This is a genomic window from Micromonospora sp. 067-2, from assembly GCF_046549295.1.
Lineage (GTDB): Bacteria > Actinomycetota > Actinomycetes > Mycobacteriales > Micromonosporaceae > Micromonospora.
Genome location: NZ_JAJPWB010000002.1, coordinates 169,208 through 226,878, shown reverse-complemented (window position 1 = coordinate 226,878; position 57,671 = coordinate 169,208). Strand labels below are relative to the sequence as shown.

Annotated in this window: 48 protein-coding genes (2 of these 48 running past the window's edge); 29 read left to right on the top strand and 19 right to left on the bottom strand. The window is 70.9% G+C overall.

Going from position 1 to position 57,671, the window contains the following annotated elements; all coding sequences use genetic code 11:
* Window positions 1-792, top strand: partial view of a threonine ammonia-lyase gene (gene ilvA / locus ACLJN9_RS04595; RefSeq protein WP_410809754.1) — the 3' portion only. It extends 429 nt beyond the left edge of the window; 792 of the gene's 1,221 nt are visible here — the last part of the coding sequence; the start codon falls outside the window, past its left edge; the stop codon is at window positions 790-792.
* A gap of 61 nt (window positions 793-853) precedes the next feature.
* Here ilvA and greA read toward each other — a convergent pair whose 3' ends face one another.
* Together greA and ACLJN9_RS04585 are read right to left on the bottom strand one after the other, a co-directional pair.
* A complete protein-coding gene (gene greA, locus ACLJN9_RS04590) occupies window positions 854-1,351 on the bottom strand; it encodes a transcription elongation factor GreA (protein ID WP_410809753.1) in 498 nt (165 codons plus the stop codon).
* A gap of 167 nt (window positions 1,352-1,518) precedes the next feature.
* Window positions 1,519-1,959, bottom strand: coding sequence for a DUF4307 domain-containing protein (locus ACLJN9_RS04585; protein ID WP_410810192.1), 441 nt, complete (start codon window positions 1,957-1,959; stop codon window positions 1,519-1,521).
* 198 nt (window positions 1,960-2,157) lie between these two features.
* Between ACLJN9_RS04585 and mca the strand changes: the two genes are divergently transcribed.
* The 3 genes from mca (at window position 2,158) to ACLJN9_RS04570 (ending at window position 6,095) form a co-directional block, all read left to right on the top strand.
* Complete coding sequence (mca, locus tag ACLJN9_RS04580) at window positions 2,158-3,039, top strand: mycothiol conjugate amidase Mca (protein WP_410809752.1); 882 nt, start codon at window positions 2,158-2,160, stop codon at window positions 3,037-3,039.
* A 48-nt stretch (window positions 3,040-3,087) separates the two neighbouring features.
* The gene (locus tag ACLJN9_RS04575) at window positions 3,088-3,381 is read left to right on the top strand and encodes a hypothetical protein (protein ID WP_410809751.1); all 294 of its coding nucleotides are present in this window, start codon (window positions 3,088-3,090) and stop codon (window positions 3,379-3,381) included.
* Window positions 3,382-3,560: 179 nt separating this feature from the next.
* Complete coding sequence (locus tag ACLJN9_RS04570) at window positions 3,561-6,095, top strand: putative bifunctional diguanylate cyclase/phosphodiesterase (RefSeq protein WP_410809750.1); 2,535 nt, start codon at window positions 3,561-3,563, stop codon at window positions 6,093-6,095.
* A 437-nt stretch (window positions 6,096-6,532) separates the two neighbouring features.
* Here the strand turns inward: ACLJN9_RS04570 and ACLJN9_RS04565 are convergent, their stop codons facing one another.
* Entirely contained in the window at window positions 6,533-7,564 is a 1,032-nt protein-coding gene (locus ACLJN9_RS04565; RefSeq protein ID WP_410809749.1) for a phosphatidylinositol-specific phospholipase C domain-containing protein, read from the bottom strand.
* Window positions 7,565-7,721: 157 nt separating this feature from the next.
* Here ACLJN9_RS04565 and ACLJN9_RS04560 point away from each other — a divergent pair, with 157 nt between their 5' ends.
* The 3 genes from ACLJN9_RS04560 to purE all read left to right on the top strand — a co-directional run bounded on the left by ACLJN9_RS04560 (window position 7,722) and on the right by purE (window position 11,543).
* The gene (locus ACLJN9_RS04560; protein WP_410809748.1) at window positions 7,722-9,758 is read left to right on the top strand and encodes a thioredoxin domain-containing protein; all 2,037 of its coding nucleotides are present in this window, start codon (window positions 7,722-7,724) and stop codon (window positions 9,756-9,758) included.
* A gap of 85 nt (window positions 9,759-9,843) precedes the next feature.
* Window positions 9,844-11,019: a 5-(carboxyamino)imidazole ribonucleotide synthase gene (locus ACLJN9_RS04555; protein WP_410809747.1), complete on the top strand. Its 1,176-nt coding sequence runs from the start codon at window positions 9,844-9,846 to the stop codon at window positions 11,017-11,019.
* Window positions 11,020-11,051: 32 nt separating this feature from the next.
* Window positions 11,052-11,543: a 5-(carboxyamino)imidazole ribonucleotide mutase gene (gene purE / locus ACLJN9_RS04550; protein WP_410809746.1), complete on the top strand. Its 492-nt coding sequence runs from the start codon at window positions 11,052-11,054 to the stop codon at window positions 11,541-11,543.
* A gap of 101 nt (window positions 11,544-11,644) precedes the next feature.
* Here purE and ACLJN9_RS04545 read toward each other — a convergent pair whose 3' ends face one another.
* Together ACLJN9_RS04545 and ACLJN9_RS04540 are read right to left on the bottom strand one after the other, a co-directional pair.
* Window positions 11,645-16,534 carry an SCO7613 C-terminal domain-containing membrane protein gene (locus tag ACLJN9_RS04545; protein ID WP_410809744.1) on the bottom strand — a complete coding sequence of 1,630 codons (4,890 nt, stop codon included), beginning with the start codon at window positions 16,532-16,534 and terminating at the stop codon, window positions 11,645-11,647.
* 150 nt (window positions 16,535-16,684) lie between these two features.
* Window positions 16,685-18,112 carry a UDP-glucose dehydrogenase family protein gene (locus ACLJN9_RS04540; protein ID WP_410809743.1) on the bottom strand — a complete coding sequence of 476 codons (1,428 nt, stop codon included), beginning with the start codon at window positions 18,110-18,112 and terminating at the stop codon, window positions 16,685-16,687.
* Window positions 18,113-18,362: 250 nt separating this feature from the next.
* Here ACLJN9_RS04540 and ACLJN9_RS04535 point away from each other — a divergent pair, with 250 nt between their 5' ends.
* Window positions 18,363-19,526, top strand: coding sequence for an acyl-CoA dehydrogenase family protein (locus ACLJN9_RS04535; protein WP_410809742.1), 1,164 nt, complete (start codon window positions 18,363-18,365; stop codon window positions 19,524-19,526).
* 366 nt (window positions 19,527-19,892) lie between these two features.
* Here the strand turns inward: ACLJN9_RS04535 and ACLJN9_RS04530 are convergent, their stop codons facing one another.
* The gene (locus ACLJN9_RS04530; protein ID WP_410809741.1) at window positions 19,893-20,168 is read right to left on the bottom strand and encodes a hypothetical protein; all 276 of its coding nucleotides are present in this window, start codon (window positions 20,166-20,168) and stop codon (window positions 19,893-19,895) included.
* 564 nt (window positions 20,169-20,732) lie between these two features.
* Here ACLJN9_RS04530 and ACLJN9_RS04525 point away from each other — a divergent pair.
* Window positions 20,733-21,161: a hypothetical protein gene (locus ACLJN9_RS04525; protein WP_410809740.1), complete on the top strand. Its 429-nt coding sequence runs from the start codon at window positions 20,733-20,735 to the stop codon at window positions 21,159-21,161.
* Here the strand turns inward: ACLJN9_RS04525 and ACLJN9_RS04520 are convergent.
* The 3 genes from ACLJN9_RS04520 to ACLJN9_RS04510 form a co-directional block, all read right to left on the bottom strand.
* Entirely contained in the window at window positions 21,158-21,334 is a 177-nt protein-coding gene (locus ACLJN9_RS04520) for a hypothetical protein (protein ID WP_410809739.1), read from the bottom strand. The genes ACLJN9_RS04525 and ACLJN9_RS04520 overlap by 4 nt on opposite strands.
* 351 nt (window positions 21,335-21,685) lie before the next feature.
* Window positions 21,686-22,201, bottom strand: coding sequence for a cupin domain-containing protein (locus tag ACLJN9_RS04515; RefSeq protein ID WP_410809738.1), 516 nt, complete (start codon window positions 22,199-22,201; stop codon window positions 21,686-21,688).
* Window positions 22,198-23,145, bottom strand: a complete 948-nt coding sequence (locus ACLJN9_RS04510; protein ID WP_410809737.1) for an alpha/beta fold hydrolase — start codon at window positions 23,143-23,145, stop codon at window positions 22,198-22,200. The genes ACLJN9_RS04515 and ACLJN9_RS04510 overlap by 4 nt, the downstream gene beginning before the upstream one ends.
* A gap of 526 nt (window positions 23,146-23,671) precedes the next feature.
* On the opposite strand from ACLJN9_RS04510, the gene ACLJN9_RS04505 reads away from it, so the two are divergent.
* Both ACLJN9_RS04505 and ACLJN9_RS04500 read left to right on the top strand, forming a co-directional pair.
* The gene (locus ACLJN9_RS04505; RefSeq protein ID WP_410809736.1) at window positions 23,672-24,550 is read left to right on the top strand and encodes an NmrA family NAD(P)-binding protein; all 879 of its coding nucleotides are present in this window, start codon (window positions 23,672-23,674) and stop codon (window positions 24,548-24,550) included.
* Window positions 24,547-25,407, top strand: coding sequence for an NmrA/HSCARG family protein (locus ACLJN9_RS04500; RefSeq protein WP_410809735.1), 861 nt, complete (start codon window positions 24,547-24,549; stop codon window positions 25,405-25,407). The genes ACLJN9_RS04505 and ACLJN9_RS04500 overlap by 4 nt, the downstream gene beginning before the upstream one ends.
* Window positions 25,408-25,427: 20 nt before the next feature.
* Here ACLJN9_RS04500 and ACLJN9_RS04495 read toward each other — a convergent pair whose 3' ends face one another.
* From ACLJN9_RS04495 to ACLJN9_RS04470, 6 genes are all read right to left on the bottom strand, one after another.
* Entirely contained in the window at window positions 25,428-26,066 is a 639-nt protein-coding gene (locus tag ACLJN9_RS04495) for a TetR/AcrR family transcriptional regulator (protein WP_410809734.1), read from the bottom strand.
* A 236-nt stretch (window positions 26,067-26,302) separates the two neighbouring features.
* A complete protein-coding gene (locus ACLJN9_RS04490) occupies window positions 26,303-26,611 on the bottom strand; it encodes a DUF3349 domain-containing protein (RefSeq protein ID WP_410810191.1) in 309 nt (102 codons plus the stop codon).
* 37 nt (window positions 26,612-26,648) lie between these two features.
* Window positions 26,649-26,963, bottom strand: a complete 315-nt coding sequence (locus ACLJN9_RS04485; protein ID WP_410809732.1) for a hypothetical protein — start codon at window positions 26,961-26,963, stop codon at window positions 26,649-26,651.
* Between the two features lie 13 nt (window positions 26,964-26,976).
* Window positions 26,977-28,197: an anion permease gene (locus tag ACLJN9_RS04480; protein ID WP_410809731.1), complete on the bottom strand. Its 1,221-nt coding sequence runs from the start codon at window positions 28,195-28,197 to the stop codon at window positions 26,977-26,979.
* Window positions 28,198-28,493: 296 nt separating this feature from the next.
* Window positions 28,494-30,296, bottom strand: a complete 1,803-nt coding sequence (locus ACLJN9_RS04475; protein WP_410809730.1) for an NAD-binding protein — start codon at window positions 30,294-30,296, stop codon at window positions 28,494-28,496.
* 211 nt (window positions 30,297-30,507) lie between these two features.
* Entirely contained in the window at window positions 30,508-31,758 is a 1,251-nt protein-coding gene (locus ACLJN9_RS04470; protein WP_410809729.1) for a phosphodiester glycosidase family protein, read from the bottom strand.
* Window positions 31,759-32,241: 483 nt separating this feature from the next.
* Here ACLJN9_RS04470 and ACLJN9_RS04465 point away from each other — a divergent pair, with 483 nt between their 5' ends.
* From ACLJN9_RS04465 to ACLJN9_RS04435, 7 genes are all read left to right on the top strand, one after another.
* Window positions 32,242-39,543: an amino acid adenylation domain-containing protein gene (locus ACLJN9_RS04465; RefSeq protein ID WP_410809727.1), complete on the top strand. Its 7,302-nt coding sequence runs from the start codon at window positions 32,242-32,244 to the stop codon at window positions 39,541-39,543.
* A 31-nt stretch (window positions 39,544-39,574) separates the two neighbouring features.
* Window positions 39,575-40,495, top strand: coding sequence for a pyridoxal-phosphate dependent enzyme (locus ACLJN9_RS04460; RefSeq protein WP_410809726.1), 921 nt, complete (start codon window positions 39,575-39,577; stop codon window positions 40,493-40,495).
* A 39-nt stretch (window positions 40,496-40,534) separates the two neighbouring features.
* On the top strand, window positions 40,535-41,530 hold the full coding sequence (locus ACLJN9_RS04455; protein WP_410809725.1) for a fatty acid desaturase family protein: 996 nt from the start codon (window positions 40,535-40,537) through the stop codon (window positions 41,528-41,530).
* A gap of 404 nt (window positions 41,531-41,934) precedes the next feature.
* Window positions 41,935-43,071, top strand: a complete 1,137-nt coding sequence (locus ACLJN9_RS04450; protein ID WP_410809724.1) for a glycoside hydrolase family 19 protein — start codon at window positions 41,935-41,937, stop codon at window positions 43,069-43,071.
* Between the two features lie 275 nt (window positions 43,072-43,346).
* Window positions 43,347-43,526: a 50S ribosomal protein L32 gene (rpmF, locus tag ACLJN9_RS04445; RefSeq protein WP_410809723.1), complete on the top strand. Its 180-nt coding sequence runs from the start codon at window positions 43,347-43,349 to the stop codon at window positions 43,524-43,526.
* Window positions 43,523-44,755: a GTP-binding protein gene (locus ACLJN9_RS04440; protein WP_410809722.1), complete on the top strand. Its 1,233-nt coding sequence runs from the start codon at window positions 43,523-43,525 to the stop codon at window positions 44,753-44,755. Before rpmF ends, ACLJN9_RS04440 begins: the two co-directional genes overlap by 4 nt.
* 271 nt (window positions 44,756-45,026) lie before the next feature.
* Window positions 45,027-45,449, top strand: coding sequence for a Fur family transcriptional regulator (locus ACLJN9_RS04435; protein WP_410809721.1), 423 nt, complete (start codon window positions 45,027-45,029; stop codon window positions 45,447-45,449).
* Window positions 45,450-45,513: 64 nt separating this feature from the next.
* Here the strand turns inward: ACLJN9_RS04435 and ACLJN9_RS04430 are convergent, their stop codons facing one another.
* Together ACLJN9_RS04430 and ACLJN9_RS04425 are read right to left on the bottom strand one after the other, a co-directional pair.
* Window positions 45,514-45,774: a type B 50S ribosomal protein L31 gene (locus ACLJN9_RS04430; protein WP_410809720.1), complete on the bottom strand. Its 261-nt coding sequence runs from the start codon at window positions 45,772-45,774 to the stop codon at window positions 45,514-45,516.
* Window positions 45,771-47,060, bottom strand: coding sequence for a CobW family GTP-binding protein (locus tag ACLJN9_RS04425; protein ID WP_410809719.1), 1,290 nt, complete (start codon window positions 47,058-47,060; stop codon window positions 45,771-45,773). The genes ACLJN9_RS04430 and ACLJN9_RS04425 overlap by 4 nt, the downstream gene beginning before the upstream one ends.
* A gap of 176 nt (window positions 47,061-47,236) precedes the next feature.
* On the opposite strand from ACLJN9_RS04425, the gene rpmB reads away from it, so the two are divergent.
* The 3 genes from rpmB (at window position 47,237) to ACLJN9_RS04410 (ending at window position 48,246) form a co-directional block, all read left to right on the top strand.
* The gene (gene rpmB / locus ACLJN9_RS04420; RefSeq protein WP_410809718.1) at window positions 47,237-47,473 is read left to right on the top strand and encodes a 50S ribosomal protein L28; all 237 of its coding nucleotides are present in this window, start codon (window positions 47,237-47,239) and stop codon (window positions 47,471-47,473) included.
* On the top strand, window positions 47,473-47,640 hold the full coding sequence (gene rpmG / locus ACLJN9_RS04415; RefSeq protein ID WP_410809717.1) for a 50S ribosomal protein L33: 168 nt from the start codon (window positions 47,473-47,475) through the stop codon (window positions 47,638-47,640). Before rpmB ends, rpmG begins: the two co-directional genes overlap by 1 nt.
* A 195-nt stretch (window positions 47,641-47,835) precedes the next feature.
* Entirely contained in the window at window positions 47,836-48,246 is a 411-nt protein-coding gene (locus ACLJN9_RS04410; protein ID WP_410809716.1) for a Fur family transcriptional regulator, read from the top strand.
* Between the two features lie 59 nt (window positions 48,247-48,305).
* On the opposite strand, the gene ACLJN9_RS04405 is transcribed toward ACLJN9_RS04410, so the two are convergent.
* Window positions 48,306-48,965, bottom strand: a complete 660-nt coding sequence (locus ACLJN9_RS04405) for an alpha/beta hydrolase (protein ID WP_410809715.1) — start codon at window positions 48,963-48,965, stop codon at window positions 48,306-48,308.
* 39 nt (window positions 48,966-49,004) lie between these two features.
* Here ACLJN9_RS04405 and ACLJN9_RS04400 point away from each other — a divergent pair, with 39 nt between their 5' ends.
* From ACLJN9_RS04400 to ACLJN9_RS04375, 6 genes are all read left to right on the top strand, one after another.
* Window positions 49,005-50,243, top strand: coding sequence for an NAD(P)/FAD-dependent oxidoreductase (locus tag ACLJN9_RS04400; RefSeq protein WP_410809714.1), 1,239 nt, complete (start codon window positions 49,005-49,007; stop codon window positions 50,241-50,243).
* A 32-nt stretch (window positions 50,244-50,275) separates the two neighbouring features.
* Window positions 50,276-50,998, top strand: a complete 723-nt coding sequence (locus ACLJN9_RS04395; RefSeq protein ID WP_410809713.1) for a DUF1365 domain-containing protein — start codon at window positions 50,276-50,278, stop codon at window positions 50,996-50,998.
* Window positions 50,995-52,266 carry a class I SAM-dependent methyltransferase gene (locus ACLJN9_RS04390; protein ID WP_410809712.1) on the top strand — a complete coding sequence of 424 codons (1,272 nt, stop codon included), beginning with the start codon at window positions 50,995-50,997 and terminating at the stop codon, window positions 52,264-52,266. The genes ACLJN9_RS04395 and ACLJN9_RS04390 overlap by 4 nt, the downstream gene beginning before the upstream one ends.
* Window positions 52,263-53,561, top strand: a complete 1,299-nt coding sequence (locus ACLJN9_RS04385; RefSeq protein WP_410809711.1) for a class I SAM-dependent methyltransferase — start codon at window positions 52,263-52,265, stop codon at window positions 53,559-53,561. Before ACLJN9_RS04390 ends, ACLJN9_RS04385 begins: the two co-directional genes overlap by 4 nt.
* On the top strand, window positions 53,558-54,361 hold the full coding sequence (locus ACLJN9_RS04380; protein ID WP_410809710.1) for a DUF1295 domain-containing protein: 804 nt from the start codon (window positions 53,558-53,560) through the stop codon (window positions 54,359-54,361). Before ACLJN9_RS04385 ends, ACLJN9_RS04380 begins: the two co-directional genes overlap by 4 nt.
* 200 nt (window positions 54,362-54,561) lie before the next feature.
* Window positions 54,562-55,782 (top strand): multidrug effflux MFS transporter, encoded by a 1,221-nt coding sequence (locus ACLJN9_RS04375; RefSeq protein WP_410810190.1) that lies wholly within the window; start codon window positions 54,562-54,564, stop codon window positions 55,780-55,782.
* Between the two features lie 36 nt (window positions 55,783-55,818).
* On the opposite strand, the gene ACLJN9_RS04370 is transcribed toward ACLJN9_RS04375, so the two are convergent.
* Complete coding sequence (locus ACLJN9_RS04370) at window positions 55,819-56,478, bottom strand: hypothetical protein (protein ID WP_410809708.1); 660 nt, start codon at window positions 56,476-56,478, stop codon at window positions 55,819-55,821.
* 23 nt (window positions 56,479-56,501) lie between these two features.
* Between ACLJN9_RS04370 and ACLJN9_RS04365 the strand changes: the two genes are divergently transcribed.
* Window positions 56,502-57,020 (top strand): acyl-CoA thioesterase, encoded by a 519-nt coding sequence (locus ACLJN9_RS04365; protein WP_410809706.1) that lies wholly within the window; start codon window positions 56,502-56,504, stop codon window positions 57,018-57,020.
* Window positions 57,021-57,186: 166 nt separating this feature from the next.
* A protein-coding gene (locus ACLJN9_RS04360) for an acetoacetate--CoA ligase (protein ID WP_410809705.1) crosses the window boundary here: on the top strand, window positions 57,187-57,671 show its 5' end (the start). It continues 1,513 nt past the right edge of the window; only the first 485 of its 1,998 coding nucleotides appear in the window; it begins with the start codon at window positions 57,187-57,189; its stop codon lies beyond the right edge, outside the window.

Genomic DNA, 57,671 nt, shown 5'->3' with positions numbered 1-57,671 from the left:
GTGCTGATCCACCCGTTCGACCACCCGGACGTGATCGCCGGCCAGGGCACCGTCGCGCTGGAGATCCTCGAACAGTGCCCGGACGTGCGGACCATCATCACCGGGGTGGGCGGCGGCGGTCTGATCTCGGGCATGGCGGTGGCAGCAAAGGCACTGCGACCGGACATCCGCATCATCGGTGTGCAGGCGGCCGGCGCGGCGGCCTTCCCGCCCTCACTCGTGGCCGGGGAGCCGGTCCGGCTGCCCTTCTTCTCCACCATCGCGGACGGCATCGCGGTGGGCCGGCCGGGGGAGATCACCTTCAACCACGTCCGCAAGCTGGTCGACGAGATCGTCACGGTCTCCGAGGAGGACATCTCGCGGGCTCTGCTGATGCTGCTGGAGCGGGGCAAACAGGTGGTCGAGCCGGCCGGGGCGGTCGGCGTGGCCGCGCTGCTGGCCGGCGTGGTGGAGGTGGAGACCCCGGTGGTCGCGGTGCTGTCCGGCGGGAACATCGACCCGCTGCTCCTGCTGCGGGTGATCGAGCACGGCCTGGCAGCCGCAGGTCGTTACCTGCGGGTGACGGTGCGCTGCTCGGACCGGCCCGGTCAGCTCGCCTCGCTGCTCAGCCAGATCGCCGAACACCGGGCCAACGTGGTGGACGTGGAGCACCAGCGGGCCAACCCGCACCTGAGCCTCGGCGAGGTGGAGGTCGGGCTGTCGGTGGAGACCCGGGGGGTGGAGCACTCCGACACGCTGATCAGCGCACTACGGGCCAGCGGTTACCAGGTGGTCTTCGCCGCCGAGGCGTGACACTGCTGAGTGCCACACCCCGGCGGCGGTACGCCACGCGGGTCGTCAGGCCGGCGGAAGGTCAGCCGGCGAACGGCTCGAAGCTGACCACGGTCACCTTGATGTCGGCACCGCTGGGCGCCGTGTAGGTGCAGGTCTGCCCGGGTCGGCCGCCCAGGATCGCCTTTCCGAGCGCTGACTCGGGGCTGTAGACGGTCAGGTCGGTCGTGGCGGCGATCTCTCGGGAGCCGAGCAGGAAGGTCTCGGTGTCCTCGGTGTCGTCGTCGAAGTAGATCGTCACCACCATGCCGGGTGCCACCGCGTCCGTTGTCGGCGCCTCGCCGACCTTGGCCGTGCGCAGCAGCTCCTGCAGGTAGCGGATGCGTCCCTCGGCCTTGCCCTGCTCCTCACGGGCGGCGTGGTAGCCGCCGTTCTCCCGCAGGTCGCCCTCCTCGCGTCGCGCGTTGATCTCCGCAGCGATCGCGGTGCGGTTGCCGATGTGCTCGTCAAGCTCGGCCTGGAGGCGGTCGTACGCGTCCTGGGACAGCCAGGTGGCGGGCGCCTTTTCGCCAGTGGACACAGGCGGTCTCCTCAGTTGTGCGTGGCTGGCTGACAGGTGAACTACCAAGTTACCAGTGCGGTACGACACAGCGTGTCGGCGATCACCGCCGGTGTCCGTGTTCGACACCTGCGGTAGGCGTTCGTCGGAGTGCCGCAAGCGGCCTGCCGAAACCGTGTTTCAGCAGGTCAGGCTGATGGCTGGCAGCGCAGCACCTCACCGATGAACGGCCGCGCGGTGGTGGTCAGGCGGTGCCGGGTGGTGACGTGCCGGTCGCCGGGACCGGCGGTCACCGTGACCTGCTCGCGGGCGACCTCGGCGCCAGCGCGGTCCCGGGCGCGCAGCACGCAGACCGCCGACCCTCCCGGTGGGAGGGTCACCCGGAAGTCGACAAGCACCTGGTTGTCCGTGATGTCGGTGTAGGTGATCACCTGGGCGTCGTACGCCGGGTCGCCGTACTGGTGGTAGAGCCGGACCGAGATCGCGGTCAGCGCTGCCACCAGCACCAGCAGCGCGAGCGCGGCCATCAGGATATGGCGACGGCGGTTTCCGCCCGCGCGGCGGCGACCGTAGCGGCCGGGCGGGAAAACCGGCGCGCCCGGTGAAATTGTGGCGTGCGTCTCGGTCACCGGCGGGTATCTCCTGGCGTTGTTGTCGGCGGCATCGGCAAGAATGACAGAGTCCATCCTCCCAGCCCGGTTCACCCGCGGAAATGGCAGGTCGATCCCCACGGTGCCGACCGGCGACGGGTGGGGGGAGGATCCCGGCAGGTCAGCCGGTCGAGCCCGGTCGGGTCCACCGTCCGGCACAGACGAGGAGTGCCGAAGTTGGCAGAGCAACTGCGTCTCATGGCCGTGCACGCGCACCCGGACGACGAGTCGAGCAAGGGCGCGGCGACCACGGCGAAATACGTCGCCCAGGGGGTGGACGTCCTGGTCGTCACGTGCACCGGCGGGGAGCGCGGCAGTGTGCTCAACCCCAAGCTCGACCGGCCGGACGTGTGGGCCAACATCGCCGAGATCCGGCGCGCCGAGATGGACGCCGCGCGGGCGATCCTCGGCGTCGAGCAGGCCTGGCTCGGTTTCGTCGACTCGGGCCTGCCCGAGGGTGACCCACTGCCGCCGCTGCCCGAGGGCTGTTTCGCCCTCCAGGACGTCGAGGTGGCGGCCGGCCCGCTGGTGCGGCTGATGCGGGAGTTCCGCCCGCACGTGGTGACCACGTACGACGAGGAGGGCGGCTACCCGCACCCCGATCACATCATGTGTCACAAGGTGAGCGTGGCCGCCTTCGAGGCCGCCGGCGACCCGGAGCGCTACCCGGAACTGGGCGCCCCGTGGCAGCCGTTGAAGCTCTACTACGACATCGGCTTCTCCAAGGCCAAGATCATGGCCCTGCACGAGGGCATGATCGCCGCCGGCCTCACGTCGCCCTACGAGGAGTGGCTCGAGCGCTGGGAGGACCGGCCGGACAAGGGCCCCCGGGTCACCACCCGGGTGGAGTGCGCCGACTACTTCCCGGTCCGGGACGACGCGCTGCGCGCCCACGCCACGCAGGTCGATCCGGACGGTTTCTGGTTCCATGTTCCGATGGAGCTCCAGCGGGGCGCCTGGCCGACCGAGGACTACCAGCTCGCCCGCTCGGTGGTGGACAGCCCGTTGCCCGAGTCCGATCTCTTCGCGGGCGTACGGGAGACGGCGCACGCGCGCTGATTCTGCGCGGCGCTACGCTGGTAACCAACCGCACATCGGAGGGACACCATGCTGACCGCTGTCGAGGTGCTCGCGGAGAACAACTTCGGGGACACCCGCTCGGGTGGCCTGGCCGGGCCGATGGGCCTGTTCCTCATCCTGCTGCTGGCCACCGCGACCATCCTGCTGATCCGCAACATGAACGCCCGACTGCGCCGACTGCCCGACCGGTTTCCGCAGCCGGCATCCTCGACCGAACCGACCAGGGTCGATGCCGCAGTCGCTGATCCGACAGACGGGACCGCGGCGGGCGATTCATCCACGCCCGCGCCCAACGGGCACCAGCAGCACCTGAACGGGTAGTCGGGGCGTGATTCACGCCGAACCGGGTGGTCGACCCCTGTTGCGACCACCCGGTTTGGCTTAGCCTTCCGCCGGGGGGACCAAAAGTCCCCGAGCCGTGCGCGGAAGGGGGCGCCGATGATCTGCACAGCACCGGCCGCCCGCCGTACCGTCGGTCGGTCAGCTGGCGGAGGCGGTCGATGACCTCCGGCCCGGCCGGCGACTCGTTCGACCGGCTCGGGGTGCGCGGCACGCCGGTTCGGCTGCTCGTGCTCACCGCCGCCGTGACACTGACCGCCGTGATCGCCGCGGTGGTCGGGTTGACCCTGCCCGACGGGCTGCCCGCCGACGATCCGCTCGGTGGCCCGGCGCGCTTCGGCATCGCCGTCGCCGTCCTGGCCACAGCCCAGTTCGCCCGGCTGCGGTTCCGCTCGGCCGCCGGCATGGTCAGCATCACCTGGGGCGAGGCGGCGCTGATCGTCTGCCTCTATCTGACGCCCGCCGGCTGGCTGCCGTCGGCGACACTGCTCGGCGCCGGTCTTGCCTGGACGGTGCTCTCCCTGCACCCCGACCGCCGCCCGATACTGGAGATCGTCCGGATCGCCGCGTCGCTGGCCTCCGCGTCGGCACTGGCCGTGTCCGTGACCGCCGCGTTGGGGCAGCCACTGCTCGCCCCGCCCACCCCGACGTTGGCGTTGGCCGTCATCGCCGGTTCGGTGACCTACCTTCTGGTGACCGCCTGGCTCGGCGGGGTGACGCTGGGCCTGCGACACGGGTTGCCGATCGGTCCACCGCTGCTCGCCGCCCTGCGCGGCAAGCTGCTGATGTTCGTCGGCAACCTGGCGGTCGGCCTGGTGGTGGTCGCGCTGCTGGAGCTCGACCCGAGGTGGCTGCTGCTGCTCCCGCCGCTGCTGTGGCTGCTCCAGCAGACCTACCGTTACCGGTTGCGAGCCGACCAGGAACGCCGGACGTGGCGAGCGTTCGCCGAGGCCACCGCGGCCCTCAACCAGCTCGACGAGAAGGGCGTGGCCAGCGCCGCGGTGATCGGCGCGCTCACGCTGTTCAACGCCGAGCTGGTGGACGTCGACGTGGCTCGGGCCGACGGCCACTGGCACCGCTACCGAGGTGATGCCGGCGGCCAGCTCGTCGACCGGGAGGTCGACGCGCCGCGCCCGTCGGAGTCGTCCGACGAGCACGATCTGATCCGTCCACTGTCGGTGGGCACCGTACCGGTCGGTCGGCTGCGGGTCCGGTTTCCCCGTTCCGCCCCACCGGCCACAAGGGAACGCGACGCGGTGGCGGCGTTCGGTGACGCGCTCGCTGCCGCGCTGCACGACGCCGCGACGCACCACGAGTTGCGGTTGGTCACCGCCCGATCGTCGTACGACGCGGTGCACGACCCGCTCACCGGGCTGGCCAACCGGGCCGCCATGCTCGGTAAGGGCGACCAGTCGCTGCGGCAGCTCCCGCACGATCACCCGGTGGCACTGCTGCTGCTGGACATCAACCAGTTCAAGGAAGTCAACGACACCCTCGGGCACGCAGCCGGCGACCAGCTGCTGCGGTTGACGGCGAACCGGCTCAGCGCGTTGTCCCGCCCGGGCGACCTGCTCGGCCGGCTCGGTGGTGACGAGTTCGCGCTGCTGCTCACCTCGGTGCCGGTGCTCGGTGACCGGGCCGCCCCGATGGCGCACGCGCTGCGGCAGGCCCGCGAGATCGCCGAACGGCTCGCCGCGCCGACCGAGGTCGCCGGCGTGCGCATGTCGATCGAGGTCTCCGTCGGGGTGGTCGTGGCCGACGCCGGCACCGCCGACCTGACCGAGCTGCTGCGCCGGGCCGACATCGCGATGTACCAGGCCAAGGAGGGCGGCGGGAGCGTCGCCGCGTACGACGGCGCCCGGGACGCGGCCAACACCGACCAGCTTGCCCTGCTGGCCGAGCTGCGTGAGGCTCTGGAGGTCGACGACCAACTGGTACTGGCGTTGCAGCCGGCGGTCGACCTGGCCACCGGCGCGCCCACCGGGGTGGAGGCGCTGATCCGCTGGCAGCACCCCCGGCGGGGCTGGCTGAACCCGGCCGACTTCATCCGCCCGGTGGAGAACAGCGAGCAGCTCGGCACGTTCACCCGGTACGTGCTGGACAAGGCGCTCGGCGTTGCCGCCGGCTGGGCCCGGGAGGGGCTGGACGTCCCGATCTCGGTCAACCTGTCGGCGCGCAGCCTGCTCGACCCCCGGCTGCCGGCGGAGATCGCCGACGCGCTGCGCCGGCACCAGGTTCCGCCGCGCCGGCTGGTTCTGGAGATCACCGAGACGGTGGTGATGAGCGAGCTGGAGGTCATCGACGAGGTGCTGGCCACACTCCGGTCGATGGGTGTGCAGCTCGCCGTGGACGACTTCGGCACCGGCTTCTCGTCGCTGACGTTCCTCACCCGGATCGCGGTGGACGAACTGAAGGTGGACCGCTCGTTCGTCATCCGGATGGCCGATTCGCCGGAGGCGGCGGCGATCGTACGGACCACCGTGGGCCTCGCCCACGAGCTGGGGCTGCGCGTGGTGGCCGAGGGGGTGGAGACCGCCGAGCAGCGGATCGCCCTGGCCGAGCTGGGCTGCACCTCGGCGCAGGGCTACCACTTCTTCAAACCGATGCCGGCCGACAAGATCGGCGCGGTGCTCGGATCGCTGCGTGACTCGGCGGAGTCGAACGTCTTCCGGCTCCGCGCCGACGGTGCCTCCTGACCGTCCGCTGAGCCGCGCGCCGGTCGGTCAGCCGCTGACCGTTGGCACCTACACCGGCGCGACCGGGCACACCTACGAGAGCCCGCTGCCCGGCACGGTGACCTGCACCGCGCCGGCCACCGTCTACGTCGAGGGCCGGATCACCCAGGCGTGGCACGGGCGGCTCGCCGAGCGACTCGTCCGGGCCGAGGTCGCGTGCGAGGCCGGTGAACCGATCGCCTGGACGTCGAGTTCGCCCTCAGTTCAGTTCCACCCCGTTCCGGCGAGGCGACGTGCTGGTGTCCGCCAACGCCGGCTCCCACGACACGACGTACGACGCCTCGGTCAGGTACGCCGACTCCGCGGAAGTCCGGCTGAAGAAGGGCTGAGCCGACATCCGGCCCGGGCCTCGTGGCCCGGGCCGGATGCTCCGTCGGGACCGGCCGGAGTGGTATTCCTCAGCCGCGCGGGAGGACGGTGGAGACGACCGCCGGCAGGGTCGCCCAGTCGGCGGAGGCGATGGTGGCGTGGTGGGCGGCCAGGTCGGCGACGCGGGCGGATGCCGCGTCCGGGTCGCTGGACGGCACCGCGGGCGGCACGTTCTGCGCGTCGGTCATCACGAGCAGGTAGTGGTTCGTGGCGTACCAGGCGGTGTCGATGCCTCCCGTCACGTAGGCGGTGGCATCGCCGTCGAAGAGCACGAACCACGGCCGCAGCGCGGGGTCGGCATAGCGCGAGCGCGGGTCGCCGGCCTGCGCCCGGTGCACGGCGGGGAACGCCCGTGCCTGATCCAGGGTGCCGGCCGTCGTCAGCCCAGCGAGGTGGCGGGCGTACTCCACGTCGGTCCAGAGCACGTCGGTCGGGTTGCCCTCCTCCACCGTGCCGGGGATCAGCTCGACGATCACCTTGCCGGCGAGTTGCGCCCGGCTCGGCCACGCGTCGGCGCGGGCGGCCGCGTCCAGGCTGGCGTGGCTGCCACGCAGTTGGGCCGGCCTGAACACACGATCACCGAGTCGGGCGGCGAGCAGGGCGTCCAGCTCCACCGGCCCCTGGCCGGTACGACCGCTGAACCCGGTCTTCAGTTCCAGCTTCAGGATCAGCGGGCCGGCGTCGGGGTGCGCCGCCGACCAGAGCCGGATGTCGTCCAGGCAGTGCTCCAGATTTCTGTTGCGCGTACCGGTGTAGAGCTGGGCGGCGCTGGTGGCGGCCACGCAGTTGTTGTCGTTGCCCACCGGGTTGCTGTGGCTCACCCGCCACTGCCGGGTGAACACGTCCGGCCAGACGTCCAACTCGATCAGCCCGGGCCGGGCGTCCAGGGCCTGTGCCAGGTAGGTGTAGGTGCCCCTCTCGTACGCGTTGTGTGTGCCGACGCCGGTGCTCGCGGAGATCTTCAGACCCGGGTCCACGGCCGCCTCGGCCGTCGTGGGGCTGAACAGGACCGTGGCCAGCGCGGTGGCGGTGAGGGCGAGCAGGGCCCGGGTTCTGCGCATGTGGTGCCTCCTGGTCGGCGGGGGCGGCGTCGGCCACCCCGGACATGCACATATCTAAATGGACAGACGTGAACTGTGGGCGGCCCGGCGGTACCGGGTAGTTGACCGTCCGGGCGGAGCCCGCGCGATCCGTGCCGGGGCTGGCTATGGTCGTCGGGTGAACCGACTCGCCAGTGCCACCAGTCCCTACCTGCTCCAGCACGCCGACAATCCGGTCGACTGGTGGCCCTGGTGCGACGAGGCGTTCGCCGAGGCGAAGCGGCGGGACGTCCCGGTGCTCATCTCGGTGGGGTACGCCGCCTGCCACTGGTGCCACGTGATGGCGCACGAGTCGTTCGAGAACGAGCAGGTCGGTGCCCTGCTGAACGACGGCTTCGTGTCGATCAAGGTGGACCGTGAGGAGCGCCCGGACGTCGACGCGGTCTACATGACCGCCACCCAGGCGATGACCGGTCAGGGCGGCTGGCCGATGACCGTCTTCGCCACCCCGGACGGCACCCCGTTCTTCTGCGGCACCTACTTCCCGCGAGCCAACTTCGTCCGGTTGCTCCAGTCGGTCACCACCGCCTGGCGGGACCAGCGCGAGGAGGTCCTGCGGCAGGGCGGCGCGGTGGTCGAGGCGATCGGCGGTGCCCAGGCCGTGGGCGGCCCCACCGCGCCGCTGGACGCCCCGCTGCTCGACGCCGCGGCCGCCAACCTCGCCGGCGGGTACGACGCGACGAACGGCGGTTTCGGCGGCGCGCCGAAGTTCCCGCCGCACATGAACCTGCTCTTCCTGCTGCGCCACCACCAGCGCACCGGTGACCCGCGCAGCCTGGAGATCGTCCGGCACACCGCCGAGGCGATGGCCCGCGGCGGCATCTACGACCAGCTCGCCGGTGGCTTCGCGCGGTATTCGGTGGACGCGCACTGGACGGTGCCGCACTTCGAGAAGATGCTCTACGACAACGCACTGCTGCTCCGCGTCTACACGCACGTGTGGCGGCTGACCGGCGACCCGCTTGCGCGCCGGGTGGCCCGGGACACCGCCCGGTTCCTCGCCGACGAGCTGCACCGGCCGGGAGACGGGTTCGCGTCGGCCCTGGATGCCGACACCGAGGGCGTCGAAGGGCTCACCTACGCCTGGACGCCCGCCCAACTCATCGAGGTGCTGGGCGAGGAGGACGGGCGGTTCGCCGCCGACCTGTTCGCGGTGACCGAGGAGGGCACCTTCGAACACGGGACGAGCGTGCTGCGGCTCGCCCGGGACGTCGACGATGTCGCGCCCGAGATCCGGGGCCGCTGGCAGCGGGTCGTGGGGCAACTGCTCACGGCTCGGGACGCCCGCCCACAGCCGGCCCGGGACGACAAGGTGATGGCCGCCTGGAACGGTCTGGCGATCACCGCCATCGCCGAGTTCCAGCAGGTCGCCGCGCTGTACGCGTCGCGGCAGGACGTGGACGCCAACCTGATGGACGGCGTCACCATCGTCGCCGACGGTGCGATGCGCGACGCCGCCGAACACCTCGCCGGCGTGCACCTGGTGGACGGCCGGCTGCGCCGGGTCTCCCGGGGCGGTGTGGTCGGTGAGCCGGCGGGCGTGCTGGAGGACTACGGCTGCGTGGCCGAGGCGTTCTGCGCGCTGCACCAGCTCACCGGCGAGGGCCGCTGGCTCACCCTGGCCGGCGGGCTGCTGGACACGGCGCTGGAGCACTTCGCCGCGCCGGGCGGCGCCTTCTACGACACCGCCGACGACGCGGAGAAGTTGGTGACCCGGCCGGCCGACCCGACCGACAACGCCACCCCGTCCGGCCGGTCGGCGCTGGTCGCCGGGCTGGTGGCCTACGCGGCGCTGACCGGTGAGACGCGCTACCGGGAGGCCGCCGAGGTGGCGCTCGGCACGGTCGCGCCGATCGTGGGGCAGCACGCCCGATTCACCGGATACGCGGCCGCGGTGGGCGAGGCGCTGCTCTCCGGCCCGTACGAGATCGCCGTTGCGACCGACGACCCGACCGGCGACCCGCTGGTGGCCGCGGCACACCGGCACGCGCCGCCCGGGGCGGTGGTGGTGGCCGGGCGCCCGGACCAGCCCGGTGTGCCGCTGCTCGCCGACCGGCCGCTCGTCGACGGGCGCTCCGCCGCGTACGTCTGCCGGGGTTTCGTCTGTCAACGCCCGGTGACCTCGGTCGAGGAGCTGGTCGCGCAGCTCGGTTGAATCCGTCCTGCGGTCGGCGGGCCGGTGGTGTGAGCGCCGGCCCTCCGGCCGGCGTCGTGGGTCGCCCGGATAGGCTGGCCGCGCTATGGATTCCCGTACCGGTCTGCCCGTTGTCGGAATGGTGGGCGGTGGCCAGTTGGCCCGGATGACCCACCAGGCCGCTATCGCCCTCGGCCAGTCACTGCGTGTGCTCGCGGTCGCACCCGACGACGGCGCGGCGCTGGTCGCCGCCGACGTCGAGTACGGCGACCACACCGACCTTGCCGCCCTGCGCTCGTTCGCCAAGGGCTGCGACGTGGTCACCTTCGACCACGAGCACGTGCCCACCGAGCACATCCGTACGTTGGCGGCCGAAGGCGTCGCCCTGTACCCGCCGGCGGACGCACTGCTGCACGCCCAGGACAAGCAGGTCATGCGGGAACGCCTGGCCGAGCTGGGCGCGCCCAACCCGCGGTGGCGTCCGGTCGCCGAGCCCGCCGATCTGGTCGGCTTCGGTGAGCAGGTCGGCTGGCCGGTGGTGCTCAAGGCGGCCCGGGGTGGCTACGACGGCCGAGGGGTCTGGCTGGTCGACGACGTCACCCAGGCCACCGAGCTGGTCCGAACCCTGCTCGCCGGTGGCACGCGGTTGATCGTCGAGGAGCGGGTGCCGCTGCGCCGGGAGTTGGCCGTGCAGGTGGCCCGCTCGCCGTTCGGGCAGGTGGCCGCCTACCCGGTGGTCGAGACGGTGCAGCGGGACGGCATCAACGTGGAGGTGCTCGCCCCGGCACCCGGCCTGGACGAGGAGCTGGCGGTCACCGCCCAGCAGCTCGCCATCGACCTGGCCACGGCGCTCGGTGTCGTCGGTCTGCTCGCCGTGGAGCTCTTCGAGGTGCGCGACGCGGCCGGCCGACCGGCGATCGTGGTCAACGAGCTGGCGATGCGCCCGCACAACTCCGGGCACTGGACCATCGAGGGTTCCCGGACCTCGCAGTTCGAGCAGCACCTGCGCGCGGTGCTGGACTACCCGATGGGCGACACCGGGCTTGCCGCGCCGGTCGTGGTGATGGCGAACGTGCTCGGTGGCGAGCCGGGCGGCATCTCGATCGACGAACGGCTGCACCACCTCTTCGCCGCCGAGCCGGGCGCCAAGGTGCACCTCTACGGCAAGCAGGTGCGACCCGGCCGCAAGATCGGTCACGTCACGGTGCTCGGGGATGACCTGGACGACGTACGGGCGCGGGCCGTGCGGGCCGCGCGCTGGCTGCGCGAGGGGCACGAGTGAGCCCCGCGCGCGCGAACGGAGAGGAAACCGCGGTGACCACCGTCGGGCTGATCATGGGCAGCGACTCGGACTGGCCGACGATGCGAGCCGCGGCCGAGGTGCTGGACGAGTTCGGGGTGTCGTACGAGGTCCGGGTGATCTCGGCCCACCGGACCCCGGTGGCGATGATCGATTACGGCCGCGACGCCGTCGACCGGGGCCTCAAGGTGATCATTGCCGGTGCCGGCGGAGCCGCCGCCCTGCCGGGCATGGTCGCCTCGGTGACCCCGCTGCCGGTGATCGGCGTGCCGGTGCCGCTGAAGCACCTCGACGGCATGGATTCGCTGCTGTCCATCGTGCAGATGCCGGCCGGCATCCCGGTGGCGACCGTGTCGATCGGCAACGCCCGCAACGCCGGCCTGCTGGCCGTGCGGATTCTCGGTGCCGCGGATCGCGCCCTGCTGGACCGGATGTCGGCGTACCAGGTCGGCCTGGAAGACATGGTGACCGCGAAGGACACCGCCCTGCAGGCCACCCTCAGCTGACCGAGCGCCGAACTCCGCACCCGGCACGCTCCCAACCCGCCGGCCGCACGAACCCGGCACGCTCTCCGTGCCCCCTCACGGACCCTGTTGGACCCTCCGATTCATCTCATGCCGCGTAGCGCCGTCTGCAGGCGTTCCTGGGCGCGGCGGCGGCGCTCGTTGCTGGCGCCGAGGATCAGCAACAGGATGCCCACCGGGATGAGCGCCAGCCACGGGCCGAGACTGAACAGCGCGTGGATCGCGGCGATGGCGGTGACCGACGCGCCGACGATCACCGGCGCCTGCTGCCGGCTGGACGAGCCGAAGATCAGCACCGCCACGGCGCCGAGCAGCAGCAACATCTGCCGCAGCGTGCTGGATTCGGTGGCCAGCACGATCGCCAGAGTGGGCACGAACGCGGCGACGAGCGCCGGCCCGTACGCCACCCAGCTGCTCATGTCCGGACGATGGCGCAGCTCGAGCACCCCGACCAGAAGAGCCAGTGCGGCAAACGGCAGCGTGTACGCCTCGGGCAGCGCCACGTCGGCGACCCGCATGAGGATCCACCACGCGGTGATCTCGCAGATGACCACGGCCCAGAACAGGATCCGACGTTCCACCGGCCGGCGACCGGGTCGGGTCGCCGCCACGCCGAGGACCGCCCCCCAGGCAGCCAGCAGGGCGGCGATGTGCCGGGGCGAGTCGAAGGCGAGGGCCAGTGCGATCAGCGCGGCAGCATGCCCGCTCCACTGCACGGTGGCGGCCTCGCGTTGGGCCTCCGGGCGGCGCAGCCGGGGCAGGGTCGCAGCGAACACCTGCAGGGCGGCCCCGACCGCGAGCACCCCGAACGCGGACCAGACGGGCGCCAGGCCGGCCACCAGGCCCGCGGTGAGCACGAAGAGCTGTGCCATCAGCGAGGCGAACAGCCAGCCGAGGATACGGGCGCGTTGGGTGGTGCCGTACAGCGCCGCCACCGTGCCGACGCCGACCGCACCGCCGAGGGTGACCAGGGTGAGGTCCCGGGTGGCCAGGCTACCGGCCAGACCCGCGCTGCCGGCGGCCAAGCCGATGACGAACACCAGCACCCGGGCCAGCCGCAGCGAGCGGGCCGGCTCGACCAGCGGCGGTGGCGGGGTCAGTGCCAGGCCGAGCATCGAGATCGTGAAGACGGAGAGCGCGGCGAGGGTGCTCGTGGGCCAACCCCTGCCCAGCGCGATGGGCGCGATCAGCAGCGTGACGGCGGCGCCGGGCAGCACCACCGGAACGGCCCGGGACCGCCGTCCGCCGCTGAACCCGGTCGCGGCCAGCGCGGCGGTCACGGTGAGCAGCAGCGCGGTCAGTACGTGCGTCGGGTCGACCACGTCCGGGGGTGGGGTGAGCAGCTCCGGTGGCGGCCCCTGCCAGATGCGGTTCATCGTGCGGTGTGGCTCGACCAGGGCGGCGACCAGGGCGGGGGCGATCGAGGCGAGAGCCAGGGCAGTCGGCACGGCGGCTGCGGCCAGCGCGCCGGCCGACGGGCTGACCCGCCACCGCCGCCGGTCCGGGTCGTCGGGCAGGCGCCGCATGGCACCGCTGAGCAGCACCGCCCAGCGCCGCACCGGTTGGGCCGAACCGGTCGGCGGCACGGTGGCGGCTCGGATGAGCTCGGCGAGCACGCCGAGCAGCGCGGCGGCGGCCGCGTAGACCCCGGCGGCGAGGCCGGTGGGGATGGCGGCGAGCGCGCTGATGGTGACCCCGCCGACCACGGCCACGCTGACCCAGGGCAGGTACTGCGGCACCTGCCGGCGGACCGCGGCCACGGCGGCCAGACCGAGACTGGACGCGGCGAGCGCGGCGGTCAGCACCACCTGTGCCGAGTGGTCGAACCCGGCGGCCAGCGCCGCCACCGCGCCCGGAAAGGCCAGCAGCGCGGCGCAGGTCGCCGCCCCGCCGATCTGCGCCAGATGCGGTGGCATCCCGTCGGTCTCGATGTCGCTCACCTGGGGCCCCGCCAGTACGCGGGCCAGCGTGGCCACCACCACGCCGATCAGCGCGATGCTGCCCAGCGCCAGAGCGGTGGTCCACGGCCGGACCAGGCCGGCGCCGGCCGCGTGCAGCGCCACCACCCCGGCCACGGTGGCCCGGGACAGCCCGGCCCGGGCCTCCTCCGTGGCCACCGCGGCCATCCCGAAGACGGTGGCGACCATGCCGCCGACCAGGACGGGCGACCACCAGGGTAGGTCGAACGCGGCCGGTGCGCCGATCGTCGCGAGCACCGCAGCGGTGCCGGACACATCCCACCGCCAGGGCGGTGGCAGCAGGATGCCGGCGGCGACGGCCAGCAACGCCAGTGCGATCGGGGCCTGCCAGGTCGCGCCTCCGGTGGGGGCCGCCGGCCAGCCGGTCAGGTCACCGTTCCAGATCGGGCCAGGGGTGGCCAGTACGCCCAGCCCACCGCGCAGGGCCGTCCAGCTGGCGAGGATGCCGATCAGGACGCCGCCGACGGTGATGCCGAGGATCGGCCCGCGCCGCCACTCCTCGTTCATGGCGCGCGCTCCCACGGCGACGAGCAGCACCAGGCCGGCCGCCACCGCCAACTGCCCACCCGGGGTGAGTACGGCGGCGATCCGGACCAGCGTGGCGATCAGGGCGGTGGTCACCGCCGCGGCGGCCAGGTCGGAGCCGTCCAGGGTGAGGTCCGAGCGGCGTCCGGCGTCGATCGAGGGGGCAAGGAAGAGCAGCACCGCGGCGACCAGCAGCAGTGCGCCCACCCAGGCGTCCGCGACGGTCGCCCCGGGTGCGCCGAAGGCGGCGGCGGTGACCACCAGCGCGCCCAGGCCGGTGCCGACGGACAGTGGCGCCGGGATGCGTCGCTGGGACACCTGCACCACGGCGGCGTAGCCGAGGGTGACGCAGACCGCGAGGAAACTCGCCGCCAGCACCGGGACGCTCGCCTCGCGCAGGCTGGCCGGGGTCGGCGTCGGGTCGGTGGGCATGGCGGCGGCCACGAACGCGGCAACCGCCCCGGGCAGCGCGAAGGCGGCACCCCCGGCGGCCCATCCGGCGACCGTGTCGGCGGGGGCCGAGGCGATCCGGACCCGGGGCGCCAAAGCGACCAGCGCGCCGGCCGCGAAGAGGCTGAGCAGGACGGCGGCGGTGAGCGTCGGCCCGACCAGACTCGCGCCCGCACCGAACAGGCCCACCACGGCCGCCCCGACGCCGTGCGCCAGGGCGGCCCGGCTGGTCCGCGCGGAGAGGCCGATCACGCCGATGCCGACCGCGGTGAGCACCATCGGCCAGGGCGCCGACGCCCAGCCGAGACCGAACGAGGCCGGGACCGCCAGCGCGGTCAGCGCCGCCCCGGCGACGGCGAACTCGCGGCGGATCTCCGGCGGCAGGGCCAGCACCGCGGCGATGGTGAGCAGGAACGCGGCGCCGGCGAGCTGCCAGGTGGTGGGGCCGACCGCCGCGGCCAGTTCGGCCTGGTAGCCGTCGAGATCGGCACCCCAGGCGGGCAGGGCCGCCCGGACCGGGGCCACCCCGGCGCGTAGCGCGCCCCCGGCGACCACCAGCCCGCTGACGGTCAGCGCCACCGCCGAGGCGAGCTGTGGACCACGCCGGGCGGCCTCGGGGACCGCGCGCACCGCGAGCCCGGTCACCGTGATGACCGCCGCGATCAGCAGCAACGACCGGCCGGGCAGGGCCACCGACGCGATCCGGCCGAGCGCGCCGATTATCGCCAGGGTGAGGATGCCGGCCGCGACGTCGGGTAGCGGCGGGCGGCGCAGCACCAGCGCGCCCCCCAGCCCGACCGAGGCGGCCAGCAGCAGCACGCCTCCGGCGCTGGTGGCTGACGGCACGGTCTCCGCCCGGAGCAGGGCGGTGACCGCGTACGCCAGGGCGACGGCGACCGCCACCGCGTGCAGCAGCCAGACCAGCTCGCGCAGCCCGGGCACCGGACGGGCCGGTCTGGCGTCGGCAGCCCCGGTGCCGGCGTCGACCACCTCGGCGGCCTCCTCCGGGTCAGCCTCGGGCCGGCTCTCGGCGCTGCGTTGCCGGGGCGCCGAGGGCGTACCCGGGTCTGACGGGCCCTGTCGGGCGGGCCGTTCCAGGGCCACCCTGGTGCGGGTCAGCCAGAGATCGAAGAGAGCGACCAGGGTCAGGACCAGGGCCCACCCCCCAGGTCCGGTGATCCGCTCATATGCCAGCAGCGGCAGGACCGGCTGGGCGGCTAGCACGGCGGCGAACCGGGGTGTGCGCAGGCCTGTCCAGCTGGCGTACCCGAACGCGACGGCGGCGGTGACGGCGAAGATCACCCCGGCGAAGACCGCGCCCGAGGCGCCGCCGTTGCCGATCCGGTCCACGGCCCACAGGGCGTTTCCGGCGAGCGGCACCAGCAGCAGGCCGACCGCGGAGATCGTCTCGGCTGTCGAGGTGAGCCCGCGTCGGGCCAGAGCCGGTGGGGCGAGCAGCATCAGCACGGTGGCGAGGACCAGGATGCCGAGCCGGGCCAGCGCGTCCATCGAGCTGGTCGCCACCGCGGCGAAGACCACCGCGGCCACGCCGAGCAGCAGCGCTCCCAGCCCGAGAGGGATGTTCTGCACCTCCCGGGAGGAGGCCTCCGGTGGGTGCTGCGGGTCGTCGGCGTCCAGCCAGGACGGCGGGGGCGGCGGGGGGTCCTCCGGGGCGGGCGGGGTGTTCTGACGGGGCACCCGGGGCGGTGCGCCGGTGGTGGCGGTGGGTGGCCTGCGGCCGGGACGGCGGCGCAGCACCCGGCGTGGTCGGGTGGCCTGCTTGAGCCGTTCCTCACCGGCGTGCGCGAGGATGTCCCGTTGGAAGAGAGCGGCCTGCATCTTGGCGGCGATCTGCCGCTGCTCGCGGGCGATGGCGGCGTCGCGCGCCTTCATCTCCGCGATCGAGCGCTCGATGTCCGCCAGGTGCTCGGCCCACTGCGGCTGATCTGCCCCGCAGTGCGGGCAGCGCACGGCCGGCTTGATCTCCCGGCCGCACGAGGAGCACTGAAAGGTCGCCACGACACCCCTCCACCCGCGTGTGGACATCCACTGTCGCAGCATGCCCAAAGCTGGCGCGAATTTCGACACTTGTCGGCGGGTCCGGGGCAAACAACGACACCGGCCGGTCCTCGGAGGTGCTCCGTGACCGGCCGGTGGGGTCGAACCTACTCAGGGGCGGCCCATGCCCCGGTACTCCCAGCCGGCCTGGGTCCACAGTGCCGAGTCGAGGCAGTTACGGCCGTCGACGACCCTGCGGCCGGCGACCAGCTCGCCGAGGGCGACCGGGTCGGCGTTGCGGAAATCGGCCCACTCGGTGAGGACGCAGACCAGGTCGGCGCCGGCGACCGCCTCGTTGATGCCGGTCTCGTAGGTCAGCTCGGGTACGGCGCGACGGGCGTTCTCGGTGCCCTGCGGGTCGTACACGTGCACGTCGGCGCCGGCCTTCTGCAGCAGCGCGGCGACGGCGAGCGCCGGGGCGTCCCGGACGTCGTCGGTGTTGGGCTTGAAGGTGGCGCCCAGCACGGCGATCCGGGTGCCGGAGAAGTCCGGGCCGGCCGGCCCGGAACGGCGGCCGAGCAGGTCGGCGGCGAGGTGCAGCACCCGGGTCCGGCGACGCAGGTTGATCAGGTCGACCTCGTGCAGGAAGCGCAGCGCCTCGCCGGCACCCAGCTCCTGCGCCCGGGCCTGGAACGCGCGGATGTCCTTGGGCAGGCAGGCGCCACCGAAGCCGAGCCCGGCCTGGAGGAACCGGTTGCCGATCCGTGGGTCGTACCCGATGGCACGGGCCAGCTGGGTGACGTCGCCGCCGGAGGCCTCGCAGACCTCGGCCATCGCGTTGATGAAGGAGATCTTGGTGGCGAGGAAGGCGTTCGCGGCGACCTTGACCAGCTCGGCGGTCGCGAAGTCGGTGACCACCAGGGGCACCTCGCGGTCCTCGGTGGCAGCCAGGTCGAAGACGCCCTTGTGCGCGGCGTAGAGCATGCCGTTGGCCCACTCGCTCTTCACGCCGACCACGATCCGGTTGGGGCGCAGCACGTCGTCGACGGCGAAGCCCTCCTGGAGGAACTCGGGGCTCCACGCCACCTCGACGCCCAGGTCGTCCGGGGTGTGCTTGCCGACCAGCTGCTCCACCCACTCGGCGGTGCCGACCGGCACGGTGGACTTGCCGACGATCAACGCCTTACGGGTGAGGTGCTGCGCCAGACCAGTTACCGAGGCCTCGACGTACGACAGGTCGGCGCCCATCCCGCCGGCCCGCTGAGGGGTGCCGACGCAGATGAAGTGCACGTCACCGAATTCGGCGGTTTCGGCGATGTCGGTGCTGAACCGCAGTCGCCCGGCGGCCAGGTTGCGCTTGAGCAGCTCGTCCAGGCCAGGCTCGTGGATCGGCACCTCACCGGCGTTGAGCATCGCGATCTTGTCGGCGTCGACGTCGAACCCGAGCACCTCGTAGCCCAGCTCGGCGTAGCAGATGGCGTACGTCGCTCCGAGGTAGCCGGTCCCCAGGAAGGTCACCCGGGGCCGAGGGGCACCCGAGGGCGGCGTCACCGCGGCGATGGCGGGGCTCGGCTGGATGGTGGGATAGGGGATCGTCACGCCTGTCTTCTCCGCTCGCGCTGGCGGCGCGTCGTCGCGTCGCATTCTGCTGCGGCGCCTGGCCGGGCACCGTAGGGGTGGCTCAACTGTCTTCTTCCATCATCGCCCACCGGCGTGGGTGCTCTGTCAGGTCCATGCCTACGCGCCGGTAACATCACCTGAACTGCAGTAGCTAGTCTTCAGTCTTCGCCGTCGGCGGCCAGGAGACGCCGCAGACTGCGCATGATAGCGGTGAAGGGGAGGGGCCGACATGGCCGCAGGGGAGTCGTTCGACGTCTACCGGTTGCCCGAGGAGCACGAGGCGATCCGGGAGGCGGTCCGCGAGGTCTGCACGGCGAAGGTGGCCCCCCACGCCGCCGAGGCCGACGAGACCGCCGAGTTTCCGAAGGCGTCCTACGACGCGTTACGGGCGTCCGACTTCCACGCACCGCACATCCCCGAGGAGTACGGCGGCGCGGGAGCGGACGCGCTGGCCACCGCCATCGTCATCGAGGAGGTGGCGCGGGCCTGTGCGTCCTCCTCACTGATTCCGGCCGTGAACAAGCTCGGGACGATGCCGTTGCTGTTGTCCGGTTCCGAGGAGCTCAAGCGCCGTTACCTGACCCCGGTCGCGGCCGGTGACGCGATGTTCTCCTACTGCCTCTCGGAGCCGGAGGCGGGCAGTGACGCGGGGGCGATGACCACCCGCGCGGTGCGTGACGGGGATCACTGGGTGCTCAACGGCGTGAAGCGTTGGATCACCAACGCCGGTGTCTCCGACTTCTACACCGTTTTCGCCGTCACCGACCCGACCGCCCGCTCCCGGGGCATCTCCGCCTTCGTGGTGGAGAAGTCCGATGCCGGCGTGAGCTTCGGTGCCCCGGAGAAGAAGCTCGGCATCAAGGGCTCGCCCACCCGCGAGGTCTACCTGGACAACGTGCGGATCCCGGCGGACCGCATCATCGGCGCGGAGGGGACCGGTTTCGCCACCGCGATGAGGACCCTGGACCACACCCGGGTCACCATCGCCGCCCAGGCCGTCGGGATCGCGCAGGGCGCGCTCGACTACGCCAAGGGGTACGTGGCCGAGCGCCGGCAGTTCGGCAAGGCGGTCGCCGAGTTCCAGGGGATCCAGTTCATGCTCGCCGACATGGGTATGAAGCTGGAGGCGGCGCGGCAGCTCACGTACGCCGCGGCCGGCAAGTCCGAGCGTGGCGACGCGGACCTGACCTACTTCGGCGCGGCGGCCAAGTGCTTCGCCTCCGACGCGGCCATGGAGATCACCACCGACGCGGTGCAGCTGCTCGGCGGCTATGGCTACACCCGGGACTACCCGGTCGAGCGGATGATGCGGGACGCCAAGATCACCCAGATCTACGAAGGAACGAACCAAGTACAGCGGATTGTCATGGCGCGGCAGCTCCTGAAGGGCTGATCTGGCACTGTTTCCGCAGCTCAGAGCGGGTGTAACTCGTTCCATCGACCCAGTTGCACGCAGTAGCCGAAAGACGACTCTGCGGGTTATTTTCGGCTACCTGGAGCTGTTTTCGGTTGGCGTTCTGGGGAAATCCTGGGGAACTCCCTAGGTGAGTCGAAATGCGCTGATTACTAAGTAGACAGGCCGAGTACCCAAAAGATTGGTTTGTGTCGCTGCTCGCCGTGGGTGCGACATCAATCCTCTTAACTGGACGCGCGGAGGCGTAGGCGCTACGGACGGTGATGTCCCTGGCTGGGGTCGGCGAAGCTCGCCGAAGTGCCAGCCATCTGAGGATGTGTACCTCCGAGCGCGTTCATATCTGGGTTAGTCGGGTGTGTTGAAGGTGCGGCGTTGTTGGCGGCTGGCTGGCTTGCCTCGGGTGAGGCGGTGGAGCATGCCGCCGATGGAGGCCCAGCGGATCATGGCCGCAGATGTGGTGGGGTGGGTTTCGTAGTCGCGGGCCATCCGTACGACGAGTATGACGATTTTCAGGACAATGCCCACAACGAGAAGATGATGCGCGGTGACAATCAGCGAAGCAATAAGAAAGTTGACTATGGGATGAGGCGTGCTGGACTCGGCGCAGAGAATGGAAAGCAACGCGATAAGGTGCACAAGGAAATCGGCCGAATGGCAATGGGTGATAATGCAAATGTTAGTGTGAAGGGCCTGAGGGAGGCTATCCAGGACGCGGTGGAAAGGCGTGTAACCTCTAGTGTCTAACGTCCAGCAGTTAGACTCGTTTCTCGTTGGGCTGCACGGTACAATCGTGCGTCAAGTTCGTGTGCGTGACAAAGATAGCCTGATCTTCGATTTGGAGGCGGCGGCGAAGTCGTCGAATCGTTCAACGGTTCGGATTTTTTCTACCGCTTGGAGGATTGAGACCGAATCAGAGGTCTTAGTAGGGTCAGGCGACGAACCGAGCAGCCTCTCCTGCAGGGTGAATATTCTAGATGGCAGCACCCTGAAGGCAATTATGATTAGTCAGCCCAGCATGGACACAACCTTCGTTCTCGATAGTCTACGACTGCGTATATTCCCTGTTACTAGCAGAGCAAACAATCAGTCATGGCAGCAATGGACAGTCCGTCTGGTAGACGGAAGATTCATCGACGTCGGTCCAGGTAGTAGTTGGCGTATAAGGGAAGGTCGGCAGCGACATTCATGAGCGTCGCTGAGTCTGATTCGGCCCATCTTAAACGTCTATTGGCACCTTTGGTTGGTGCTCCCGTTCGCGAGGCCCGTCTTAGTGAATTGGGCGGAAGTTTTATATCGATTCGCTTGGGGGGCAGTTTAATCTGGGTTCATCTGTCTGCATGGAAAGTGGAATCAGATTCAGAGTTTTTGGTCGCTTGCGAGGATCGCCGGGACTTCATTCGAGCCTCGATTGCGCAGCTCGACGGCCGGTCACTTCATTCCATTGCCGTATCCGACTTCCTAGACATTACATTTGATTTCAACGGTCTACGACTAATGCTATTTAATACTTTCGCTATTGATGCTAACCTGGAAATGTGGTCGGTTGAGCTTTCGTCCGGACAAACTTTATTTGTGAATTCGGGTGGTTCATGGAAGCTTCTTCCTCGCCATTAGAAATTTTGCAACGAGTGCGCGGGGCTGGAACAGCGAGCTGATTCCTCGCTGCGTTGAGTCAGGTGGGTGACGTGCTTGCGTTTGCAGTGCATGGCGTCGGCGGTGATGGTGGCACTGCGTAGGTCGCTGACCTGGTCGAGCAGCGGCGCGAACCGGCTTCGACCGATTGTCACTGTGCGTAGCTTCCGGCACAGTTGTCAGCCCACCCGTTGCCGAGCTATTGATGAGCGGTCTTCAGCTAGTCATTGATGCGTGCGGGACATTGCTGGTGATTACCGTTGCGCGGGCTAACGCAGCGTGATCCAATCTCTGCCGGAGCGACCTCTTCCGGGTTCTGGGGAAATCCTGGGGGAGTCGACGAACGGGCGCGTTTTAGCAGCTCAGAGTCCATGCGCTCAGTGTTCACTCAGATCTACGAAGGTACGAACCAGGTCCAGCGGATCGTCATGGCGAGGCAGCTCCTCAAGGGTTAGGAAGCTCAGTAATCTACGGATGCGCTCTCGACCGGCACCTGGTGTGGCGGGTCAATCAGTTGCCGGTCCGATGCCGTACTTGTCTGATTCCTTGGCCACCCGGTCCGGCGGGGGCATCGGGGCGTCCTTCGCGGGCATGTCCAGTTTCGGCGCTGGGTCCCCGAGCGCGACGATCAGTTCTCCGAACCCGGCTGGAGAGTTGATCAGCAGTGTGCGGGCGGGATCGTCGTGGCGGTTGGTGAATCCGTGGGGAACACCTCTGGGCAGGAACACCAGGGATCCGGGGTTGGCCTGCCAGGTGTCGTCGCCGCAGGTCACGTCGAGGTGGCCGTCGAGGAGGTAGAAGACCTCGTCGGACTGGCTGTGGACGTGTTTGGGAGGTGCGTATCCCGGCGGCACCCGGTGGTCGACGATGTCCAGGTTTCCGGTGGTGGAGCCTCCTCTGAGCTTGGTCAGGCTCAGCGTGCCGAGCCAGTGGTAGGGGTCCCCGTCGTCGGGGCCGAGGACGAAGCCGTGGGTGGCCGGTGCGGCTGCGCGGCCGGCGTCCGGGCGAGGCGGAAAGCTCATCGGTGTTCTCCTTGGTCAGGCCGGATGGTGTGGGCGAGGTCGGTGACGATGCGGACCACCTCGCGGGGTGCCTCTTCGGGTACGAAGTGCCCGACGCCGTCCAGAGTCGTCGCGATGACGTTCGCGGCTACCGACTGCAGCATGGTGGCGACCTGACGGCCGAGCCCACGCTCACCGCCGACGCCGACGACCGGCATCCTGATCTTCGCGTGTTGCAGGGGCTCGGTCTGTTCGATGCTGGTAAAAGCCGCCCGGTAGACCCCCATCGCCCCGAGGACGCCGTCGGCGCCTGAGAAGGTCCGCAGGTACTCCGCGACGAGGCGCTGGTCGAAGGTGTTCGGGTCGCCGGCGGGGCCGTCATAGAACCAGCGCAGGAACTGCTCCTCGTGTCCGACGATCAACGCCTGCGGTACGCCGGGTGCCAGGGGCAGGATCCACCACCACGTGGAGCCCGCTGCCATTGCCTGCGGGGTGTAACTGATGATGCAGCGCAGCGCGTCGCCGAGCATGGCCGGCGCCTCGATGTACACCAACGCACCAACCTCGTCGGGGTGCTCGGCTGCCCACAGCAAAGCCGGTGGAGCGCCCATGTCATGGCCGACCAGCAGGTGCTCGCGGGAGGTGGGGGCCACCTGAGCTGCGAGTGACCGCACCTGCTCGGCGATTGCGAGGGCGTCGTACCCGTGGGTGCCTTCGGGTTTGTCACTGTCGCCGAAGCCGAGCAGGTCGACGATCAGGACGCGTAGGCCCGCGTCGACGAGGTCGGGTGCGACCTCACGCCAGGCGTAGCCGGTGCCGAGGAATCCGTGCCACAGGACGGTCAGCGTGCCTTCTGGCGGCCCGCCGATCCAGTAGTGCAGGCGATGACCGTCGATGGACGCGTATTCGGACCGTAGACCCCGCATCGCGGGGGCCGAGTCGGCGGCCTGTTCGAGGGGGGTCATCGACCTGTGGACCATGCGCTGCTGTCGGAGGTGAAACTGGGTGTCGTCATAGCTGCTCTCGCGACTGGAACGGAATGATTCTACCGCTTCGTACCGTAAGCGCGCGGCGTTCCCGTTGCCGGCAAAACCAAGGAACTACCTCCACTGGAGGCCTGGACGGCGACGTCGCGCAACGGCACAGGTCAGCCCGCGTCGTCGGTTACATTAGGAGGAGTTCTTCCGCTTAGGATTGAACGCTGGGTCCGAGCAGAGCCGGTCAGGCAGCCACCTCGCCCGGTGGCTCTGCGCGGTTCCCACGGCCTGTTCCTCGGCACCCGCTGGTCACGGCTTCTTCTTGGACCAGATCGGCGGTCTCGATCACCTGACGCTGGCGCCATTCCGGATCACCGGTGAGGACGAACTGTGAGCCGCATCCGAGCCGGGTGAGTTCCGCCCGGAGAGGTGGCTGCTCATCGAGTGGGGTGGACAGTTTCGTCCGCATCCCGGCGGGCGTTCGGGTGCGGATCGTCGGCTCTGGCCTGAGTCGATGTTCCACGACCAGCGCGAGTTGGGGGTGTCCGTTGTGAGGGTGTTGGCGGTGGGAGCTGCCGGCCAGAGGGCCGGCTTGGCGGTCCGTGCGTTGGTCGAGGCCGGTGTCGACGTGCGTGGGCTCGTGCACAGCGCGGGGAAGGAACGCGTCGCGCGGGCGAACGGGGCGGCGGAGACAGTCGTGGCTGATCTTGGAGATCACGATGCGCTGGTCGCCGCCCTGCGAGGGGTGGACGGGGTCTTCCATGTCATTCCGGCCTTCGCGCCGGACGAGGCGGGGATGGGGGTCGCCATGGTGCGGGCCGCGGTCGACGCCGGCGTCGGACGGTTCGTCTTCTCCAGCGTCTACCACCCGTCGCTGACCAGCCTGTCCAACCACCGGGCAAAACAACCTGCCGAGCAGGCGCTGTACGACTCGCACCTGAGGTTCACGATCCTGCAACCGGCGATGTTCATGTCCCAGCTCGACGGCCTGGTCGGCGCGGCTCGGGACAAGGGTGTGGTGTCCGGGCCGTACTCCGCGGACTCGCGGATGTCCTACGTGGACTACCGAGACGTGGCGGAGGTGGTCGCGCTCGCGTTCACCACCGATCGGCTCGACAACGGAACGTTCGAGCTGTCCGCTCCGGGAATGTACAGCCGGGTTGACCTGGCCGCGCTGCTCACCGACATCGTCGGCCGTCCGGTGCGGGCCGAGTCCACTCCGGCGGCGCTGCCGGACAGCATGCCCGCGCCGATGCGGGAGGGCCTGATGCGGATGCTCGCCCACTACGACGAACACGGCTTCCACGGTGGCAACGACCTGGTGTTGGAGGCGATTCTGGGTCGCCGACCGACAGGTGTGCCCGACTATCTGGCGGAGGTGGCGGCCCGATGACCGCAGCGAGAGATGCACAGCCGTACGCGGTGATCGGCGCGACCGGTCAGCAGGGAGGCGCCGTGGTCGACGCCCTGCTGGCGGCGGGGGCGCCGGTCCGGGCGGTGGTCCGGGACGCGACGTCGCAAGCCGCTAGGAAACTCGCCGGGCGCGGAGTGCAGATCGCCGTCGCCGACCAGGACGACGGCGACCGCCTGGCTGAGGCCTTCACCGGTGTCGAGGCCCTGTTCCTGATGACGACGTACGCCAGCCAGTCCGGTGGCACCCAGGGCGAAGTCGCCCGGGGACGCACGATGGCTGAGGCCGCCGCCCGCGCCGCCGTTCCCCGGGTGGTCTACTCGTCGGTGGGTGGCGCCGAGCGGAAGTCCGGTGTTCCGCACTTCGAGAGCAAACGCCGTGTCGAGCAGCGGCTGGCGGAGCTACTACCGTCGTCCTTCATCCGGCCGACGTTCTTCATGGACAACGTCGCCCGCATGATCGACGGCGCGGGTGATGACGAGTTCGTGCTACGGCTGCCCCTGCCCGCCGACGTCGACCTGCAGATGATCGCGGTGCGCGACATCGGCATCATTGCCGCCGCGGCGCTGCGGCAACCCGACGTGCTCGGTAGCGACGCGTTGGAGATCGCCGGTGACGTCCTCACCGGCCCGCAGGTGGCGCAGCTCGTCGGCGCGCACCTGGGCCGCACGGCCCGGTACGAGGCGTTGCCGCTCGAGACGCTCGGCGGCGACGAAGACCGCATGGCGATGTTCCGCTGGTTCGCCGACACTCCCGCCTACGCCGCTGACCTGGACCGTACCCGGCAGGTCGATCCGCAGGTGTGGGACCTGGCCGGCTGGCTCGAGCACCGCCGCTGACGCGTCGTGGCGCACTCGCGTCACGGTTGGTCGCCAGCGAAGTCATCCTCGACGTCGGCCTGCGTCACCGGGCGGTCCGGACTAGGGCACAACCCGCGCAAGCCTGAGACGAAAAGCTCGACGTGACGGCTCAAGGCGCGCTCGATGGTGGGCCCACCACGTATCGGCCGGCTGACCAGGGCCGCGCATAGGATGACATCGGTGGCGTTGACGTCCCAGCCGACAGCGCCGGCTTCCCTCGCCTGGTCCAGGAACGCCTCCACCGCCGCGTCGATGCGCGCGCGGGCCTGCGCCGCAGCCACCGAGGTCAGTGCCGGCGCGCCCTGCAGGGGCAGCACGAGACGGTCCCCGATCTCCAGCCCGCCAAGCAGGAAGCGCCGCACGGCGATCAAACCCACCAGGCCTTCCTGTCTGATGTCGTGGATCAGCGCTTCGATGTGGGCGTACGCGCGCATACCCAACTCTTCGAACAGGGCGGCGCGGTCCGGGAAGCTGCGGTAGAAGGTGCCGATGCCGACACCCGCCGCGTCGGCGATCTCTGCCACCGGCACCGCGAAGCCCCGCTCGACGAACAGCCGTACCGCCGCCTCGACGATTCGGTCTTGATTGGCGAGGGCGTCACGACGGCGGGGGCGTGCCGGAGGTGCAGCTTCCTTCACCAGGACACTGTCTCACGGTTGGTCGCAGCTCGACTGCCGCAGAAACGCCAGCCGCCGCACTCGAAGCGACTTCCCGTCAGGCGCGACGCCAGGGCGCTCCGGAGCAACCGAGGCCCGGACGGTGACGCTTCGTGGCGGTTGAAAGAGTGAGCACCCACGTCTGCTCAGGTGGAGCCGGAGTTGACCGGATGCGTTCCACCTCGGTGGTGATTCACCAGTCCTGGTCGCGACCTGTCTTAATCGAGCGGCGGGTCAGCCAACGGCCAACCGCCCGCAGCAAGGTGCGCCGAGACCCGGACCACGTCTTCCGGCGCAGCCTGCTGCAGGAACGCATCGCTGATCATCCGCTCCACGTCCTGCGTGGTGATCGGATCACCATGACTCTGCGCCTGGTTCGCGAGATCCGCAGCGATCCTGCGTACCTCCTGCTCGGTGAGCTTGCGGCGGAGCAGGCCGAGCAGGGCGACGTAGTCCTGTCTCGGCACGCCCGTCGGGTATCCCGCACGTAACCATTCGACGGCACGGACGACGAAATTGGCGCGCATCTCGGTCACGGGAACTCCCTCGTCATGGGTCCGGCTCTCAAGGCTTGTCGACGAGTGTCGGGTAGATGTGCTCGAAACTGAGCGTCTTACCGAAGCCGGTTGCCACGATGAAGGTGATGCCGAGCGCGATCGCCGCCAGGACGATCGCGAAGCACAGGATGCCGGCGGCCCGACCGGCCGGATGTGGTGCCGGGCCGGGCGCACCGGAGGCGTGGACCTCGGCGTCGCCCCCCGCGCCGTAGGCCATCGCTCTGATGCCGACCGCGAACAGCGCTGGCAGGCCGGCTCCGAGCAGCAGGCCGACAAGGAGAATTTTCCAGCCGGCCGCGGCGGCGAATCCCACGTTGTGCATGTCGCTTCCCTCCTCAGCGGACCGAAGCAGCCGGCGCGCTGTCGCTCGTCCGCTCGGCGTCCCAATCGTCGTTGACGTTGCGGTGATCCACAGGTTCGCGGTGCGACCGCACGTACATGGCACCCGCCGCGGCGAGCAGCAGTATGAAGATCGTCAGTGCGCCGACGAGTCCACCGAATGCGTGACCTATCCACCACATGGCGGCGCCCACGACGCCAGCGCACGGCAGGGTGATGAGCCAGGCAGCGACCATCCGCCCGGCCACCCGCCAGCGCACCAGCGCACCCGGCTTGCCCACACCCGAGCCCAGGATGGATCCCGTGGCGACGTGCGTGGTGGACAGGGCGAAGCCCAGGTGACTCGATGCGAGGATCACCGCAGCCGAGGCACTCTCGGCAGCCATGCCCTGGGGAGAGGTGATTTCCACCAACCCTTTGCCCAACGTACGGATGATGCGCCAACCGCCCAGGTAGGTGCCCGCGGCGATGGCTACCGCACAGGCCGCCTTCACCCAGAAGGGAATGGCGCCGGTGTCCGTCCACCTGCCGGCGGCGATCAGCGCCAGCGTGATCACACCCATGGTCTTCTGCGCGTCGTTGGTGCCGTGCGCCAGTGAGACGAGTGACGCGCTGCCGATCTGCCCCCACCGGAACCCCGTCTCGGTGAACCGTCGCGCCACCCCGGCTGTGATCTTGAAGATGAGCCAGGTGCCCACCGCGGCGATGACGCCGGCGATGACCGGCGACATCAGGGCAGGCAGGATTACCTTGCCGAGCACACCGTCGAGTTTGTCGCCGTTGCCGTTCCAGTTGACCCCCGCCGTCCCGAGACCCGCGATGGTCGCGCCGATCAGGCCACCGAACAGGGCGTGCGAGGAACTAGACGGCAGGCCCAACAGCCATGTCAGCAGATTCCACACGATCCCACCCACCAGCCCGGCCAGGATGATGAGGAGTAGATCGAATCCGCCACCCTGTAGAAGCTCGGGTTTCGGCGTGCCGTCCGGATTCTGGATCTTTACCACGGCGTTCGTCACCGTCAGGGCGACCTCCACCGACAGGAATGCGCCGACGAGGTTGAGCAGCCCCGACAGCAGCACCGCGACCTTGGGCCGGAGCGCCCCGGTAGCGATCGAGGTCGCCATCGCGTTCGCGGTGTCGTGGAACCCGTTGGTGAAGTCGAAGGCCAAGGCGACCACGATCACCAGCACGAGGATCACGGTATTTGCTGTCACCTATCGATAGTCACCCCGGACAAGCGCCACCGACAGCGGAGGAAGCCTACTGGCTGCCTTGTTCGGCCACTATTGTCCATCGAATCCCCCAACGTTCACCGACCTGTCCAGAGTGATGCGATGCAGCGAGCCGTAGCCGCGCCGCCGGCCAGCATCGCGCGGAACGCCCAGGCCATCCAGGCCGAGCTTCGTGCCGCGATCGATCTCGGACTGGGGGCCCAGCCATGAACCTCGACCCCTCAGTCTGGTCTGCGGACTACGAGGGAGCTGAATGTCCCGGGTCGTGTGCCAGCGTGTCATGGCTGGGCGGGAGGACGTGGCGCTGGCGCGAGCAGCCGCATGGGTGCCACGTCGACCAGTGGCGCAGCATCAGGGCTGGGTGCGGTGCGGGCCAGCAGCGCGGCGAGGCCGGCGCGCGTGGCCAGCACGATCAGGCGGTCGGTGCGTACCAGATGCCGGCGCTGCGGCAACGCCCAGATGGTCTGCCCGGCCCGGCCGGTCCGCATTGCGATCAGCCGCACCGCGCCAGGCCGGTTCACGTCGCGGCAGTACCGGCCCTCGAGTTCGGACCCGGCGCCCACCGGAAGGTCGGCCACCAGCAGCACCCGCCGGCCGACGGAGATGGTGTCGATCACCTGTCGTCCCATCATGGCGGCCGCGAACGCCGGCGCCGCCAGATAGGACACGCTGCGTGACTCGTTGATGCCCAGGGTGCGCTCGGTGCGCCGCGCGAAGCCGTCGTCGAACAGCCGTAGCACCACCCGCAGCGGCACCCTGGTCGCTGCCGAGCGCTGTCGGTGCGCCTCGTGTGCCGATCGTCCCAGCAGGGCGGTCTCCAGGTTGGTGACATCGTCGGGGGTCAGCACCACCAGCGCCCGGCAGGTGTGCACGGACGCCGCCCGCAGCGTCTCGGGCCGGGTCGCGTTCCCGACGATGACGGGTAGGCCCAGCTCCCGGGCGACGCCAACGCCGCGCGCCGACTCCGTCCGGTCGACGGCGACCACCGGAATGCCGAACGCGTGCAGTTCCTCAAGCACCCTGGTACCGATGTTGCCCAGACCCACCAGGACGACGTGGTCGTCGACAGGATCGGTCATCCCTCCGGCGGCCACCGCCAGCCGGGCGTGCACCAGCGAGTCCACCATCAGGGCCGTGACGGTGGGCAGCAGCGCCAACCCGCTGATCACCAGTACCACCGCGGTTACCTTCTCGGTAAGTGGTGCACCGGGATCGGCCTCGGCGCCCCCCGCCGCGGTCAGCAGCGTCAGGTAGGCGGCCTCCGCGAGGTTGACGCCGCGGGTGTACGCGAGCAGCGCGCTGGCGGCGGTGAGCAACGCGGCCGTGCCGACCAACGCCAGTCGCAGATTGCGGCTGAATACCAATCCGAGTGTCCGTAGCACGCGCGGCCGTCGACGCGGCGCGTCGATCCGGGGCCGCCCGTACGTCCGAACGAGGACCAGGTCGGCCGAGTCTTGGTCCGCGGGAAGGACCACGGGCTCGGTGCCGGTCGTGTCGGCCAGGCCGCACACGACATCCGCGCCGACCGGATCAAGTGCGCTGCGCATCGCGGTACGTAGAAGCTCGTCGTCGGGCAGCCGCAGGTACGTCGGTGTGGCGTCCCCGAGCGTGGCGGCGACGAACGCAGGCGCGGCGATCTCCGATCCGGAGAGTACGGCGCAGTCCCCGAGCATCGCGGCGATGCCCTCGCCGAGCACGGGATTGAACAGCCGGATCACGAGCCGGACCTCGGGATCCAGTTCCCGGATGATCAACGCGGCGTCCACGTTGGTGACGTCGTCCGCACCGACCAGCGCCACGGCGGCGGCCTGCCGAACCCCGGCCCGGTCGAGCACCTCCCCGGTCAGGCGGCGCGCAACGATGATCTCCGGCCGCCCTTCCGCCGCTCCGATCTCCGGTGCGACGTCGGCGATGTCCGGTGCGTGACTGTCGCTGAGCGAGGAAAGGACCACGGTGACCGCGACACCGTACCGGTCTGTCAGCTCGGTGACCAGACGGCGAGCCAGCGCACCGTCCCCGCAGACCAGGAACCGCTGCCGTGCCGGCTTCTCGCCGGAGCTCTGCCTGGTGTCTTCGGACACATCCGAATGGTAGCCAGGCGCTGCTCGTCGAGCCGGTTCGGAGGCTCGCGTACCGACAGGGCTACGGGCCCGGATGTCTCCTCGCCGTGGCCCCGTCGGATCCGACCGATGAACCGCGGCCACCCCGCCCGACACCGAACCCGCCGGGCGTTCCAGAGATTCGCCCCGCCCGGGGCGACCGGGCGGGGCGAGTCCGTGCTCGATCGGACGATCAGTGGCGACCGACGAAGATGCCAATACCGTTGGCGACCGCTCGCTCCACGCCGCCGGAGGGGTTGTTGCGGGCGGTGGCCGTCGTCTGGCCCGGCTGCCGTACGGCGACCGTGGTCGAGCCGCCGCCGTCCAGGTTCACTGCGGCGTCCGCGCCGAGCGAATGCATCAGGTCGGCCAGTTCGGCGACCGTGAAGCCGGCGCTGGCGGGGGCGAGGCCGGCCAGCGCGACGAGGTACACGGTCGTGCCGTCGGGGCTGACACCGGCCGCTGTGCGCACCGCGGCGGTCTTGGCGTCCAGGCCGGCGAGGGGTTCACCAGCGCGCAGGATCGGTGCCCCGCCGACCGCGAACACCAGCTTCGGCCTGTCCTCGGAGACGAGCTTCTCCTGCACCTTCACCCGGTCGCCGACGGCGAGGTCGTCGAGCGCGTCCGCGCCACCCTCACGACCTACCAGCACCTCGGTGTCGCCGGGAATCTCGCCCGCGCCGGGCGTCTGGCCCACCGAGGTCACCACGCCGTGTCGTACGGTCACCTCGTAGGTGTGGGTGCTGCACGGATCGTTGCGGTTGGTGTCGCTACCGCAGGTCGACCGGACCCGGGAGGCCGTACCCCACTGCGAGGTGAAGAGGCCCACGCTGCCGACTGGAAGGGCGTACTGGTTGAGGCCGCTGAGGGCGATCGTGCCCTTCTTGCTGCGTACCTCGCCGGCGAGGCTCAGGGTGTCGACACGTGCCTTGCCGTTCACGCCCACGCCGAACACGTCGCGGGTCGAGGTGCCGGGGGCGATGCCGGGGCCGAAGCGCTGCGCGGTCGGCACCGCGAACTTCAGGTCCTCGCCGTCGGCGATCTCCGGACCGGACGACGAGCCGGTCGGCTCGACCCCGACGTGGGTCTCGCTGATGTTGAAGAAGTCCCCGTTCACGCCGCCGATGGCGCCCTGGTCGGTCGTCATGGCCGAGACGACCTTGCGTTGCGCGACGGTGTCGGGGTGCAGCAGGCCCAGCGAGACCTTGTTCCTGCGCAGGTCGGCGGTGAGCAGGTAGCCGACGGTGACGCCACGCGGCGTGTTCACCTGGAACGAGCCGTACGTGACGCCCGGGGCCAGATGCTCGGTCGAGGTGACGGTGATCGGGGTGTCCGTCGCGGTCGCGGTGGCCGCCTGGGCGACGCCGGCGGGTGCCACGAGCGTGCTCAGTCCGGCGGCGAGCAGCAGCGCCAGGCTCGGGCGGAGGAGGGTCGATGGCCTCATTTCCGCTCCTTTCTGTGGTGCGATCCCGGGTCTGCGCCCGGAGGTTCGAGCTGAGCCGACGGTTGGCCGGGCCAGCGAAGATCTTCCGAGCCAGCCGATCATCCGGGGGTGAACAAGCGAGACGTTTGACGTGAACCGCCCGTACCCTCCTGATCAACTACCGACGATCCGTCGATCGATGTCGACGCTGATCGATGGATCGGCTGCTGCCCACTCGTGTGAGTGCTGCCCACCCGAGTCGCCAAATGCGAACTGGGAGTGAACAACCAAGCCGGAGGCATGCGAGGGCCGTGAGCTGCGTGTGCCCCGTCAGCTGCGGCAGCCCGTTCCGTCATATCGCTCCTGACCTGTGCTTTCGTTGCGGCCGTCTCCGGTCGCGGAAAGTCGCCGGCCGTTCGTCTCCATGCCACCGAAACGAGAGTCTGGACTTCGTAGGTTGTGGGCTGTCCGACAGTCAGCCGCACACCGCAAGGGGAACAAACCGTGAGCGTCGACCTCACCGTCGCCAACCGGACCGACAGGTCAGCGTCCGAAGACGACGGTGCCCCGCTGCGGCTGCTCGCCGACATCGAGGAGTGGGCGCGTCGTACGCCCGAGGCGCTTGCCCTGCGCGACCGCGCCGGTGAGCTGACCTACGCCGAGGTGGTCCCAGCCGTCGCGGCGCTCGCCCGGGTCCTGGCCGCGCACGGTGTACGCGCCGGCGACCTCGTCGGCATCCGCGCGCCGCGCGGCACCGCGACGGTCGTCGCGATGCTCGCGGTGCTGCGCTGCGGGGCCGGGTACGTGCCGATCGACCCGAGCTACCCAACGGCCCGGCTGCGGCTCATGCTCGACGACGTTGCCCCCCGGCTGGTCCTCGACGCCGGCATCGGTACCCCGCTGCCCGCCGATGTCCCGGTCGTGCCGCTGCAGGGCGCCGCACGGACGCCGGGCCCCGATGTCGAGCAGATGGGCGACCCGGAGGACCCGGCGTACGTCATCTTCACCTCCGGGTCGACGGGCCGGCCGAAGGGGGTTGCCGTACCGCGCCGGGCGCTGGAACGCTTCTGTGCGGTGGCTCGGGAGCGATACGGCCTCACCCCCACGGACCTGGTTCTGCAGTTCGCCGCGCTCAGCTTCGACGCCAGCGTCGAGGAGATCTTCCCGACGTTGGCGGCCGGCGCCGCGGTGGTCATCCGCGACGAGGACGTCGTCAGTCGGCCCGATCTCCTCCTCGACAGCTGTGCCGCGCTCGGCATCACGGTCCTCGACCTGCCCACCGCGTACTGGCAGGAACTGGTCACCGCCATCGAACGCGGTGAGGCGGCCCTACCGGCGAGCGTCCGCCTCGTCATCATCGGCGGTGAAGCCGTCAACGCCTCGGCCGTGGCCCGCTGGCAGGCCCAGGTTCGCCCGGGGGTCCAGCTGCTCAACACGTACGGCCCGACCGAGGCGACGGTCGTGGCGACGGTGGCCGACCTGACGGCGTGGACCGGGGACGACCCGGCCCCGATCGGCCGGCCGCTGCCGGGGGTGACCGCGCAGGTGCTGGACGCTGACGGGAGCCCTGTCGCACCCGGTGAGATGGGGGAGCTGCACCTCGGCGGCCGTGGCCTCGCCACCGGCTACCTGCGCCGGCCGGATCTCACCGCCGAACGCTTCGTCGCCGGACCGGGCGGAGATCTCGTCTACCGCACCGGGGACCGGGTCCGCCTCCTCCCTGACGGGCAACTCGCCTACCTGGGGCGCATCGACGATCAGGTGAAGCTCCGCGGCTTCCGGGTCGAGCCGGGCGAGGTCGAGGCGGCGCTGCGGGCACTGCCCGGAATCACCGACGCGGTGGTCGTCGTCGACCAGCGAGGCGGATCGCCGCGGCTCGTCGGACACCTGCTGGTCGGCGCCGGATTCGTCGATGCCGCCACCGCCCGGGGGCAGCTCACGGCGCAACTCCCCGCGTACCTGGTGCCGGCGGCGTTGACCGTTCAGCCGTCGTTCCCCAGGACGCTGCAGGGCAAGGTGGACCGCCGGGCGTTGGCATCCGGTGAGCCGGGTGCCGCGTGGCTCGCGGCCGAGACCGGATCGGGACCGACCCGGTCGACCCCGGCGCCGACGTCGACGGGGTCGGTCCAGCCGATCGAGGCGCTCTGGCACGACCTGCTCGGCGTCGCCACCATCGACTCCACAGACGACTTCTTCGCCCTCGGCGCCGACTCGCTGGACGCGGTGCGGATGCTCAGCGGGCTGCGCCGCGCGTACGGCGTCGAGCTGACGCTCAGCGAGCTGTACGCCGCGCCGACGCTGGCCGGGGTGACCGACCTGGTGGCGCGGCGCCGCCCCACCGCGGCCGGACCGGGTCAGGAGGGACCCGGGCACACCCGCGAGCTGGCCAGCACTCCGATCGACACCGCGCCGTCGGGGCCGCTGCCGTTGACGGCCATGCAGCGTGACTTCTGGATCGCCGAACAGCTCACTCCCGATCTTCCGGCCCACACCCTGGGCATCCGTTACCGGCTGCCGGCCGGTACGACCACCGGAGCGCTCGCCGCCTGCCTGGCCGAGCTGGTCGGCCGGCATGCCGCGCTGCGGGCGTACTTCCTCGCCGACGGTGACGAGCCGACGATGCGGATAGCGCCGACCGGGGCGATTCCGCTGACCACCGTGGAGCTCGAAGAGCCGCATCCGTCGCCGCAGGCCGAGCTGCGCCGGCGACAGCTCACCCGCGTCCCGGTTGACCTCGCCCACGCGCCGCTGGCCCGGGCCGTGCTGCTCCGGGCCCCCGACGGTGACGAGCTGCTGTTGGTCGTTCACCACCTGATCTTTGACGGCTGGTCGGCCGGAGTCTTCGGCGCGGAACTGGCGGAGCTGCTGGAGCAGCGGTCCACGGGTGCGGCCGTCCCGGACCGGACGCCGGCGCCCGTACCGGCCGAGCTGCTGACGTACCAGCGGGACCGCGCGGCGCGTCCGGAGCTCGACGCGTACTGGCGGGGGCGGCTCGCCGGTGCGGACCTCGAGCTGGAACTTCCTGCCGACCGGCCCCGGCCGACGGTTCGGTCGTTCACCGCCGAACGGATCACCCGGGCGCTGGACCCGGAGCTGGTGGAGCGGCTGCGCCGCTGCGGCCGGACCCGGCAGGCGAGCCTGTTCACGGTGCTCCTCGCCGGGCTGCAGGTGGTGCTCGCCCGCTACACCGGACGCACCGACGTGACGGTCCTGGCACCGGTGGCCGGGCGGACCCGCCCGGAGCTGGAGGGCTTCGTCGGGGCGGCGCTGACCATCCTGCCGGTGCGCGGCGACGTGAGCGGGGAGCCGAGCTTCGCCGAGACGGTGACCCGGGTCCGCGACGCCGTCGCGGGCGACCTGGACCACCAGGACCTGCCGCTACCGCAGATCATCGCCGCGAGCGGCCGGCCGGCGAGCGCCAACCGCAACCGGCTCAGCGGCGTCATGCTGACCGTCCACAACACGCCGACCCCCGGCGGCGGGCTGCGGTACGCCGGTGAGGTGGCGCCCGCGGCGACGATGGTGGACCTCGCCGTCGGCCTCGACTTCCCGGTCGACGGGCCGGTGCTGACCATCGACTACGCCACCGAGCTCTACGACGAGCCGCGGGTCGACGCCCTGCTCACCCACCTGGTGACGCTGCTCGACGCCGCGGCGGCGACCCCCGAGACCCCGGTGACCCGGCTGGAGCTGCTCCCGGCCGCCGAGCGCAGCCGGATCCTGCACGACTGGAACGACACGTCCGCGCCGCTGCCCGTCGGTGTCACCGCCCTGCACGAGCTCTTCGAGGAATGTGCCGCCCGCACGCCCGACGCCCCGGCCCTCACCTTCCGGGGCGAGACCATCAGCTACAGAGAGCTCAACGCCCGGGCCAACCGGGTCGCCCGGGTGCTCCGTGACGAGCAGGTCGGCCCCGGCGTCCGCGTCGCCATCTGCCTCGACCGTGGCCCGGAACTCTTCGTCGCGATGTGGGGGGTGCTCAAGGCTGGCGGCGCGTACGTGCCGCTGGACCCGGCCTACCCGGCGGAGCGGCTGCACTACATGCTCGCCGACAGCGGCGCGGCGGTGCTGGTCACCCGGGACGACCTGGCGGTCGCCCCGCCGGCGCCCGCCGGTGTCACGGTTCTGGCGCTCGATCGCGACGAGCCACGGCTGCGTGCCGCCGACGAGAGGAACCCTCCGCTCGTCACGGCCGGCTCCGACCCCGCCTACCTCATCTACACCTCCGGGTCGACGGGGCGGGCCAAGGGGGTGGTGGTCAGCCACCACAACCTCGTCCACGCTGCGGTGATGTGGCAGCGCGCCTACCACCTCGAGCCGGGCTGGACCTACCAGCAGGCCGCCAGCTTCTCGTTCGACATGTTCGTCGGCGAGACGCTGCGGGCGCACACCACCGGCGGTCGACTCGTCGTCGTCCCCCGCGAGGTGCTGCTCGACCCGGCGGAGCTCTACGCGCTGATGCGGACCGAACGGGTCGACTGCACCGAGCTGGTCCCCGCGGTGCTGCGTGCCCTGCTGGCGCACGTCGAGGCGGCGGGGGAGCGGCTCGAATTCGTCAGGCTGCTCATCGGCGGCGGCGAGAAGTGGCACTTCGGGGAGTACCAACAGGCCCGGCGGCTGGTCGGCGAAGGCCGGGTCGTCAACGCGTACGGGGTCACCGAGGTCAGCGTGGACAACGTCTACTTCGACGGCGACGTCGAACACCTCCCCGCGGAGGCGCCGCTGCCGATCGGCCGGCCGTTCCCGAACAATCGGGTCTACGTCCTGGACGCCCACCAGCAGCCTGTGCCAACAGGGGTGGTGGGGGAGCTCTACCTCGGCGGCGTCGGTGTCGCGGTCGGCTACCACGACCGACCGGAGCTGACAGCCGACCGATTCGTCCCGGACCCGTTCGCCGGTGACGGCTCCGCCCGGATGTACCGGACCGGCGACGGGGCCCGCCTGCACCGCGACGGCATCGTCGACTTCCTCGGACGCCTCGACGACCAGGTCAAGGTCAACGGCTACCGGGTCGAGCTGGGCGAGATCGAGGCGGCCATCGCCGCGCTGCCCGGCGTGCTGGCCTGCGCCGTCAGCGTGCACCCACTGCCGTCCGGGATCGCCCAGCTCGTCGGATACGTTGTCGCTTCGCCCGGGGCCGACGTGACCGAGGAGGCGGTGCGGGAGGCACTCGCCATCTCCCTGCCGGTGCACATGGTCCCGGCCCGGGTCCTGCCGCTGGCGGCGCTGCCGCTGACTCCGAACGGCAAGCTCGACCGGCGTGCCCTCCCCGCCCCGCCGGATGCGGGGCACCAAGCCGGCGGCGTCGCGCCGCGGACCCCGACCGAGCACCGGATCGTGGACGTCTGGCGGCGGGTCCTCGACCGCGACGAGATCGGCATCGACGACAGCTTCTTCGCCCTCGGCGGCGACTCGTTCACCGCGCTGCGACTGGTCCGCCAGATCGACCCGGCGTTGGCGCTCGTCGAGCTCTACCAGCACCCCACCGTACGGGCCCTCGGTCGGCTGCTCGACGAGCGCGCCACCGGCACGCCGGAAGCGCCGCGGCGAATGCTGCACCGCCTCACCGCGGCCGACGCCGACCCGGCGGCGGGCGGGGTGACCGTCGTCGCCGTTCCCTTCTCCGGCGGCAGCGCCATCGCCTACCAGCCCCTCGCTGACGCGCTGCCCAGCGGCTGGGCCCTCTACGCACTCGAGCTACCCGGGCACGACCAGAGCCGCCCCGACGAACAGCCGATGCCCGGGGCCGAGGTCGCCGACCGAGTCCTCGCCGAGCTGCGGGAGGTGACCGGTCCGATTCTGCTCTACGGCCACTGTCTCGGTACGGCCGTGACCCTGCAGATCGCCCAGCGGGCCGAGGCGGCGGGCGTGCAGCTGCGCGGCGTCGGCCTCGCGGCGAGCTTCCCCACCGCCCGGCTCCCCGGGCGCTTCTTCGACTGGTTCTACCGGCTCGTCCCGACCGACCGGTTCACCTCCGACCGGGAATACCTCTCCTACCTGCGGGCGCGGGGCGGCTTCACCGACGTTCAGAGCCGGGAGGACGAGACGTTCGTGCTGCGCAACGTCCGGCACGACGCCCGCGACGCCGAGGAGTTCTACACCGCCGGCCGATCCGGTGACACGCCGCGGCTGCGGGCGCCGGTGCTGAGCGTCATCGGTGAGCGGGACCGGGTCACCGAGCTATACCAGGAGCGGCATCACGAGTGGGAGGAGTTCGCCGACGACGTCTCCCTTGCCGTCCTGCCCCGCGCCGGCCACTTCTTCGTGAAGACCCACGCGGAGCCGCTCGCGGCGTTGCTCGTCGAGCACGCCCAGCAGACCGAGCCTGCCCAGCAGACCGACCACGCCCAGCAGACCGAGCCCGCCCAGCAGACCGAGCCCGCACCGGTCCCCGCTTCCGCGGCCGCCCCGCCCTCCCGGCGGACCGTGCCCCGCAGCGCCGACCCGAGCCTCTCCCGTTTCGCGATCGTCGCGCTCGGCCAGTTCATCTCCATGGTCGGCAGCGGACTGAGCACCCTGGTACTGAGCATCTGGGTCTTCCAGCGCACCGGGGAGATCACCGACTTCGCGGTCGTCAGCGCTGTCGGGATGCTTCCCGGCATCCTCGCCGGGCCGATCGCGGGGGCAGTGGCCGACCGGTGGGACCGCCGAAGGGTCATGCTCGCCAGCGACGCCGCCGCCGCGCTCGCCATGGGCAGCCTCGCGCTGCTCGTCGTCGGTGGCGCGTTGCAGCTCTGGCAGGTCTACCTCGCCGTCTCGGTCACCTCACTGGCGGGGGCGTTCCAGCGCCCCGCCTACCTCGCCGCCGTGGCGCAGCTCGTTCCGAAGCGCTACCTCGGCCACGCCAACGGCATCAGTCAGTTGGGCGTCGGTGTCGGCCTGGTATTCGCCCCGATGCTCGGGGCGGGGCTGATCGGCCTGATCGGCATCCGCGGGGTGCTGCTGATCGACGTCCTCAGCTTTCTCGTCGGCGTCGGGACGCTGCTCGTCGTCCGCTTTCCCAACCGCCTCTTCCGGCTCCGTGAGGAGCGCTTCCGCGACGAGGTCGCCAACGGCTGGCGCTACATCGCCCGCCGCCCCGGACTCCGCGCCGCACTGCGGTTCTTCGTCATCGACCACGCCTTCTACACCCTCGGCTTCGCGGTGATCACCCCGATGCTCCTCATCGAGCAGTCCCCGCTCGCCCTCGGCGCCGCCCTCTCCGCCGGCGGCATCGGCGGCCTGCTCGGCAGCCTCACCATGGGCCTCTGGGGCGGCACCTCCCGGCGGACGACCGGAATGATCCTCTTCATGGCCGTGGCGAGCGCGGCCATGGCACTCGTCGGGATCGGCGTCCACCCCGCCTTCGCCATCGCCGGGATGTTCGCCCTCACCTTCGCCGAGTCCCTCATCGACGGACACTGGATCGCCCTGATCCAGACCAAGGTCGGCTTCGACCTGCAGGGACGGGTCCTTGCCATCTTCATCACGATGATGATGCTGACCATGCCGCTGGGTTACCTGGTGGTCGGGCCACTCGCCGACCACTACATCCAGCCGCTCCTGCAGCCCGGCGGCGGGCTCGCGTCGACGGTCGGAGCCGTGATCGGCGTCGGCCCCGGACGCGGCCTGGCGCTCCTGGTGATCGTCAGCGGGCTGCTGCAGCTCGGCTGGGCCGTCCGCGGCTGGCTCAACCCCACCCTGCGCCGCATCGAGGACACCCTCCCCGACGCCATCCCACCCGCCGAGGTCGGCGACCGCGACGAGCTGCAGAACCACGCTGACGCGCAGCTCGACGGCCTGCACGGCGTCGCTCCGCAGCGCTGACCCCATCCGTCCAGAAAAGATCAGGAGCACGATGTCCACCGACACCGTGGCGCCACCCGCCGCGCCCGAAGACGCCTTCGCCACCCCGCTGATCGACGCCACCGGGCTCGTCCGGGAGCACCGCATCCTCATCAAGGACGAGACCCGGTACGCCTCGGGCAGCCACAAGGAGCCGGCGGCCCGAGCAGTCGTGGCCCGGGCCGTAGCCGACGGCTTCACCCACATCACGGTCGCGACCTGCGGCAACTACGGCCGGGCGATGGCCACCGCGGCCACCGCCGCCGGGCTGACCTGCACCGTGGTCCTGCCCACCGGTTGGAGCGACGGCGGTGCCTTCATGCGCGCCGCCGGTGCCCGGGTGCACCTCGTCGACGGCAGCTACGAGGACGCCGTCGACGAGTCCCGCCGGCTTGCCACAGAAGACGGCACGGTCGACGGCAACGTGGACGGCCCCTACGTCGACGCCGTCTTCTCCGGGCACGGCATCGTCGTCGAGGCGCTGCGCGCGGCGCTTCCGGAGCCGCCCGCCGCGATCTGGGTTCCCGTCGGCAACGGCACCACGATCATCGCCATCCACCTGCAGCTGCGCCGGCTCGGCTGGCCGACCGTGCTCTACGGCGTCGGTTCGGCAGCCAACAACCCGATCGTGACGAGCTGGCCCGGCCCGTACCAGATGTTGCCACCCGACGCGGTCAGCACCACCGACCACAACCAGCCGCTGGTCAACTGGCACGCCCTGCAGGGCCCTGAGGCGATGGCCGCCATCGCCGACAGCGGCGGCGCGGCCTACGGGGTGGACGACGACCAACTCCGGGAGGCGCAGGCGATGCTCGCGACAGTGGGTGCCCACCCCACCGCCGCCGGCTCCGTCGCCATGGCCGGGCTGTACGCCGAGGCGGCCCGTGGCGGTCTGCTCCCCGGCACCCACGTCGTGCTGCTCAGTGGCCGCTAGCCCGCAAGCACCCCCATCCCCATCCAAACGGAGATCGCCATGAGCGTCGCCACCCCCCTCGTCCCCCGGGCCAACCCTGGACCGCCCGTTGTCGACCCCGTCGCCGTAACGTCCGACACCGCTGCCATCACCGGAACGGATTCGGTGGGCCAGCTCTTCGCCCGCGGCCGCGTCGAGCGCGCCGACGAGCGCGTCTTCGTCGGCAAGCTCGTGCTCCTCGTCGCGCTGATCGCGAGCGGTGTGACCCTGGCGCTGCGGCCCGAGCCCCTCCTCGTTGGGCTGGGCGTGGTGCTGCTCGCGGCGATGTACACACACGCGGTCGAGCTGCAGCACCAGTGCCTCCACCACTCGGCCTTCCGGCGCTCCCTGCCGCACCGGCTGGTGGGGGTGCCGCTGGGGCTGCCCCTGTTCGTGGTCTACAGCCACTACCGCGTCCGACACCTGCAGCACCACCGCTACCTCGGTACCCCGCAGGACACCGAGTTCTTCGGCTTCGACACCCGTCAGCGTCTGACCATCCGGGCCCTCCTGCGCGGGTTGCTCGACTATCCCCGGCTCGCGCTGGTCACGAAGGACATCGGCCGATCGGCCACCGGTCGCTGGCGCTACGAGCACGGCGACGTGGCACCGGCGATGCGCCGCCGGATCACCAACGAGCACCTCATCCTCGGCGCGCTGATCGTCGCGGCGGCCGCGGCTGCTGCGACGGGATACGGCCGGTACCCCCTGCTGCTCTGGGTGCTGCCGCTGGTCCTCGCCGTGCCGATGCACTTCCTCGTCGAGCTCCCCGAGCACCTGCTCTGCGAGACCGACACGACCGACGTGCTGCGCAACACCCGGTCGATCAGGGGGAGTCGGCTGAGCACCTGGTTCACCAACGGCAACAACCTGCACGTCGAACACCACGCCGCCATGAACGTCCCGATCAACCAGCTACCGACCCGCCACGGCGCCACCCAGCGCCACGCGCTGCACGTCGAACGCAGCTACGCCGACTTCTACCGCCTCCTCTGGCGTGCTTTGCGGACCAGGTAGCGCCCAAGAGCAGGCAATCAGAGCTGTGGCGGGGCGGGCGTCGGCGGCGACCATCGCCGCGGCGTCGGCGGCAAGGGTACCGACGGCCAGTGCGCCGAAGTCGCCCGCTGCAGCGAGGTAGCCGAGCGCGTGCCCGGCCTCGTCGGAGTACCGGTCGGCGACGTCTCGGCGGCCCTGAAACGACGCGGAGTACCCGAGGGTTGCGCTGACGCGTGCCGCCCGGCATGGGGGTTGACCAGGCCTAATGCCCACTGAAAAGAAGGCTTACAAATATCGAGATACTTAGGTACGGTGATGGCCCGAGCGCCCGCTCGGCGCGCTCGCCCGTTGGGCTCCCGACGTGAGCGCAAGGCCCACCACCTGCGGTGCCACCCTCGCACCGGTACGAATTGGATGGATCCGAGATGACACTTTCGACCGTTCGCCGGCCTCGGGTCCGGCTCTGGGCCGCACTGGCCGTCCTGGTTGCCACGGGCGGTTTTGTGACCGCGACGGGTCAGGCGGCCTCGGCTGCCGCCACCGGTGTCATCAGCGGGCTGGCCGGCAAATGTATCGGTGCCGCGGGCGGTAGAACCGCCAACGGCACGGCAATCGACCTCTACTCGTGCGTCGGCGACTCCACGCAGCAGTGGACGCTTCCGGGGGACGGCACCATCCGTACCGCCGGCAAGTGCATGGACGTGGCAGGTGCCGGAACGGCGGACGGCACGAAGGTGCAGCTCTGGGACTGCAACGGCACGGCCGCGCAGCAATGGACCTACACCAGTAGCCGGGATCTGGTGAATCCGCGAGCGAACAAGTGCCTCGATCTCACCGGCGGGTCGTCGGCGGACCTGACCGTGACCCAGATCTGGACCTGCACCGGCGGCCCCAACCAGAAGTGGAACGTGCCCGGCGCCGGCAATCCGCCGCCCGCACCCGGTGGCTTCGTGGTGAGCGAGGCGCAGTTCAACCAGATGTTCCCCAACCGCAACGGTTTCTACTCCTACAGCGGACTGGTTGCCGCACTGAGCGCGTACCCACAGTTCGCCTCGACCGGCAGCGACACGGTGCGCCGGCAGGAAGCCGCCGCGTTCCTGGCCAACGTGAACCACGAGACCGGCGGCCTCATCTACGTCGTCGAGCAGAACACCGCCAACTACCCGCACTACTGCGACTGGGGCCAGCCGTACGGGTGCCCGGCCGGGCAGGCCGCCTACTACGGGCGTGGTCCGATCCAGCTGTCGTGGAACTTCAACTACAAGGCCGCCGGAGACGCCCTGGGCATCGACCTGCTGGGTAACCCGTGGCTGGTGCAGAACGACAGCGCGGTGGCGTGGAAGACCGGCCTCTGGTTCTGGATGACCTCGACCGGCGCGGGTCGGATGACTGCCCACAACGCGATGGTCAACGGCTCCGGGTTCGGCGAGACCATCCGCACCATCAACGGCAGCCTCGAGTGCAACGGCGCCAACCCTGGGCAGGTCCAGAGCCGCGTCGACGCCTACCAGCGATTCACCCAGATCCTCGGCGCTCCCGCCGGCAACAACCTGTACTGCTGACGCTCTGCCTCCGCTCGCGGCGCCGGCTCGGGCGGTGCAACTGGTCGGCCGTCGCCAAGGCTCGGCGGTCGACCGGACAGCCGACCTCGACCGGCTCCGCCCAGAGCTCCACCTGCGCCCGACGACTCGGCCGAGGGCCAGGTCGGCGGCTCCTCCGTCACATCCCCTGCCCGGGGCGAACGAGCTTGCCGACCTCCTCTGATGCGTGGGCCGCTAAGCATAACGAAAACCGATATCGTTAAGCTCTGGCGTGACCCCTCGAGAAGGAGAGCCTTGTGGCCGTACCCAAGCGGAAGATGTCGCGGTCGAACACCCGGCACCGGCGGGCCCAGTGGAAGGCGAGCCTGCCGCAGTTGACGCCGTGTCCGTGCCCGCGCAAGGAATTGGTGGCGCCGCACCGGGCCTGCGCGCACTGTGGGTTGTACAAGGGCCGTCAGGTGGTGGATCAGCCGTGACGGGCCGACTGCCGGTGACGGTGTTGTCCGGCTTCCTCGGCGCGGGCAAGACCAGCCTGCTCAACCACGTGCTGGCCAACCGGGACGGGCTGCGGGTGGCGGTGATCGTCAATGACATGAGCGCCGTCAACATCGACGCCGCGCTGGTCCGCGACGGCGGCGCGCTGTCGCGGACCGAGGAGCGGCTGGTCGAGCTGACCAACGGATGCATCTGTTGCACGCTGCGCGACGACCTGCTCGACGAGGTGGCCCGGCTGGCTCGGCAGGGCCGCTTCGACTACCTGCTGATCGAGTCGAGCGGCATCTCCGAGCCGATGCCGGTAGCCGCCACCTTTGCCTTCGGCGTGGAGGACGGGCAGGTGCTCGACGACCTGGCCCGCCTGGACACCACCGTCACCGTCGTGGACGCGGCGGGCCTGCTAAGCATGATCGAGGCGGGGGAGACCCTCCAGGGGCGGGGGCTCGCCGCCTACGAGGGGGACGACCGTGGCATCGCCGATCTGCTGGTCGACCAGATCGAGTTCGCCGACGTGCTCGTGGTGAACAAGACCGACCTGGTCACCGCGGCCGACCTGGCGGTGGTGCAGGCGCTGCTCACCCGCCTCAACCCGGCCGCCCGACAGGTCCCTGCCGTGCACGGCCGGGTTGCTCCTGCGGAGATCCTGCACACCGGGCGCTTCGACCTGGAGCGCGCGGAGACCGCGCCCGGCTGGGTCGCCGAGCTCAACGGCGGGCACGTGCCGGAGACCGAGGAGTACGGCATCTCCAGCATCGTGTTCCGCGACCACCGTCCGTTGCACCCGCAGCGGCTGTGGGACCTGCTCGCCAGAGGGCTGGACGCCTTCGGCGTGGTGCGCTCGAAGGGGTTCCTGTGGCTGGCCAGCCGTCCGGACGTGCAGGCGCTGTGGTCACAGGCTGGCCCGTCGGGACGCTGCGACCCGGTAGGCGTGCCCGTCGCGGTGTCGGGCGAGTGGCCGGAGGATCCCGACGAGCGGGCCGAGTTGGAGTCCCGCTGGCATCCCGTCTTCGGTGACCGCCAGCAGGAACTCGTGCTCATCGGTGTCGGCCTGCACGGCGAGGGCCTGCGGGAAGCTCTCGTCGCCTGCCTGCTCACCGACACCGAGATCGCCGCGGGGGAGGCGGCCTGGCGTGCGCTGCCGGACCCGTTTCCCGCCTGGGACCTCGGCGACCTGACCGACCACCACCACGCCGACCAGGTTCCAGCCTGACGATGTAGCTGGCGGTCTGACCCTCACCACTGCGATCCGAGCCCCGTCACAACGCCGCGGCCAGCACCGCGCACCCGGGGATCCGTCGTGGCGATCTTGGGCGAGATACGTACGATGGGGACGACCGCACCTCCTCGACGGGTGCTCGGCACCCCTCCCCTGACAGGCCGGACGGACGCAGCGAGAGGGTGCTCCCATCGACGCACAACGGCCTCACCGCGGAGATCGGTGAGATCGAACGCGGCCGGCAACATCGAAGGATGCGACCACCTTGACTCAGGCGATACCAAACGTGACTCGCAACACCCGTCAGCGTGGTGAGGTGCTGGCACTACTGCGCGAGGTCGAGGGGTTCCATTCGGCGCAGCACCTGCACCAGATGCTGATGGACCGGAAGGCCGGTGTCGGCCTCACCACCGTGTACCGGACTCTGCAGCTGCTGGTCGAGGCCGGCGAGGTCGACTCCACTCGGCTGCCCGGCGGCGAGCAGCTGTTCCGCCGTTGCAGCCAGAGCACACACCATCATCATCTGGTCTGCCGTGACTGCGGACGCACGGTGGAGGTCGCCGGGCCCGCCGTGGAGCGGTGGGCCGACCAGGTGGCTGCCCGGCACGGCTTCACCGACGTCGCACACACCCTGGAGATCTTCGGCATCTGCGCGGAGTGCTCGCCGACAGTGGGTCGGGACGGCTAGACGGCACCGGTGTGAGCCGGTCGGTGACCGCATGGGCGTCCGCGCCGACGGCTCAGCTGAGGTCTCATCTGCCCTGGGTTCCGCGCCGGGCGTATTTCTGACGGAACTTCTCCACCCGGCCGGCGGTGTCGAGCAGGCGCTGCCTGCCGGTCCAGAAGGGGTGGCTGGCCGACGAGATCTGGACGTCGATGACGGGATAGGTGGCACCGTCGGTCCACTCGACGGTCTGGTCACTGGTGACGGTGGAGCGGGTGAGGAAGGCGAAGTCGGCGCTCTTGTCGCGGTAGACGACGGGTCGGTACTCGGGGTGGATTCCGGGCTTCATGCGGGTCGATCTCCTTCGGTGTCGGTCAGCTCCTGCACCCCGAGGGGGAAGCAGCCAGCGAACGGGTCGTGGTAGGTCCGCCAGATCTCCTCGCCGTCGGCGAGTTCGGCGTCGGCCAACAGGCAGCCGGAAAGGGTGCGGTGCAACGCGACGGGGTCGACGTCGAGGCCGATGAAGACCAGGTGCTGGTGCCGGTCGCCGTAGTAGGGATCCCATTCCAGGGCCGCGGCGAGCCGACGCTGATCACAGACGTGTTTCCACCGGTCCTCAGGCAGGCTGACCAGCCAGTGTCCGAGGGAGCCCATGGCCAGACCGTTACCGGCGAACTCCCAGGCCACCACCGTGTCGGGTTGGCTGGCCAGCCAGAGGTGGCCCCGGGAGCGGATCACCTCGGCGTTGACCTCCTCCAGTGCGTCGTGCAAGCGCTGCGGGTGAAACGGGCGGCGGGCACGGAAGACGGCGGAGACGACTCCGCAGTCGGGCTCCGGCTCGTGCGTGCCCAGCGTGTAACCCTGCAGACCGCGGGCGAGCACCCCGGGAGTCTCCGGCCGATGCCGATGGTTGTGGCGCAGCTGACGGGTCAGTTCGGTGGCGTCGACGAGGTCGCCGTCGACCCGGATGTGTGCCGCCCACGGCGCCAGGCGCTGCAGCAGAATCGCGACTCTGCTGGTGTCGAAGGCGCCGTCCCGGGACTGCCCCCACAGCACCAGGGTGTCGGCGTACTCGATCTGGCGGACCACGACGTCGGCGAGCGCGCGGTGGTCGTCCTCGGCGGCCTGGATACCGAGCGCGGTGAGGTCATCGGTGCTGGCCAGGCCGTCGAGCAGGTGTTCGGCGTCGAGGACGGTGACGTAGGAGTCGATGCGGATGAGTTCGCTGATCGGCGCGCCGTCGACGAGGCAGTGCGCGCAGGCGGCGGCGACCGCCTCAGGTTCCACCACCTCCGGCAGCATCAGCACCAGGTCCCGCCCGGGGTGACCGCGGGCGAGCCGGACGAGGGTGGGCAGCATGTCCTCCCGCATGGTGCAGGAGACGCAGCCGTGCCTCAGCTCGACCTGCTCGTCCTCGACGATGCGGACGTCGTCTCGGACCACCCGACGCACGACGCCGTCGCGGATCCCGGCGAGGTCGTGCCGCACCAGCAGTAGCGACGGGTCGGCGGTGAGCAGCGCACGGGCGGCGGCTGCGGTCGCCGCCGGCCAGAACCCGGACAGCACGGTCAGTGACGGCCGGGTGTCGGCGTCGGCTGTCACGAGGTGGGTCGGGGCCCGGGGTGGCGACGACATCGGATTCCTCTCGACTTTACTGAAAACGATTGTCATTCTAACCATACCGGCCGCACCCCGGTGTCGACCGCCTCGTCGAGGTCGTCGGCCGCCCCGTGGGGACCTGCGCGATCGGCTGGTGCAAGAATGAAAACCGTTATCGTTACCGTTGTCGAGTTGAGTGAGGAGTCATCACTGTGTCCAGACGTTGTGACGTGACCGGCGCGAAGCCGAGCTTCGGCAATGCCGTCTCGCATTCCCACCGGCGCACCCGACGCCGCTGGAACCCCAACCTGCAGAGCCACCGCTACTGGCTGCCCTCGGAGCGCCGTTGGGTGCGCCTGACGCTGACCGCGAAGGCACTGAAGACAGTGGATCGCAAGGGCATCGACAAGGTGGTCGCCGAGCTGCGTGGCCGCGGGGTGACCGTCTGATGGCCCGCCAGACCGACGTGCGTCCGATCGTTCGGCTGCGCAGCACCGCTGGCACCGGCTACACGTATGTGACCCGCAAGAACCGCCGCAACGACCCTGATCGTCTCGTGTTGCGCAAGTACGACCCGGTCGCGCGCCGGCACGTCGAGTTCCGCGAGGCGCGCTGACCCTGACCGTGACCACGATCCAGTTAGTGGCCGACACGCGCCACTAACTTGAATACGGTTATGATTTCTATTATCGTTGCGCCGATCCGTCGTGGAGCGTGGTACCTCCGGTGGGCGGATCAGGGCCGCGTGGCGGCCTCGGCGACGGGGCCGCCACGTCGGAGCCCGGCAAGCGGTGAAGGGAGCGCCGGACAGATGGGTGGAATTCTTCCCGGCGCGGGCGCGGGTCGGAACACTCATCAGCGTGCCGAGGTGATGGCGCTGTTGGAGGAGTCCGACGAGTTTCGCAGCGCGCAGCGGCTCTTCGCTGACCTGCGCGCCCGGGGTGTCGCCGTCGGTCTGACCACGGTCTACCGGGCCCTGCAGACGCTGGTCGACGCGGGCGAGGTGGACAGCATGCGGCTGGCCAGCGGTGAGCAGCTGTTCCGGCGGTGCAGCCGGACACACCATCACCACCTCGTCTGCCGGCAGTGCGCCCGTACCGTCGAGATCACCGGTCCGACGGTCGAGGCGTGGGCCCGGCGCACCGCCGGACGGCACGGCTTCACCGACGTCAATCACACGCTGGAGATCTTCGGCACCTGTGCCACCTGCGCAGTCGACTGACGTCCGGGATGCCGGTCGTCGCCGCCCGGACCGGCGCGGCGAGCCTTCCGGTGGGGTCGTCAGGGGACGCGCAGCACGGTCCCCACGAAGGCGATCACCAGATCGGTCCAGACGCCCGGCCGGCGCAGCATGGCGTGGCCGTCGTTCGGCACCGGCACGTACCTGGTACCCAACGCGGCCGCATATCGGGCCGACGCCTCCGGGTCCGTCGTACGGTCGCGGTCGCCGTGCGCGATCAGCACGGGCAGTCCCCTGGGTACGCGGACCGGCTCGCCCGCCTCGATCCACGGCGCGAGGGCGCACACCCCGGCGACGTCGGGCGAGTCGCCGACCCGCAGTGCGACCCGGCCGCCCATCGAGTGCCCGACGAGCACGATCGGTGCGCCCGGATGATCGCGGTGGGCCCGCGCCAGCGCCCAGCGCGCATCCTCGACCGGATGCCGGTACGGCTCGTTCCAGCCCCGGTAGCGGTACCGCAACCGCCACACGGCGATGCCGCGGCCGCCGGTGGTCTCGGAGACGGCATGGGCGAACGGCAGCATCCGCAGGTAGGCCAGGCCGCGTGGGGACGGTGCCATGCTGGCGGCCCTACCGCCGTGCAGCAGCAGGACGATGCCCTGCACATTCGTGGACGGGCCGTCGATCGCGAGTCGGGGAGCGGGCGTCATGGTGGTGATTCGCCGCGGTGACCCGTCCCGGCTGGGTGAGATGTAGATCATAGTCCCGTCCTCACCCGTGGCCTGCTCCGAATCGCCTTCATGAAATCCGTGGCAGTCATCGGATCCGGTGTCGCTGGCCTCACCGCCGCCTACGTGCTGCGCGACGGCTGGGACGTGACGCTCTTCGAGGCTGACGACCGGCTGGGCGGGCACGCGCACACCCACGACGTGGACGACGGCACGGGCGTCGTGGCCGTCGACTCCGGGTTCATCGTGCACAACCGGCGCACGTACCCGCTGCTGCTTCGGCTTTTCGCCGAGTTGGGCGTGCCGACGCAGGAGACCGAGATGAGCATGTCGGTGCGCTGCCTGGGCTGCGGACTGCAGTACGCGGGCGCCAAGGGCATCCGCGGGCTGTTCGCACAACCGCCGACGCCGAGCTATCTGACGACCCTCGCGCAGGTCCCGCGCTTCCACCGGCGGGCGCACGCGCTGCTGGCCGGCGACGCCAACCCGACGCTGGGGGAGTTCCTCGCCGCCGGGCGGTACACGCCCCATTTCGTCCGGCACTTCGTCGTCCCGCTCGTCTCCGCCGTCTGGTCGTGTGGGCCGGAGGTCGTCGCCGACTACCCGGCCCGCTACCTGTTCACCTTCCTCGCCCATCACGGCATGCTCTCGGTGACCGGCTCGCCCACCTGGCGGACCGTGGTGGGTGGCTCACGCACGTACGTCGACCTGCTCGCCAAGGAGCTGACCCGGATCCGTACGACCACTCCGGTCCGTGCCGTGACCCGTGGCGTGGACGGGGTGCGCGTCCGCGACGAGGCCGACGACGAGCACCGTTTCGACGCGGTCGTGTTGGCCACGCACGCCGACGACGCCCTGGCACTGCTCGCCGATCCGACCGCGAGGGAACGGGCGGTGCTCGGTGCCTTCCGCTACTCCCGCAACGACACCGTCCTGCACACCGACGCCTCCGTCCTGCCCACCCGGCCGGCCGCGCAGGCCAGCTGGAACTACCTGCTGCCCGGATGCGGTGCGGACAGTGGGCCGGCGCGCGTGACGTACGACATGAACCGGTTGCAGCGTTTCGACGCCCAGCGCCGGTACCTGGTCACGCTCAACGGCGGCGACCGCATACCGGAGGAGACGGTGCTGGCTCGGATGCGGTACGCGCACCCGATCTACACGCCGGACGTGATCGCCGCGCAGGAGGGCCTGCCCGGTCTGCACGACGGGGTGACGGCGTTCGCGGGCGCGTACCACGGCTGGGGTTTCCACGAGGATGGCTGCCGGTCCGGGGTCGCGGCCGCCCGTTCGCTGGGCGTCGAGTGGTGAGCGCAGCGCAGCCCCGCAGTCGCGAACGAAAGGTGAGGGCGGCGCTGTATCCGTGCGTCGTCCGGCACACCCGGACCGCGCCGCTGCGGCACGCGTTCGTCTACCGCACCTACCAGTGGCTCGTCGACCTCGACGACCTGCCCCGTCTGCCCGGGCCACTGGCGTGGCTCGGTCGGTTCGAGGCGCGGGACCATCTCGGTGACCCGAACGCGACGATCCGCGCCAACCTGGACGCCTTCCTGGCCCGGCGCGGTGTGCTGGCGGACGGCCGGGTCGTCATGCTGACCAACGCCCGGGCCTTCGGCCACGCCTTCAACCCGCTGAGCGTCTACTGGTGCCACGACCGGTCCGACCGGGTCGTGGCCGTCGTCGCCGAGGTGCACAACACCTATGGCGAGCGGCACTGTTACCTGCTCACGCCGGACGACGACGGCCACGCCGAAACCACCAAGGCGTTCTACGTCTCGCCGTTCTTCGGCACGGGCGGCCGGTACCGGATGCGGCTGCCGGAACCGGGTGACGGCCTGGCGCTCGCCATCACGCTCTACCGAGATCGCGTGCCGGTGTTCGTGGCCACCCTGCGCGGAACGCGCCGCGCGGCGACGACCCGTGTCGTCCTCGCCGCCGCGGCGCGTCACCCGTTCGTCACGCTCGCCGTCAGTGCGCGGATCCGGTTGCAGGGCATCCGGCTGTACCTGCGCGGCCTGCCCGTCGCTGCCCGTACCCCACACCGCCCTGAGGAGGACACCCAGTGACATCGACCCTGCCCCGGCCAGCCGTCGGCGTCGACCGGGCCCGCTGGCCCGATGTCGCGGCGGTGGCGAACGCGCCCCTGCGGGGCCGGGTCGCGGCCGCACTGCTGAACCGCGTCGCGGGCCGGCTGCCGTTCCGGGTCCGTCACCCCGACGGTCGGGTGACCGGCGCGCAGGGCCCCACGCTGGTCCTGCACCGGCCGCAGGCACTGCACCAGCGGCTCGGTGCCGCCGGGCTCATCGGCTTCGGCGAGTCGTACCAGGCCGGCGACTGGGACGCCGACGACCTCACCGGCCTGCTCTCCGTGCTCGCCACCGACCTGGCCACCCTGGTCCCACCGCAGCTGCAGTGGCTTCGCCACCTCCACGGCGCGCGGAGCCCGCGAGCCACCCGTAACACCCTGGACGGCTCCCGCCGCAACATCCACCACCACTACGACCTGTCCAACGACCTGTTCGCGCTCTTCCTCGACGACACCATGAGCTACTCGTCGGCACTCTTCGAGGGGGATCCCTCCGCGGCGGGCCTCGCCGACCTGGCACCCGCCCAGCACCGCAAGATCGACCGACTGCTCGACGCGGCGGCAGTCGGCCCGGGCAGCAGGGTGCTGGAGATCGGCACAGGCTGGGGGGAACTGGCGATCCGCGCGGCCCGGCGCGGTGCCCGCGTGGACAGCGTGACCCTCTCCGCCGAGCAGCGGACCCTCGCCCTGCGCCGAGCCGCCGAGGCCGGCGTCGGCGACCGGGTCGACGTCCGGCTCTGCGACTATCGGGAGATCCCGGAGACACCTGGCGGCTACGACGCCATCCTCAGCGTCGAGATGATCGAGGCGGTCGGCGAGCGCTACTGGCCGGAGTACGCCATCACGCTGGACCGGCACCTGGGCCTCGACGGGCGGGCGGGGCTGCAGCTCATCACCATGGCCGACGACCGACTGCGGGCGACCCGGGGCTCGTACACCTGGATCCACAAGTACATCTTTCCCGGCGGCCTGATCCCGTCGGTCGAGGCGATCGAGCGCACGCTCGCCGCCCACACCACCCTCGCGGTGCTCGACCGGTTCGCGTTCGGCGCGCACTACGCGGCCACGCTCCGGCTGTGGCGGGAGCGCTTCACGGACCGGGCCGACCACGTCGCGGCGCTCGGCTTCGACGCGACGTTCCGCCGCACCTGGGAGTTCTACCTCTCGTACTGCGAGGCCGGTTTCCGCACCGGCTACCTCGACGTCCACCAGCTCGTGCTCGGCCGTAACGGAAGAGGATCCCGATGACCACCCTGGAACAGACCGGCGGCACCGTCGCCGACCAGCTCGCCACACTCGTCGCGGGGGTCGCGGGTGGTGCCCTGCCGGTCCGGCTGCGCGCCTGGGACGGCAGCGAGGCCGGTCCGGCCACCGGACCGACCCTGGTCGTCCGGGACCGCATGGCGCTGCGACGGCTGCTGTGGCGTCCCAACGAGCTGGGGCTCGCGCAGGCGTACATCGCCGGCGAGCTCGACGTCGAGGGTGACCTCGCCGACGGGCTGCGCCAGGTCTGGCGGCACGCCCGCGATCGCCACCTCGCCGGTGGTGGCGTGCGGATGGGTACCGCCGACCGGCTGCGCGCGCTGCGGACCGCCGCCCGCCTCGGTGTGCTCGGCCCCCGTCCCGCCGCGCCCGACGCGCAGGCGAAACTCGGCGGCCGTCTGCACACGAAGGAACGGGACCGGGCCGCGATCAGCTACCACTACGACCTGTCCAACGACTTCTACCAGCTACTTCTCGATCCTCAGCTGGCGTACTCGTGCGCGTACTGGACCTCGGCCGCGCCCGACCACGACCTGGCAGCCGCCCAGTACGACAAGCTCGAACTGATCTGTCGCAAGCTCGCGCTGCGACCCGGCATGCGGATGCTCGACGTCGGCTGCGGCTGGGGTTCGCTGACGATCCACGCGGCCCGCCACCACGGCGTACACGTCACCGGAGTCACGCTGTCGGCGCAGCAGCGCGACTTCGCGACAGCCCGCATCGCCGAGCTGGGCCTCGCCGATCGGGCCGAGATCCGGCTGCAGGACTACCGCGACGTCGCCGACGGGCCGTACGACGCCATCGCCACCGTGGAGATGGGCGAGCACGTCGGTGACGGGCAGTACCCGGTGTTCGCCGCCGGACTGCACGACCTGTTGGGCCCGCAGGGCCGGCTGCTCGTCCAGCAGATGTCGCGGGGCCACCACGCCCCCGGCGGTGGCGCGTTCATCGAGTCCTACGTCGCACCCGACATGCACATGCGCCCGGTCGGCGAGACCGTCGCCCTCCTCGAAGCCGCCGGGCTCGAGGTACGCGACGTGCACGCCATGCGCGAGCATTACGTCCGCACCGTGGCTGCCTGGCTGGACACCCTCGAAGAGCGGTGGGACGCGGTCGTCGACCTGGTCGGCGAGCCGGTCGCCCGGGTCTGGCGGCTGTACCTGGTCGGCGGTGCGCTCACCTTCGAGGAGGGACGCATGGGAGTGGACCAGATCCTCGCCGTCCGGCGCACCGCGGACGGCGTCAGCGGCGTGCCGTTGAGCGGCGAGGAGTGGAGGTGACCCCGCTGCTGGTCAATCTGCTCGGCACGGCCGGTGCCGCGCTCGCGGTCGTCCTGGTCGCCTTCGTCGTCGGGGTCGTGACCGGTCAGCACAAGGTCGTCGACGTGGCCTGGGGTGCGGGGTTCGCCGCGGTGGCGATCACCGGGCTGTGGCTGTCGGCCGGGCACGGTGATCCGGCCAACCGCTGGCTGGTCACCGCGCTCACCGTCGTCTGGGGGCTCCGGCTCTCGGTCCACATCGGCCTGCGCGCCCGTGGCACCGGTGAGGACCCCCGCTACGAGGAGATGCTGGCCAGGGCGAAGGGCAGCCGCAACGCGTACGCCTTCCGGATGATCTACCTGTTGCAGGGCGTCACCCTGTGGTTCGTGTCGCTGCCGGTGCAGGTGGCGCAGTACCACGACGGCCCACTGACCGGCTGGGCCGCGATCGGGATCGCCCTGTGGCTGGTCGGGTTCGCCTTCGAGACGATCGGTGACGCGCAACTCGCCCGCTTCCGGGCCGACCCGGCCAGTCACGGGCGGGTCCTCGACACCGGTCTGTGGCGCTACACCCGACACCCGAACTACTTCGGCGACGCCTGCGTCTGGTGGGGTCTCTTCGCCCTCGCCTGCCTGGCCTGGCCCGGTCCACTGACCGTACTGTCCCCGCTGCTGATGACCTACCTGTTGGTCCGCAAGACCGGCAAACCCCTGCTCGAACGGCACCTGGCGCGCACCCGGCCGGGGTACGCCGAATACGTCGCGCGTACCAGCGGCTTCCTTCCGTGGCCGCCGCGGTCCAGCCATTCGAAAGGCCAGTGACTCCTCACACACCGGCATCCTGATCTGCCGTCGTGACGCCCCCGAGCGGGACAATCACCGCTCGGGGCGGACTGCCTCGTCCGGCTCGCCCGCCACGGACGCGCAGAGAGATCGAAGTGATGAAGCAGTTGGTGCACACGACCGGACCCGACACAGGTGACAGGTCCACCGCCGAGCGGGAGGTGCTGCCAGGCGACCTGATGACCACCGGCCAGCGGGTGCAGCTCGTGCTCGTGCTGGGCGCGCTCATCGCGATCGGCCCGCTGACCATCGACATGTACCTGCCGGCGCTGCCCGCCATCACCGACGGCCTGCAGACCACCGAAACCGCGGTGCAGCTGACGCTGACCGGCACACTGATCGGCCTCGCGTTCGGCCAACTGCTGATCGGGCCGCTGTCCGACGTCGTGGGGCGGCGCCTGCCGCTGCTGGCCGGGCTGGCCGCGCACATCGTGGCCTCCGTGCTCTGCGTCTTCGCACCCAGCATCGCGGTGCTCGGCGCTCTGCGCGTCCTGCAGGGGCTCGGGGTCGCGGCCGCCACCGTGGTCGCCACCGCCGTGGTGCGTGACCTGTTCAGCGGCGCGGCGTTCGCCCGGATCTTCTCCCGGCTGATGCTCGTCATGGGGCTGGCGCCGATCCTCGCGCCGACGTTGGGCAGCGCCCTGCTGCGCTGGACCGAGTGGCGGGGCGTGTTCGCGGCGCTCGCGGTGCTGGGCGTACTGCTGATCGTCGTCGCCGCGTCGCGGCTGCCGGAGACCCTCCCGAGCGCGCGTCGGCGCCACGGCGGGGTGCGGGCGACGCTGCGCGACTACCGGCGGCTGCTCAACGACCGGGCCTTCGTCGGTCTCGTGCTCGTCGCCGGTCTGGCCATGGCCGCCCTCTTCGCGTACGTCGCCGGGTCGTCCTTCGTGCTGCAGCGGCAGTACGGCCTCGACGAGCAGCAGTTCGGCCTGGCCTTCGGGGCGGGTGCGGTCGGCCTGATCGCGGCCACTCAGCTCAACGTACGGCTGCTGCGCCGCTACACCCCGCAGCAGATCCTGCTCGGCGCCCTGGTCGCCGGAACGGCCTCCGGGCTGCTGCTGGTCGTGTTCGCGGCGACCGGCGTCGGCGGCCTCGGCACCCTGCTCGCGTCCCTGTGGCTGGTCCTGGCCGCAGCGGGCCTGGCCCTGCCGAACGCGCCGGCGCTGGCAATGACGCGGCACAGCGAGGCCGCCGGCACGGCCGCGGCGCTGCTGGGTGCCGTGCAGTTCGGCATCGGCGCGTTGTCGGCGCCCCTGGCGGGCCTGTTCGGCACCGGGAGTGTGGCGATGGCCGTCGTGATCGCGGGCGGAATGGCCGCCGCGCTGGCGGTCATGCTCCTCGTCGTTCCCCGCGCCGGCCTCGGCAGCGTCGACCCGGACCTGGCGGTCGCGCTGCACTAGGTGGTGGGCGGGCCGGTCACCCGGCCCGCCCGACGATCAACGGATTTCGGTGGTGTCCTCGCCGCGCGGCGGCGCGGACCATGGCGACTCGCCGCCCACCCGGCGGGGCAGCGGCTCTGTCGGCGTCGGGTCGGCCGGGTAACCCAGGGTGAGCGGGGTGGTGTCCCGCTCCACGGGCTCGTGGGACGGCCAGTCGGTCAGGGTGAAGTCGTCCGTGCGGGGACCGGTGGCCGGATCCGGGGCGGGCGTCAGGACCGGCTGGGGTGCCGGATTCGGCCAGGACCGCCACCGCTGCACGCTGAACGTCGCCATCAGCAGCAGCAGGCCGAGCAGGAAGAGCGTGCCGTTCTCCACCGGCAGCCGCAGCGGCAGCGGATCACCGAGCACCTTCCACCCGTGCGGGATCGCGTCCCGGACCTCGAACGGCGCCACGAACATCCCGACGTACGGGGTGACCAGCAGCAGCCCGGCCACCAGGGACCCCAGCGGCGAGAAGCGCAGTGTGCCGAGCAGGCCCAGCAGGATGCCGCCGACGCCGAGATAGACGGCCGGTTCGATCAGGTTGGCCGTGTTGAAGGTGCCGATCTCCACCCAGCGGTCGACCGTCCGGCTCGACCCGTCCTGCCCGAGTGTGACCAGCACCCAGGTGATGGGCGCCACCACCAACCCGGCGAGGAAGCTCCAGAGATGTCGCATCCGCGCACCGTACCGTTTCCGGCATGACCGAGCACCCCTCCGCCGCTCCGAACGGCAAGCCGACATCGTACTCCCGCGTCACGCTGAGTAAGATCATGACCGCTGTCGACGTCAATCTCTACGGCACCGTGCACGGCGGAGTCCTGATGAAGTTCGTCGATGACGTGGCGGGGGCGGCCGCCGCCCGCCACAGCGGCGGAACCGCGGTGACCGCGGCGATCGACGAGATCGTCTTCTCCGAGGCGGTCCGGGTCGGCGACCTGGTGCACGCGCACGCCCAGGTGAACTGGACCGGGCAGACGTCCATGGAGGTGGGCGTGCGGGTGGTCGCCGAGCGGTGGGACTCGGCCGAGGACGCGCCGGTCCGGGTGGCCACCGCGTACCTGGTGTTCGTCGGGGTGGACGTCGGTGGGGCGCCCAGGCTGGTCCGCCCGGTGCTGCCGGAGACGCCGGAGGACGAGCGCCGCTACCTGGAGGCGGAGATCCGTCGGGCGCACCGCCTCGCCCGTCGGCGCGCCATCCAGGCGCACCGCGCCGGCTGACCGCCGGAGGGTCGGCTGCCGGCCCCACACAGGCCGCTGCCAGGGCATGTGGGACGGGCACGCGTCGGTTGCCGTACCCGGTGCGCAGAATGGCGCTTCGAGGTAGGGCAAGATGGCGCCACGGCCCAGTTCACAGTGTCGTGCGGGGCCAGGGGAGGGTAGAGCAGTGGGTGACGTGCTGTGGACGCCGCCGGCGGACGTACGCGAACGGTCCCGGATCGGCGGCTACCTGCGCTGGCTTCGGGAGCACCGCGGGCTGGACTTCGCCGACTACGACGCGCTGTGGCGCTGGTCGGTCACCGACCTGGACGGGTTCTGGCGCTCGATCTGGGATCACTTCGAGGTCGTGGCACACACCCCGCCGACCGCCACCCTGGCCGAACGGCGGATGCCCGGCGCCCGCTGGTTCCCCGGAGCGACGCTCAACTACGCGGAGAACGTCCTGCGGATGCCCGGACGGGCCGACGGCGACCCGGTGGTGATCGCGCACGGGCAGACCCGGGCGCCGGTCACGTTGACCGCCGGCGAGCTGCGCGAGCAGGTCCGCCGGGTGGCGGCCGGGCTGCGCCGGCTCGGCGTCACCGCCGGTGACCGCGTGGCGGCGTACGCCCCGAACATTCCGGAGACGTACGTCCTGCTGCTCGCCACCGC

Bases quoted from the DNA above. Each gene is read 5' to 3' on its own strand.
- ACLJN9_RS04510 (WP_410809737.1), bottom strand. From the start codon at position 23,145: ATGACCCCCCTCGAACAGGCCGCCGACTCGGCCCCCGCGATGCGGGGT.
- ACLJN9_RS04470 (WP_410809729.1), bottom strand. From the start codon at position 31,758: ATGAGGCCATCGACCCTCCTCCGCCCGAGCCTGGCGCTGCTGCTCGCC.
- ACLJN9_RS04485 (WP_410809732.1), bottom strand. From the start codon at position 26,963: ATGCACAACGTGGGATTCGCCGCCGCGGCCGGCTGGAAAATTCTCCTT.
- ACLJN9_RS04425 (WP_410809719.1), bottom strand. From the start codon at position 47,060: ATGTCGTCGCCACCCCGGGCCCCGACCCACCTCGTGACAGCCGACGCC.
- ACLJN9_RS04535 (WP_410809742.1), top strand. From the start codon at position 18,363: ATGGCCGCAGGGGAGTCGTTCGACGTCTACCGGTTGCCCGAGGAGCAC.
- ACLJN9_RS04370 (WP_410809708.1), bottom strand. From the start codon at position 56,478: ATGCGACATCTCTGGAGCTTCCTCGCCGGGTTGGTGGTGGCGCCCATC.
- ACLJN9_RS04555 (WP_410809747.1), top strand. From the start codon at position 9,844: ATGGATTCCCGTACCGGTCTGCCCGTTGTCGGAATGGTGGGCGGTGGC.
- ACLJN9_RS04450 (WP_410809724.1), top strand. From the start codon at position 41,935: ATGACACTTTCGACCGTTCGCCGGCCTCGGGTCCGGCTCTGGGCCGCA.
- ACLJN9_RS04400 (WP_410809714.1), top strand. From the start codon at position 49,005: ATGAAATCCGTGGCAGTCATCGGATCCGGTGTCGCTGGCCTCACCGCC.
- ACLJN9_RS04405 (WP_410809715.1), bottom strand. From the start codon at position 48,965: ATGATCTACATCTCACCCAGCCGGGACGGGTCACCGCGGCGAATCACC.
- ACLJN9_RS04375 (WP_410810190.1), top strand. From the start codon at position 54,562: ATGACCACCGGCCAGCGGGTGCAGCTCGTGCTCGTGCTGGGCGCGCTC.
- ACLJN9_RS04430 (WP_410809720.1), bottom strand. From the start codon at position 45,774: ATGAAGCCCGGAATCCACCCCGAGTACCGACCCGTCGTCTACCGCGAC.
- ACLJN9_RS04410 (WP_410809716.1), top strand. From the start codon at position 47,836: ATGGGTGGAATTCTTCCCGGCGCGGGCGCGGGTCGGAACACTCATCAG.
- ACLJN9_RS04365 (WP_410809706.1), top strand. From the start codon at position 56,502: ATGACCGAGCACCCCTCCGCCGCTCCGAACGGCAAGCCGACATCGTAC.
- ACLJN9_RS04500 (WP_410809735.1), top strand. From the start codon at position 24,547: ATGACCGCAGCGAGAGATGCACAGCCGTACGCGGTGATCGGCGCGACC.
- ACLJN9_RS04525 (WP_410809740.1), top strand. From the start codon at position 20,733: ATGAGCGTCGCTGAGTCTGATTCGGCCCATCTTAAACGTCTATTGGCA.
- ACLJN9_RS04565 (WP_410809749.1), bottom strand. From the start codon at position 7,564: ATGCGCAGAACCCGGGCCCTGCTCGCCCTCACCGCCACCGCGCTGGCC.
- ACLJN9_RS04570 (WP_410809750.1), top strand. From the start codon at position 3,561: ATGACCTCCGGCCCGGCCGGCGACTCGTTCGACCGGCTCGGGGTGCGC.
- ACLJN9_RS04455 (WP_410809725.1), top strand. From the start codon at position 40,535: ATGAGCGTCGCCACCCCCCTCGTCCCCCGGGCCAACCCTGGACCGCCC.
- ACLJN9_RS04490 (WP_410810191.1), bottom strand. From the start codon at position 26,611: ATGCGCGCCAATTTCGTCGTCCGTGCCGTCGAATGGTTACGTGCGGGA.
- ACLJN9_RS04460 (WP_410809726.1), top strand. From the start codon at position 39,575: ATGTCCACCGACACCGTGGCGCCACCCGCCGCGCCCGAAGACGCCTTC.
- rpmG (WP_410809717.1), top strand. From the start codon at position 47,473: ATGGCCCGCCAGACCGACGTGCGTCCGATCGTTCGGCTGCGCAGCACC.
- ACLJN9_RS04385 (WP_410809711.1), top strand. From the start codon at position 52,263: ATGACCACCCTGGAACAGACCGGCGGCACCGTCGCCGACCAGCTCGCC.
- ACLJN9_RS04515 (WP_410809738.1), bottom strand. From the start codon at position 22,201: ATGAGCTTTCCGCCTCGCCCGGACGCCGGCCGCGCAGCCGCACCGGCC.
- ACLJN9_RS04575 (WP_410809751.1), top strand. From the start codon at position 3,088: ATGCTGACCGCTGTCGAGGTGCTCGCGGAGAACAACTTCGGGGACACC.
- ACLJN9_RS04505 (WP_410809736.1), top strand. From the start codon at position 23,672: ATGTTCCACGACCAGCGCGAGTTGGGGGTGTCCGTTGTGAGGGTGTTG.